Origin of the sequence: Saccharopolyspora elongata, assembly GCF_004348985.1 — a bacterium.
Lineage (GTDB): Bacteria > Actinomycetota > Actinomycetes > Mycobacteriales > Pseudonocardiaceae > Saccharopolyspora > Saccharopolyspora elongata.
The window spans coordinates 1-56939 of the sequence record NZ_SMKW01000025.1 but is presented as its reverse complement, the minus strand read 5'-3'; the positions used below and the strand labels follow the sequence as shown (position 1 = coordinate 56939).

Below are 56939 nucleotides of genomic sequence, written 5' to 3'. Positions count from 1 at the left end.
ACCGCGGCCATCGTCACCCCTCGCGGCCCGGTTTCGGCGGCGAGCGCGACGGCGGCGTCGAGGAGTCGGTCGGCATCGTGCCGGGCAGGCCTACCCATGTATTGGAGGATATGCTCCAATACGGTTGTAGAGAGAACCCTCTAAAAAGGGAGCACCGCGATGGCCATCCGGAATCTGCACATCAGGCGGCTGCCGGTCGACGAGGACACCACCGGAGCGCTGATCGACTCGCTGGCGAGCCCGCACGACAAGCTGTGGGCGCACGACGCCTGGCCGGCGATGCGTTTCGACCGCCCGCTGGAGGTGGGCGCCGAGGGCGGACACGGTCCGATCCGCTACCGGATCGTCGGCTACACGCCCGGCCGCTGGATCCGGTTCCGCTTCACCGCACCGCGCGGCTTCGACGGTTTCCACGAGTTCACCGTGCACCGCGAAGGCGACCGCACCGTGTTGCACAACCTGCTGTCCATGCACGCCCGCGGCCCGGCCCGGATCACCTGGCCACTGCTGTGGCGCCCGCTGCACGACGCAGCGCTGGAGGACGTCCTCGACCGCGCCGAGCAAGCGACCACCGGCACGGTGCGGAAACCAGCCCGCTGGTCGTGGTGGGTGCGCCTGCTGCACGCGCTGATCTCGGCACGGACCCGCCGAGCGCCGCGCGGCACGATCTAGGATCGCGTGGGTTTCCGAAGGGGTGGTGCATGAGCCGGTTCAGCGGGTTCCCCGCACACGTTGAGACGCACATCGGCCGGGTCCGCGGCGCCGACAGCCGGCTGGCGGATGGGCGCGATCGGGGCTACCACCTCGTCTACTGCGACCACCCGGACGGCGCGCACGTCTCGGTGCTGACCAGCGGCCTGCGCGACCGCACGGCGGGCGCGCCGCTGCCCCAGGAGCTCATCTGCACGTTGCAGTCGGAGCAGGAGATCCACGCGCGGCACCTGACGGGCGTGATCGCCGAGCTGCTGACCGAGAGCAACAGCCGGGTCGGCTACGGCGCGCTCATCATGAACGACCGGATCCTGTTGCCGGACACCGAGATCTGCGGCGCGCTCGCCGCCCCGCACCCCTACCTCGGCGACTCGTTCGACGTCCTGCTCGACGACGCGGGCGAACCGGTCCTCCAGCTGATCACGCTGGTCCCGATCACCCGCGAGGAGGCCCAGCTGGTGGCCCGCTACGGCCGGGACGCGCTGTACGACTGCTGGGAGCGGGAGAACTCCAACCTGCTCGACATCCACCGCCCCTCGGCCGCCTGACGCCCCAGGGGTCGGCGGCCGGGGAATCCGGGTCGGGTCGGGGTCGTACCCCGAGGCCTCCGGCCCCTCCGGGGCCCAAGCTGGAGGCATGACCGAGAACTTCGCCACCACCGGCAGCACCCAGACCACCACCGAGTCCCCGGTTCGGAAGTTCCGCCGCAGCCGCGAGGACGCCATGATCGCCGGGGTCTGCGCCGGCGCCGCCAAGGGGCTCAACGTGGACGCCACGATCCTCCGCGTCCTGCTGGTCGCCGCCACGCTGCTCGGCTTCGGCGCCGGCATCGTCATCTACCTCGTCTGCTGGGTCCTCGTCCCGCAGGAGTGACGACCAGTTTCAATTGAAACTTCGGTCGGAGAAACACAGTTTCAATGAGCGTTTTTCATCCTGGTCGGCCCGCAGCCGCGGGTCGCAAAGCTGCACGTCGATGGGGTGCCGCATGCGCCGCAGGCGCATAACCCACCTACGACACCTGCACCGCCGCGGGTTCTCAGAGGCTTCCTGGCGAGGACGGCCCTGACGCCGTGTATTGGACATACATAAGTCAGGGCACCCACAGACCAGGGAGCCTCTGAGGTTCCGCTACCCGCACCGCCACGCAAAACGAGGTTGGAAAAACCTCAATGGAAACTGCACCGTCAGCGGATGCCGGGGGCCTGTTCGACGAACGTGTCGAGTACCCCGTCGGCGACCAGCGCCTGACCCTGGGGCCGGACCTCGCCGGGCAGGGTGCGGATCCGCTTGGCCTGGTCGGCGAACTGCCGCGCCGCGGTGAAGTGCTCGAAGGTGCTCGCCTCGTCGCCGTTCGCCCGCGCCTGCAGGCCGTCCACAGTGGACACCAGTGCATCACCCCACAGCTCGGTGGCCGTCAGCCACGGCTTCGCGTCGGCGACGAAGTCCGCGGGCACACCCCGCCCGATCTGCTCCGGCGCACCCGCGATCGCCTGCGCGTAGCCGCGAAGCGCTGCCACCGCTCCCGCGCGGTCGCCGCGTTCCCAGCCGTCGCGGAACTCCTGGATCCGCCGCGCCAGCTCCGGCGCCGGCGGCAACCACGGCCGCCCGCTGGGCAGCGGCGCCATGTGCTCCAGGTCGAAGAACACCATCAGCGCGTCGACGGTCGCCTGGTCGGCGACCAGCCCCGGCTCACCGGCCGCGCGCTTGCCCGCCAGGTACTCGGCCGCCGCCCGCCAGGCCCGCTGCGGGTCGAAAGCCGCGTCGTTCCAGGCGAAATCGGCCGCACCGAGCTCCACTACCTTGCTCGCTGCCGCCAGGTTCATCGGGTTGGACACGTCGCCGACGAGCTGCCCGCTCAGCCCGCGCTCGCGCTTCTCGTACGGTCCGAGCAGCAGCCGCCCGACGGAGCCGTCGAAGTCGTTGACCGGGTAGTTGTCCCACAGGAAGAGCTTGCGGCCCCAGACCTTCTCGGCCTGCTGCGCGTCGGAAACGGTGATCTGGCGCGGAATCACGCCGTCGCCGGTCCACATCACCAGCACGCGCGGGTCCAGCGCCGTGCGGATCGCCGTCTTGTAGGCCGAATCCTCCACGTCGGAGTACTCGGTAGGCACGAACTGCAGCGGCGCCACGCCGGGATGGGTGTCGACGAACTCGCGCTGCACGCGGTTCAGCAGCTCCGCCTGCGCCTGCCCGGCCGCGCCCTCGGACGGCGTGCCGTACTTCGCGTGGTCGCCCGCGCAGTTCCAGCGGGTGTAGGAGATGTCGTCCAGCGGCACGGAGAAATCGCGCACGCCCTCGTCGTACACCGTCTGCAGCTTCGCCAGCAGCGCGCGGACGTCCGCGTCGTCGCTGTAGCAGATCGAGGTGCCCGGGGAGAGCGCGAAGGTGAACTTCACGTGGTGCGCCGCGGCCTGCTGGATCAGCTGCTTCACCCGGGCCAGGTCGTCGGCCGGGTACGCCTCGCGCCACTTCTCCCGGTGGTACGGGTCGTCCTTGGGCGCGTAGATGTAGGTGTTCATCTTGACGTCGCCGTAGAAGGCCAGCTGGTCCATGCGCTCGGCGTGCGTCCAAGGTGGCCCGTAGAAGCCTTCGACGGTGCCGCGCAGCGGCATCGACGGGTGGTCCACGATGCCGACCCCGGCGAGGCGGCCCGGCGAGGCGATCTGCCGCAACGTCTGCACGCCGTAGTAGGCGCCGGCCGCGTCGGAAGCGCCGATGAAGACGACCGGGGCGCCGCCGCCGCGACCGGCCAGCACGTAGCCCTCGGGCGGCAGCGGCGCGGGCGCGGCGAAGCCCAGCTCCTGCAGGCCCTTCACCACCGTCGGCGACGTGCGTTCGCCGATGCGGATGCTCAGCGTGGCCCCCTCGGACGGCGGACCGGGTTCGCGCACCACGACGTCGCTCGCCCCGGCGAGCCGCAGCACCTGGGCCGCGAGGTCGCGGGTGGGCTGGTCGACGAGCGGATCGACGATCACGTCGACCTTGCCCTGCACCGGGATGTCGTCGCCGAGCCGCTGCATCTCCTGCGGCTGCGGGGTGACCTGCGGCAGCCCGGTCGCGGGCAGCGACTGCGGCGGCGGCGCGGTCGGCGTCGGCTCCTGCGGCGTGGTGTTCGTGCAGGCCGCCAGCACCGCGCACATGAGCGTCGCGACCACGGCGGACCACCGGACGTTTCGACCGAGCATGACTCCTACCTCACCTGGACTGCCACCGGTCCACAGGACATCACACGCCGCTTCCGGCCGCCGCCGCACCCGGGAGCGCCGTGATCATCCGCACTGCAAGCAACGAACAATATCAACGGCGCTCGTCGTGCCCGGCCGATCGCGGTGGCGGCGATGCTCAGGATAGGAGCTCGCGCCAGCTCCGGACCCGCTCCACCTGCACCGATCCGCCCTCGCGGGCGCCGGTGCCGATGTGGAAGGCGCGGGCCCCGGCGGCCCGCAGGTCGGCGACGTGCTCCTGCCGCAGGCCGCCGCCGACGAGCAGCGCCACGCCGTCGACGTCCTGCCGCTCGGCGCGTTCTCGCAGGTGGGAAAGGCCCTCGTCGACGCCGCCGGGGGCGCCTGCGGTGAGCACGGTGTCCGGGCCGAGCGACACCGCTTGGTCCCAGGCGAGCCGGTAGTCGGCGGCGTGGTCGACCGCGCGGTGGAAGGTCCACGGGCACCCGTCGAGCTCGGCGACCACCTCGCGGGTGGCGCCCACGTCCACCTGCCCGTACGCGTCGAGGAACCCGAGCACGAACTCCCGCGCCCCGGCCTCCCGCAGCTGGCCCACCCGCCGCCGCAGCACCTCGGCGTCGGCGGCGAAGTCGGGTTGGTCGCGCACCATGACCCGCACCGGCAGATCGGTGGCCGCGAGCACGCTGCGCACGGTCGACGGCTCCGGCGTGATGCCGTCGGCGGCCAGGTCCCGCACCAGCTCCAGCCGGTCGGCGCCACCGGCCTGGGCGGCCTCGGCCTCGGCGGCGTCCAGCACGATCACTTCCAGCAGCGCTCCCACACCCGCACCGTAACCGGGCGGCGGAAGCCCAGCGAGGCCCGCCTGTTCCACCGGCCCGGAGCCACTGGTCGAGTGCTCGTGCTGCGCCGGCGGCCCCACGGCAGTTGCGCCGTTTTCGCGCGAAAACGGCGTTCCCAGGCACGCCGAGCGCCGGTTTCGCGCGAAAACGGCGGGTTCACCCGAGCGGGAACGACCGAAGGGCCGCCCCCGAGCGGGGACGGCCCTTCGAAAAGCGGCAGCAGCGTGGATCAGAAGTCCATGCCGCCCATGCCACCGGTCGGGTCCGGAGCGCCGGCCTTCTCCTTCTCCGGCTTGTCCGCGACCACGGCTTCGGTGGTCAGGAACAGCGCGGCGATGGAGGCGGCGTTCTGCAGCGCCGAACGGGTGACCTTGGCCGGGTCGAGGACGCCGGCCTGGACCAGGTCCTCGTACTCGCCGGTCGCGGCGTTGAGGCCGTGGCCGGAGGTGAGGCCCTTCACCTTCTCCGCGACGACGCCGCCCTCGAGGCCGGCGTTGATGGCGATCTGCTTCAGCGGCGCCTCGACAGCGATCTTCACGCTGTTGGCACCGGTCGCCTCGTCACCGGTCAGGTTGAGACCGTCGAAGGCAGCCTGCGCGGCCTGCAGCAGCGCGACGCCGCCACCGGCGACGATGCCCTCTTCGACCGCGGCCTTGGCGTTGCGGACCGCGTCCTCGATGCGGTGCTTGCGCTCCTTGAGCTCGACCTCGGTCGCCGCACCGGCCTTGATGACGGCCACGCCGCCGGCCAGCTTGGCCAGCCGCTCCTGCAGCTTCTCGCGGTCGTAGTCGGAGTCCGAGCGCTCGATCTCGGCGCGGATCTCGTTGACCCGCCCGGCGATCTGCTCGTCGTCACCGGCACCCTCGACGATGGTGGTCTCGTCCTTGGTGACCACGATCTTGCGGGCGCGGCCCAGCAGGTTCAGGTCCGCGTTCTCCAGCTTGAGGCCGACCTCTTCGCTGATGACCTGGCCGCCGGTCAGGATCGCCATGTCCTGCAGCATCGCCTTGCGGCGGTCGCCGAAGCCGGGGGCCTTGACGGCGACCGACTTGAAGGTGCCGCGGATCTTGTTGACGACCAGCGTGGCCAGGGCCTCGCCCTCGACGTCCTCGGAGATGATCAGCAGCGGCTTGTTGGCCTGCATGACCTTCTCGAGCAGCGGGAGCATGTCCTTGACGTTCGAAACCTTGGAGCTCAGCAGCAGGATGTACGGGTCCTCCAGGACCGCCTCCATCCGCTCCGAGTCGGTGACGAAGTAGGGCGAGATGTAGCCCTTGTCGAAGCGCATGCCCTCGGTGAGCTCCAGCTCCAAGCCGAAGGTGTTGCTCTCCTCGACGGTGATGACGCCTTCCTTGCCGACCTTGTCCATCGCCTCGGCGATGAGCTCGCCGATCTGACGGTCGCCGGCCGAGATCGCGGCCGTGGCGGCGATCTGGTCCTTGGTCTCGATCTCCTTGGCGTTCTTGAGCAGCTGCTCGGCGATCGCCTCGGTGGCCTTCTCGATGCCGCGCTTCAGGGCGATCGGGTTGGCGCCGGCCGCGACGTTGCGCAGGCCCTCGCGCACCAGCGCCTGGGCCAGGACGGTGGCGGTGGTGGTGCCGTCACCCGCGACGTCGTCGGTCTTCTTGGCGACCTCCTTGACCAGCTCGGCCCCGATCTTCTCCCACGGGTCCTCGAGCTCGATCTCCTTGGCGATGGAGACACCATCATTGGTGATCGTCGGCGCGCCCCACTTCTTCTCGAGCACGACGTTGCGGCCCTTCGGCCCGAGCGTCACCTTGACGGCGTCAGCGAGGGTGTTCATGCCGCGCTCAAGACCGCGGCGGGCGTCCTCGTCGAACGCGATCATCTTGGCCATTGCGGTGTGGTCCTCCACCTGTCTGGACGCCGCGGTGGTGGGTGCACCCCACGGCAGGACTCGTGCTCGGCCAGGCTCGGTGCCCGCGACGGACGACCGTGCGGCGGCGCCGTCGGGTGGCACCGCCGGAGACGGCCTCACCGTCCCGACCTGGCACTCAACCTTGCTGAGTGCCAATACCGTGTTTAGCACTCTCACCAGTCGAGTGCAAGCGAGGCGCGTCAGCGGGTGGGCACCGACGTGGGCAGGTCGCTGTTGTTGTACGAGGAAGTTTCCGTCGCCGTCGGGTCGGTGCCGCCGCCGGAACCACCGAGCGAGGTGGCCATCACAACGAAGATGACCACGATCACCACCAGCGCGACGCCGGCGAGCACCGGCACGATCCACTTCGCCGAGCTGCCGGACTTGGTCGCGAACGCCGCCGAGCCGGCCGGGATCGGCGGCCGCAGCCGCACGGGGTCGTTGCCGGGCGGCGGCAGCGGGCGCGGCGGCTGCTGCTGGTAGGGCGGGTAGCCGGGCGGCGCGTACTGGACCGGCATCGGCCCGGACATCGGAGCCACGGGCGGGGCCACCTGGCGGGGCGGCGGTGGGGTCTCGCCGCCGGCTGCCGGGCCGAGCGCGGCGCGAGCCGCCGCGATCAGCTCCTTGCAGTTCTTGAAGCGCTGGTCGGCCTTCTTCGCCATGCCGCGGCGCAGCACCTCGTCGATGCCGCCGGGCAGCACCACCAGCGACGTCGCCGGCGGCGGCTCCGCGCCCAGGTGGCCCTGGATGACCTCCTGGACCTGCCCCTGGAACGGCGGCCGCCCGGTCAGGCAGGCGAACAGCATGCAGGTCAGCGCGTACTGGTCGGTGCGGCCGTCCACCGGTTCGCCGCGCAGGTGCTCGGGCGCCGCGTAGGTCGGCGAGCCGAGGAAGTCGCCGCTGGCGGTGCGGTGCCCGGTCGCGCCGCGCCGGGTGAGGCCGAAGTCGGCGAGGTAGACGTGCTCGTTGACGGACTCGCGCGAGGTCACCAGCACGTTGGCCGGTTTCAGGTCGAGGTGCACCAGGCCGCGCTCGTGCAGCATGTCCAGCGCCTCGGAGACCTGGGAGAGCAGCTCCAGGGCTCGCTTGGGCGAGATCGGCCCGTCCTTGATCAGGCTGGCCAGGTCGGACCCGTCGACCAGCCGCATCGCGATGTAGAGCATGCCGTCGACCTCGCCGAAGTCGTACAGCGGCACGATGTTGGCGTGGTCGATGGCCGAGGTGTTGCGGGCCTCGTCGACGAACCGCTCGCGGAACTCGGCGTCACCGGTGATGTGCTCGCCCATGATCTTGAGCGCGACCTTGCGCCCGAGCCGGGTATCGGTGGCGCGGTACATCACGCTCATCCCGCCGCGGCCGAGCACTCCGTCGATCTTGTAGTGGCCGAGGCGCTGCCCGGTGAGGTCTGCCGACACGCGGAGCAGCCTAACGTTTCGGGATCACGCACGTCCCCGGGTTCGGCAACACCGTGATGACATCGATTCCGCACGCGCCGCGGCCCGGCTCCCGCGGACGGGAACCGGGCCGCGCTGACGTTCTCGACGCCGTGACATGCGATGTTTTCGCGAAGCGGCGGCAGCCGCTTGCGGGGTGGGACTCGGCTCGCACCGCCGCGTTCTCAGGTGTCTTCTCGCGAGGACAGCCCCAGCGCCGCCGAGCAAGCCGGGTTCAGCTGCTTTTCAGACCTTGCGGACACCGTCTGCTTGGGTGCGGCCGTCGCGTCCCGCTTTCACTTCGAATTCGACCCGATCCCCTTCGGAAAGGGTTCGGAAACCAGACATGTTGATCGCGGAGTAATGGACGAAAACATCAGATCCACCGTCTGTCGCGATGAATCCGTAGCCCTTCTCCGAGTTGAACCATTTGACCGTGCCGACCGCCACGGCGTCCTCCTCTAAAAAGTGATGCACGGCACCCAAAGCGCCGCTGGAGCAACGGCAACGCTACCCCAGAAAGCAGGTCTCGTCGCGGGTTCGGCAATGCAACTTTTCCGTTAAACACTAGGCCGAACGGGTGTCGTCAATGGCCACGTTCAGTTATCGGAGTGGAGTTGACTCGGGAATTCGTCCGAATGCATGAGCCCATTTGCGCTCTCGGCGAAATCCGCGCCACCAGTTTGAAGCGACGGCTATGCGTACCCGCGCAACTCGCGCTCAGGAACGAGCGCCGAGCCCATTTGCCTGCAACCAGGTGACGAGTCCTCGCGGATTGCGGGTTTGGGTCAGCACCTGGCCGGGACCGGCGAAATCGAACACCAGGCCCTCACCGCTCTTGAGCGACTGGGCTACGCCCTGGTTCATCTGCCGCAGCCGGCTCTGCACCGTGTCGGCGTAGGCCACCACGTGCCCGGTGTCGATCGTGACGTACTCGCCGGGCTGCAGCGTCACCACGTCCAGCGCGCCGTAGCAGGAGACCACCACCGGGCCTTGGCCGCCGACGTGGGTCATGAAGCCGCCCTCGCCGCCGAAGAGGTTCTGGAAGCCGCCCCACTGCGTCTCGACCTGCACGGCGCTCGCGGACGCGAGCCAGCAGCCCTTCGTCACGCACCAGCCGACCCGGCCGTCGAGCTCCAGCACGTTCAGGTCACCCGGCAGGTTCGGCGCCACGTCCACCCAGCCGCCCTGCTGCGGGGCCGTGTAGGTGGACACGAAGAAGGACTCGCCGCCGAGCGCGGCGCGGGCCAGCGACTTCAGGAAGCCGCCCTGGGCGCGCGCCTCGACGGTCACGCCGAAGCTGGTGGCGAGCATCGCACCGGACTCGACCTGCACCGGCTCGCCCGGGGCGAGCATCAGCCGGGCCACCCCGAACGACGGCGTGTGACGGGTGCGAACCTGCACGGCTACCTCCTAGACGAGCCCGGGGGACGAGTCTGCCACGTCGATCGGTGCGACTATTCGCACGCCGGTGGGGACAGCGGGGGTGTCGATGACCGATGATCTGGGCGTGTCGCACGGAACCGGAACACCCGCTCTGACCGCGGTCGCAGATCACCAGTCGAAGATCTCCGCCCTGCTCGCCCCGACGCCGGTGCTGGTCAAGCCGCTGGCGGACTGCCTCGGGCTGGCCCTCGCCGCGGACCTGACCGCGCCGATCTCGCTGCCGCCGTTCGACAACTCCGCGATGGACGGCTACGCCGTCCGCTCCGTCGACCTGGCCGGCGCGACGCCGGAGCAGCCGGTGCTGCTGCCGGTGCACGAGGACATCCCGGCCGGCCGGGTGGACGTGCCGCCGCTTCAGCCGGGCACCGCGCACCGCATCATGACCGGCGCCCAGATGCCGCCGGGCGCGGACGCGGTGATCCCGGTGGAACGCACCGACGGCGGCACCGAGCAGGTGCGGATGTTCTCCGCCGTGCAGCCGGGGGCGCACGTGCGGCGCGCGGGCGAGGACGTCACGGCGGGCGCCACCGTGCTGACGACGGGCACCGCGCTGGCGCCGTCGCAGCTGGGCGTCGCGGCCGCCGTCGGGGCCGCGGAACTGCCCGTGCACCGGCCGGTCCGGGTGCTGGTGCTTTCCACCGGGTCGGAGCTGGTCGCGCCCGGGACCGCACTGCAGCCGGGACAGATCTACGAGTCCAACGGCCTGATGCTGGCCGCCGCGGTGCGCGAAGCCGGCGGCGAGGCGACGCTGCTGCGGTTCGTGCCGGACGACGTCGAGGCCTTCCACGCCGCGCTCGCCCCGCACCTGGCCGACACGGACCTGCTGATCACCTCCGGCGGCGTCAGCGCCGGGGCGTACGAGGTCGTCAAGGACGCACTCACCGGCACCGGCGTCGAGTTCACCAAGGTCGCGATGCAGCCCGGGATGCCGCAGGGCTGCGGCCGGTACCGGGACGGCGTCGCCGTGGTGACGCTGCCGGGCAACCCGGTCAGCGCGATGGTGTCGTTCGAGGTGTTCGTGCGGCCCGCGCTGCGCGCCGCGGCCGGGCACCTGGCCACCCGCCGCCCGGTGCGGCAGGCGACGCTGACCGAGCCGCTGACCGCGCCCGCGGGCAAGCGCCAGTACCGCCGGGGCCGGTTCGACCCGGCCACCGGCGGCGTGACGCTGCAGGGCGCGCCCGGCTCGCACCTGCTGGCGGGCCTGGCCAAGGCGAACTGCCTGCTGGAGATCCCCGAGGACGTGACCGAACTCGCTGCCGGGTCCACAGTGGACGTCATGCTGCTCGACTAGCACCGCCCCGGGGCGCTCGGAAGATCATCTGGTTGACGGATGGCACCGGCGTCCCCAAGACTGCACCACCATCACCGACCACCCCTCCGGAGTTCTGCACCGTGCGTGGCCCCTGGCGCGCCGCCCTGGCGCTGGCGTTGCACATCGGCTTCTTCCTCGCGCCGATCGCGCTGGTCCTCGGGCTGCTCGCGATCTCGGCGTTCACCTTCCGATACGACCAGTCCAGCGGGGTGAAGGCCGCGCTCGCGGCGGTCGCCGTCGGCGCGCTCTTCGCGATCGGGCTGCGCGCCGTGCTGCGCAGCCGGGTGCGGCCGCGCGGCGTGCGACTGGACCGATCGGAGCAGCCGCAGATCTGGCGGATGGCGGAGTCGATCTCCGCCGAAGCGGCCGCCCCGCTGCCCGACGAAATCCGCATCACCTCCGACCCGACCGCGAACATCCGCGAGGACACCGCGCTGCTGGGCCTGCGCACCCGAACCCGCTACCTGGAGCTCGGGCTGCCGCTGCTGGCCGCGCTCAACGTCAGCGAGTTGCGGGCCGTGGTGGCGCACGAACTCGGCAGGCTGACCGGGCGCAACAAGCTGACGGTCACCGCCTACCGGGCGTCGGCGAGCGTCGAGCGCACCGTCGACTGGCTCACCGGCGGCCCGGTCAAGTGGCTGTTCACCGGCTACGCCCGGCTGTTCACCGCGATCGCGGCCACCACCGGCCACGACCTGGAGCTCGCCGCCGACGCCATCGCGGTCCGGGAGGCGGGGACCCGAGCGGCGGCCACCGCGCTGCGGAAGCGGATCGCCATCGAGCTCGGCTGGCAGGAGTACGCCGACGAGTACCTCAGCATGGCCAAGGCCGTCGGCCACACGCCGGACGTGCTGCTGGGCTTCCGCAACTTCATGGAGCACCCGACCCGCAAACCGGAGCTCGCCGAGCGGGTCAAGAAGGCCATCGCCGAGGGCGAGGACGGCAGCCGCACCCACCTGCCCGCGCGCCGGCGCATCGAGGCGATGAAGCGGACCAAGGTCACCGGCCGCGACGTCGACGACCGGCCCGCGTTCGCGTTGCTGCGCAACCCGCGCAAGAGCGTGCCGGACCTCGAAGACCGCCTGATGGTCGACGGCCTCAAGCGCCGGCTGGGCTGGCCGGAGCTGGCCCGGCTGGCCGGCGCCGCGCACGTCGCCGAGCGGGCCGCGCTGCTGAGTTCCGCCACGGCGCAGAGCGGACTGCCGGTGGAGCCGACGATCGCGGGCATCCTGCCCGCCATCCACCGCGGCCAGGGCCACGACCTGGTCAACCCGGTGCTCAACCCCGGCCTGTGCCCGGAACGCATCGACGAGGCCGCCGTCGACACGCTGACCGAGCTGCTCGGCTGCGCCGTGGTGGACGCGCTGATCTGCGCCCGGCGGGCGCACCACGAGCTGGACTGGGGTGGCCCGTCGACGGTGCGGCTGGCCAACGGGCAGCCGCTGGACCCGGACCGGCTGGTCCGGCCGGCGGTGGCCGATCCCCGGCTGATCCCGGGCCTGCACCGGGCGCTGGTCGACCTCGGGGTGCCGATGACCCACGCGCGCCGCCCCGCCGCCGAGCCCGAGCCCGCGCTGGCCGGGATCGTCAGCCCGGTGCAGTGCCCCGGCGGCAACTACGACCTGCTGGTCACCGATCGCGGCCTGGTGCTGCTGCCCAGCTCCGCCAGCACCACGAAGCGCCTGCTGGCCGGCACGCTCGCCCGGTTCCGCAAGGCGGAGCAGGAGCAGCTCGCCGAGCTGGCCGCCACGCCGATCGGCGAGCTCCGGGAGCGGCCCGGCGCGCAATGGGTGGACAGCCGGGACGTGGCCCGCGCGCGGCTGGACCAGGACCGCGCGGGCTGGTCGCTGTCGCTGGAGCTGTACCTGGACGAGTACGCGGTGTCCGAGCTGGACGACATCGGCGTGCGCGACGGCGAGGACGGCGTGTCCGAGCTGGTGCTGCGCAGCACGGCCGACGGCGTGGAGCACGGCGACCCGTACCGGGGCCTCGGCGAGCTGATGGGGGCGCGGATGAACCTCGACGAACCCGTCTACACGAATGAGTGAGAGCGAGCGGGGTTCTGATGACTCTTCGTCATGTAACGGCGCCGTGGGGTCCTCCAAAAGCGGCTACGGACATTTTGTGAACTCAATTACACTGGAAACCGCGTAACGAACCGTCGCCCATATACATCTCCTAGACGTCCGCACAAACCCACTACCGCTTGCCAGTGGGGAGCGGACACACCGAGGACCGTGCGCCGTCGGGGGGTGCACGGACCACACCGGGGAGGCCGTCCGACGTCTACGGGGAGACGTCGAACGGCCTCCTCGCTTTCTCACCCGACCGGGTTACCTGGGCGGCGCGTTGGCGGTAGCATCCCGGGATCGGATAGACGCAGGTCAGCAGGGTAGTTCTTGATCAACTACGCCCCCTGGCGTCGGTTGACGTGAGGCGTCCGCGATGCTGTACCGACGACGGCACCGGTCGGCGCTCGGCGTTCGCGCCGGGAACCCGGCCGAACCGCCGCACCATAGACCGCCGACGCAGGGGCATAGCACCTCGATGAGCACCGCCGAAGAACCGAAGAAGAACCTGCTGGCGCACCTCGCCGCGCTGGCCCGCGACACCATCCCGCCGATGCACCCGGCAGGCCGCCCGTTCGTACTCGGCGCCGCCATCGCGACCCTTCTGCTGCGCCGCCGCTGGCCCCCGGCGGGCGTGCTCGGTGGCATCGTCACCGCCTGGTGCGCGTGGTTCTTCCGCGAGCCCGCCCGCACGACGCCCAGCCGCGAGGGGCTCGCCGTCGCGCCCGCCGACGGCACGATCTCGCACATCGAGCCCGCGGTGCCGCCGGCCGAGCTCGGCCTCGGCGACGAGCCGATGACCCGCATCAGCGCCTTCCTGACGATCTTCGACGTGCACGTCCAGCGGATCCCGCTGAGCGGCAAGGTCGAGACCATCGCCTACCGGCCGGGCAAGTTCCTCTCCGCCGACCTGGACAAGGCCAGCGAGGACAACGAGCGCAACTCGATGGTCATCCGCGCCGATGACGGCACCCAGATCGCCGTGGTGCAGATCGCCGGCCTCGTGGCCCGCCGCATCGTCTGCTCCGTCTCCGAGGGCGACGTGCTGCAGGCCGGCAGCACCTACGGGCTGATCCGGTTCGGCTCCCGGGTGGACCTCTACGTGCCCACCGGCAGCCGGATCCTGGTCGAGCCCGGCCAGCGCACCATCGGCGGGGAGACCGCCCTCGCCGAGCTGCCTCGGGGGACGCATTCCTCATGAGCATGCACAGCGCCCCCGGCATCCGGCTGCTGCCCAACGCGATCACCGTGCTGGCGATGTGCGCCGGGCTGTCGGCGGTCCAGTTCGCGCTCAACGGCCAGCTCACCGGCGCGATCGCAGCCGTCGCGGTCGCGGCGGTGCTCGACGGCCTGGACGGGCGGATCGCGCGGATGCTCGACGCCACCTCCAAGATGGGCGCCGAACTGGACTCGCTGTCCGACGCGATGTCCTTCGGCGTCGCCCCGGCGCTGACGCTGTACGCCTGGCAGCTGCAGGACAACCGCGTCGGCTGGGTGGTATCGCTGATCTTCGCGGTGTGCATGGTGCTCCGGCTGGCGCGGTTCAACACGCTGCTCGACGACGCCGAGCAGCCGCCGTACGCCAAGGAGTTCTTCGTCGGGGTTCCCGCCCCGGCGGCCGGGCTACTCGGGCTGCTCCCGATCGTCCTGACGGCGCACTTCGGCTACCCGGGCTGGTGGGCGAACCAGAACGTGGTGATGGTCTGGATGGTGCTGGTCGCGGCGCTGATGGTCAGCCGGGTGCCGACGCTGTCGCTGAAGACCGTGAAGGTGCCGCCGAGGGCGGCGGCACCGCTGCTGGTGCTGGTGGCGCTGCTGGCGGCGGGAATAATCATGTTCCCGCTGATCTCGCTGGCGATCGCCATGGTGATCTACCTCCTGCACATCCCGTACGCGGTCTACCGGCACAACTGGCTGGCCAAGCACCCGGAGGCGTGGAGCGCACCGCCGCGAGAGCGGCGCGCGATCCGTCGGCGCACCCAACGCCGACTCGGCCTGCGCCCACCGCTGCGCCGCAGCGTGGCGGGCGCCGCCAGGCGCGTCCGCCTACCGCGACGCCACAGCCACCCGGACGGACCCCGCCGCAGCTGGCGACGCCTGGAGCTGCGGCGCAGCCGCAACGACGGCCCCCGCCGCTAACGGCCCCCTCCCGAAGGCGCGGCTCGGCGGGGCCCGGCTCGGCCCGGCCCGGCTCCTCCCGGCGGGGTTCCGCAATTTCAATGGAAATCGAAGGTCCGATTTCCATTGAAATTGCGGAAGTTGTCCACAGGCACCCCCGGGTTGTCCACATCCTTCGGCGTGTCCGGGGCACGACACACCGGTGGACCCGCAGTTTCAATTTGAAACTGCGGGTTCACGTTCCTCCGGGCCCGGCGCCGGGCGTTGGAGGCGTCGGTGCCGGTTCCGCGCGGTTAAGCTCGCGGCGTGCCGTCGATAACGCTGACCGCTCGACTCTCCCCATCCGCCAAGGACACTCGGCGCGGCGTCGTTCGCCTGCATCCCGAGGTGCTCGACGCCCTGGGGTTGCGGCCGTGGAACGCCGTGCAGCTGACCGGCGCCCGGGTCACCGTGGCGCTGGCCGCCGCGGCCGCGCCCGGCAGCCCGACCGGAGTGCTGCTGCTCGACGACGTGGCCTTGATGAACCTCGGCCTCACCGAAGGCGCCGAGGTGGGCGTCGCGCCCGTGCAGGTCGCCGCCGCGAAGCGGGTGACCATCGCGGGTTCGCAGCTCGCCCGCGCCACCGTCGCGCCCGAGACCGTGCGGATGGCGTTGACCGGCAAGGTCTTCGGGACCGGCGACACGGTGTCACTGCTGCCCCAGGACGTCGCGCCGGCGACCACCGCGAACGCCGGCGAGGTGCGCCGGAAGCTCTCCACCGCCATCGGCATGACCTGGACCAACGAGCTGATCACCATCGCAGCCACCGAACCGCCCGGCGCGGTGGCCGTGCAACCGTCCACAGTGGTCGAATGGCGGGACGGCGCCGCACCGGCGGACTCCCCCGCCGCACCGGCCGCGCCGCAACCGGCACCGGTCGAACCGGCCGAGCACGCGGTCCCGGTCGCCGACCTGGTCGGCTCCCGCGACACCGCGAAGCGGCTCACCGAATGGCTGCGGCTGGCGTTCGAGCAGCCCGAGCTGCTGCGCCGCCTCGGCGCCGAACCGCACCTCGGCGTGCTGCTCAGCGGCCCGGCCGGCGTCGGCAAGGCCACCCTCGCCCGCGCCGTGACGAGCGCGATCGGCGCGGAGCTCGTCGAAGTCGCGGCACCCAGCGTCGCGGCGCTCGAACCGCGCACCGCAGCCCAACGCCTCCAGGACGCGATCAACCGCGCCACCAGCGCAACCGGCAACTGCGTACTGCTGCTGACCGACGTCGAAAGCCTCCTTCCGGGCACCGAGCCGCCGCCGCTGGCGACCGTGGCGCTCGACGCGATCCGCGGCGCGATCGGCACCGACCGGCTCGCCGTGGTCGTCACCAGCTCGCAGCCGCAGGCGATCGACCCCAGGCTGCGGGAGCCGGGCCTGGTGGACCGGGAGCTCACCCTCGGCCTACCCGACGACGCCACCCGCGCGGATCTGCTGCGCGTGCTGCTGCGCAACGCGCCGCTGGCCGAGGACGTGCAGCTCGCCGAGGTCGCCGAGCGCGCCCCGGGGTTCGTCGTCGCCGACCTGGTGGCGCTGTGCCGGGAAGCGGCGGTCGGCGCGGCGTTGCGGCACCAGGACGACACCGCCGATCCCCGCATCCGGCAGCAGGACCTCCTCGACGCGCTGTCCTCGGTCCGCCCCATCTCGATGTCCACATCGGACAACCTGCAGACCGGCGGGCTGACGCTGGACGACGTCGGCGACATGACCGAGGTGAAGCAGGCCCTCACCGAGACGGTGCTCTGGCCGCTGCAGTACCCGGATTCGTTCACCCGACTCGGCGTCGAGCCGCCGCGCGGCGTGCTGCTGTACGGGCCGCCGGGCTGCGGCAAGACGTTCCTGGTGCGCGCCCTGGCCGGCAGCGGGCGGCTGAACGTGCTCGTGGTCAAGGGCGCGGAGCTGATGGACAAGTGGGTCGGCGAGTCCGAGCGGGCGGTCCGCGAGCTGTTCCTGCGGGCCGCCAACGCGGCCCCGACGCTGGTGTTCCTCGACGAGGTGGACGCGCTGGCGCCGCGCCGCGGCCAGTCCTCGGACTCCGGCGTGGCGGACCGGGTGGTCGCGGCGCTGCTGACCGAGCTCGACGGCGTGGAGCCGATGCACGACGTGGTCGTCCTCGGCGCGACGAACCGTCCCGAGCTGGTCGATCCGGCCCTGCTCCGCCCCGGACGCCTGGAGCGCCTCGTCTACGTCCCGCCGCCGGACGCGGAGGCCCGCGAGGCGATCCTGCACGCGGCGGCGAAGAACACCCCGTTGGCGTCCGATGTGGACCTTGCCGTCCTGGCCGCCGAGCTGGGCGGCTACTCCGCCGCCGACTGCGCGGCCCTGATCCGCGAGGCGGCCCTGACGGCGATGCGCGAATCCCTTTCCGCGGCGGAGGTTTCGGCCACGCACCTCGCGACGGCCCGGAAGGCGGTCCGGCCCTCCCTCGACCCGGCCCAGCTCGCGTCCCTGGAGGCCTACGCCACCAACCGCTCCTGACCGCGCGACTTCGCGTCACCCAGGGCAGCGCGATTCCTCGCGGGATTGCGCCGTCCCCGGGTGACGCGGCGGGTCACTTGGCGGCTACCGCGCCCTTGTAGTCGTTGGTGATGATGGCGATCAGGCCCGGCGTGGCGTCCTGGATACCGTCGAAGCGGGCCTCGGCGCGCGCCCCGAAGTGGGCCGCCATGTCCTTCGCCTGCTGCTCCTCGACCGTGCCCGGCCGGAAGTAGATCGTCGTGGTGGGGATGCGCCCCGCCGAGTAGTTGCCGACCTCCGGAACCTCGTAACCGGTGCCCCGGAAGTCCTCCGCGGCGCGGTGCGCCAGCCCGCCGATCGTGCTGTTGTTGTAGACCCGCACCACGATCTTGCCCGTCGCGTTGCCGGAACCGACCGGCACGTCCTGGTTCTGGTTGCCCTGCGGCGGCGCCGGAGGCGGAGTGTCCTGTGTGGCCGGTGGCTGCGCGACCGGCGGTGCGACCGGCGTCGTGCCGGCGGGCGGCACCGCGGAGGACTCGGCGGGCGGGTTCTGCGCCAGCGAGGTGATCGGCGGGTTGTTGCCCGGTTCCGGGGGCAGCGGTCGGGCCGTGTTCGACGTGCTACCGCCGGAAACCAGCGTGGTGATGCCGATGACGCCCGCGATCGCACCGACGCCGATCAGGCCGAAGCCGATGATCTTGGCCTTGGCCGGTCCGGTGGGTTCCCCTGAAGCCATCAGTGCAACTCGATTCCCAGTCGTTGGGCGGCCCGTGCGCGCTGCCGTCCCGCCCGTGCCTTGCGCAGCCGCTTGATCAGCATAGGGTCTGCCTGCTCGGCGACCGGACTGTCCAGCAACGCGTTCAGCAGTTGGTAGTACCGCGAGGGCGACATGTCGAACAGCTCGCGGATCGCGAGCTCCTTCTTCACGCCTTCCCGCTTCCACCACTGCGACTCGAAGGCCAGGATGCCCCGCTCCCGGACGGTGAGCTCGCCGTCCGGCGGTGCGGGCTGGGGCGGCACCGGCGGCGGCTCGACGATCCGCTCGATCGGCTGGGTGATCGGCTCGGCGAGGCGCAACCGCCGACCGGGTGCCGGATCGGATTTCGGCTTCCGCTGTTGCAGGCGCGCCAGCTGCTCGCATTGACGAGCGATCTCCTGCGCGGTCAGCATTTGGGCGGCGTCCATCTGGCTCCTCGCCTCGCGATTCGGGACTTCCCGCGTTCGCCGGAATCACACAGCTGTCATTCCCCCTCAATTACACCATGCCCGGAATCCCGGCGGGAGTGGATCACACCGGCGAGTACCGGGTCCGGAACACCCCGACGCCCCGACTGCCCAAACCGCTAAAGTCCCGCTCATGGCTGTTCACCCGATCTGCGTCGTCGGCGACCCGGTGCTGCACAACCCCACCCGCCCGGTGGAGCACTTCGACGACGAGCTGCGCACCCTCGTCGAGGACATGTTCGAGACGATGGCCGCCGCGAACGGGGTCGGGCTCGCGGCCAACCAGATCGGCGTCGACCTGCGGGTGTTCGTCTACGACTGCCCCGACGACGAGGGGGTCCAGCACCGCGGCGTGGTGGTCAACCCCGAGCTGACCACGTCCGAGATCCCGCAGACCATGCCGGACCCGGACGACGACTGGGAGGGCTGCCTGTCGGTGCCCGGCGAGTCCTACCCGACCGGCCGGGCGAACCGGGCGAGGGTCACCGGGTCCGATGTGGACGGAAAGCCGATCGAGGTCGAGGGGACCGGTTTCTTCGCCCGCTGCCTGCAGCACGAGACCGACCACCTGGACGGCCACCTCTACCTGGACCGCCTGATGGGCCGCCACGCCCGGGCGGCGAAGAAGATGGTCCGCCGCAACGGCTGGGGAATCCCTGGACTGACCTGGGACCCGGCGGAATCCGGCGACCCCTTCGCCGAAGACGAAGACTGATCAGAATTCCTTGGTTTCCAAGGTGAAGTTGAACGGATCGGGCAACTCGATAGGTTTCCCGAAAGGCACGCAGGACAACTCTCGATAACTGCCGGACTCAGGATTGGAATAAAGCAACACCGATGGCCCGCCAGCCCGGAATCGGTCGATCAGGAGATAGAGCGGCACACCGCCAAGCGCGTACCCTCTGAGCTTCGTTTCCCGATCTGTCTTGGCATTACTCCATGATGTGATCTCGACGGCTAGCAGCAGCTGATCCGCCACAACAGGATCACCTGGCGGATCTGCATCCAACACTTCACGTGGGACTACCGCGAGATCAGGCTCGTAGGTTTCACCAGTTGCCGGGATCACGACCCCCAGCGCCGTAGCCAACTCCCACTCATCCAGGATCACCCTGGCCAATGCCTTGATCACACGGGAATTGACCTTGTTGTGCGGCTTTCCGGGCGGCGGCGTCATCACGATCACTCCTTCGATGATCTCCGCGCGCCAGCCCTTGCCCGGCAGCTGCACGTTCCGCCAGGCTTCCACCAACTCGTTCCACGTCGAGGATTCGAGCGCTGGGGCAGCAGTCATAGCGCGATCACCTCCTGTATCGATGTCATCACGCACCGTACTCACCACCCCTGACAGCGTTGTGATCGCCCTGGTCATGAGCCTAATGGCAAACCGGCCTGCCGTCATCGGGGTGAACCGGGGTTGGCAGCCCGCGGTCTCCCGGCTAGCCTCGGGCAGCGACAAATCAACACCGCGGGAGCTCGCACCAAGAGCGGGCTGAGAGGGCGGCTGGAGAACTCCGGGGCCGCCGACCGCATGAACCTGACCGGGTAATGCCGGCGTAGGGAGTGGATGGCAGTGGCCGACGTGCGTCCGAACGCGTCCGAAAGCGGAACCCAGATCACCACCGGGCCGATCAGCGGCTCGCGAAAGGTGTTCCGGAACACCGAATCCGGCCTGCAAGTGCCATTCCGCCGCATCGAGTTGACCAACGGCGAGCACCTCGACGTGTACGACACCTCCGGGCCGTACACCGACGAGAACGCCACCGTCGACGTCCACAGTGGACTTCATCGGATGCGGGCGGGGTGGACCGACGGGCGGGAGCACCGGACCCAGCTCGGCTGGGCCAGGGCCGGCGTGATCACGCGGGAGATGGAGTACATCGCCGTCCGCGAGGGCGTGTCGCCCGAGCTGGTCCGCGACGAGGTGGCCGCGGGCCGGGCCGTGATCCCGGCCAACCGCTGCCACCCGGAGAGCGAGCCGATGATCATCGGCAAGAAGTTCCTGGTGAAGGTCAACGCCAACATCGGCAACTCCGCGGTGACCTCCTCCGTCGAGGAGGAGGTGGAGAAGATGGTGTGGGCGACCCGCTGGGGCGGCGACACCGTCATGGACCTGTCCACCGGCAAGCGGATCCACGAGACCCGCGAGCGGATCCTGCGCAACTCGCCGGTGCCGATCGGCACCGTGCCGATCTACCAGGCACTGGAGAAGGTCAACGGCGATCCGGCCGCGCTGACCTGGGAGATCTACCGCGACACCGTCATCGAGCAGTGCGAGCAGGGCGTGGACTACATGACCGTGCACGCCGGCGTGCTGCTGCGCTACGTGCCGCTGACCGCGAACCGGGTCACCGGCATCGTGTCCCGCGGCGGCTCGATCATGGCCGCGTGGTGCCTGGCGCACCACCGCGAGAGCTTCCTCTACACGCACTTCAGCGAGCTCTGCGAGATCCTGCGCGACTACGACGTCACGTTCTCCCTCGGCGACGGCCTGCGGCCGGGCTCCATCGCGGACGCCAACGACCGCGCGCAGTTCGCCGAGCTGGAGACCCTCGGCGAGCTCACGCACATCGCCCGCGAGCACGACGTGCAGGTGATGATCGAGGGCCCGGGCCACGTCCCGATGCACAAGATCGTCGAGAACGTGCGCCTGGAGGAGGAGCTCTGCGGCGAGGCGCCGTTCTACACGCTCGGGCCGCTGACCACCGACATCGCCCCCGCCTACGACCACATCACGTCCGGGATCGGCGCGGCGATGATCGCCCAGGCGGGCACCGCGATGCTCTGCTACGTCACGCCCAAGGAGCACCTGGGGCTGCCGAACCGGGACGACGTCAAGACCGGCGTGATCACCTACAAGATCGCCGCGCACGCCGCCGACCTGGCCAAGGGGCACCCGCGGGCGCAGGAGCGGGACGACGCGCTGTCCAAGGCGCGGTTCGAGTTCCGCTGGACCGACCAGTTCAACCTGTCGCTGGACCCGGACACCGCGCGGGCCTTCCACGACGAGACGCTGCCCGCCGAACCGGCCAAAACGGCGCACTTCTGCTCCATGTGCGGGCCGAAGTTCTGCTCGATGAAGATCACCCAGGACGTCCGGAAGTTCGCCGCGGAACGCGGCCTGACCAGCGTCGAGGCGATCGAGGCCGGGATGCAGGAGAAGTCCGACGAGTTCGCCGGGGCCGGCGGCAAGGTCTACCTCCCGCTGGCCGACTAGCCCGGAGCACCGTTTCCGCAGGTCACCGCCCGTGAGTGGTTTGGGGTGCCATAACACCCCAACCCGCTCACGGCATCTGACCTGCGGAAACGTCGCTTCGTACCCTGGAAGATCGGTAGGAGCGGGGCCGTAACATGAAGTGGATGCACGAGATCTCGGCCGGGCACGAACGTCGGCCCGCGAACAACACCGCTCCCCCGACCGCGCTGACCATCGCCGGGTCGGACTCCGGCGGCAGCGCCGGGATGCACGCGGACCTGCGCACCTTCTTCGCCTGCGGCGTGCACGGCATGACCGCGGTCACCGCCGTGACGGTGCAGAACACCGTCGGCGTCACCGGGCTGGTCGAGATCCCGCCGGAGACAGTCGCCGCGCAGGTCGACGCGGTCGCCTCGGACATCGGCGTGGACGCGGCCAAGACCGGGGTGCTCGCCTCGGCCGCCACCATCGAGGCCGTGCTGGACGTCTGCGACGTGCACGGCATCGGCCGCGGCGGTCGCACGCCGTTCGTCGTGGACCCGGTCGCCGCCTCCCGCAGCGGCGAGCCGCTGCTGCGCCCGGACGCGCTAGACGCCCTGCGCCACAAGGCCTTCCCGCGCGCGACGCTGGTCACGCCGAACCTCGACGAGGTGCGGCTGCTGACCGGCATCGACGCGCGCACCCGCGCGGACCTGCTGGACGCCGCGAAGGCCGTCTTCGACTTCGGCCCGCAGTGGGTGCTGATCAAGAGCGGCCACCTGGCCGACGACCCGGAGTGCATCGACCTGCTCTTCGACGGCAACGAGGCGATCCCGCTGCCCGGCCCCCGCTACGCGACGGTGCACACCCACGGCGCCGGCGACGTGTTCGCCTCGGCGATCACGGCCGCCCTGGCGAAGGGCGCTTCGATGCCGGACGCGGTGCGCAGCGGCAAGCGGTTCGTCACGCGCAGCGTCTCGGACGCCTACCCGCTCGGCGCCGGGGTCGGGCCGGTGTCGACGTTCTGGCGAGTCAGCCCCCGGTCCATCTGACCCCCCAACCAGGCCCCTAATAGAGTGATTTTCGTCCCGGATCTGTAACCCGAATGGCGTGCCCGATCGACACAGGGGTTGAGAAGCGCGTAATTCCCGAGATCGTGGGCCAGCGGCGGTCCGCGGTCTGCTGCGCGCTGCGCGCATGACGACGACAGGGGTTTGCAACAGCGTGGCTAAATCGGTGTGGACGCGAGTGCGGGGACTGCTGGCCACCGAGGCCGGGGCGCCGGATCCCCGGCAGCGCCAGTACGCGGTGCTGGTGCTCGTCGCCGTGGTGGCCGGCACCGCCATCGGCTGGATCTTCGGCCTGCAGACCCCGGCGCTGATCGCCGGCCTGACCGCGGTGCTCGCGCTGATCGCCACCGGCGGCCAGTCGCTGCGCTCGGACCTGCAGCGGTTCGTCTGGTTCACCCCGGCGCTGGTGCTCGTGATGACCGTCGGCCCGCTGCTGAGCAACATCCCGGTGCTGGCCGGGCTCGCGGTGGCGGTGGTGGTCTTCGGCGCCGGCATGCTGCCCGCGCTGGGCGAGCACTACCGCATCGGCGGGCAGACCTTCGCCGCGGCGACGCTGGTGTCCACCACGACCGGCATCGGTTCCGACCAGCCGGTGCTGATGCTGCTGGCGGCGAGCGCGGCGGGCGCGGCGTTCGCGCTGGTGCTGCGGGTGATCATCGGCCTCGGCGATCCGACCAGGGCCACCCGCGTGGCGGTCGCGAGGACGCTGCTCGAACCCGGGCCGGGCGTGGTCGAATCCGCCGCCGCCGCATGGCGAGCCGACGGGTCCAGCACCTGGCTCGGTCAGGTGCTCGCCGGGGCGGCCCGCTTCCGCGCGGCTCGGGAGACCCTGCTCGCACAGGCCCAGCAGAGCGACCGGGCCGAAGCCGCGCGCCTGGAGCAGATCGTCGCGGAGGCCGATCAGGTCGCCGCCGAGCTCGCCCGGGCGGTGCGCTCCCGCGCCTGCACCGGACTGCCCGCGGCGGCCCGCCGCGACCCGGCGCTGGCGGTCGTGGCGCGCGGCGGGCGGCAGGACCTGCCGGACGCGGTGCAGGGCCTCAACCAGGGGCTGGACCGGATCCGCGGTGCCGTGGTGCGGCGTGTCGAGACTCCGCTGCCGCCGCCGGCTCCCGGCGCGCGCCGGGAGCGCGTGCTGGGCGCGATCCGCGCGCACCTCTCGTTCCGCTCGTCGCTGTTCCGGCACGCGCTGCGCTGCACCCTCGCGGTCGCCTTCGGCATGGTGATCGTCCTGCTGCTGCGCGACCCTTCGGCGTCGAGCCTGCTGCTCGCGCTCTACGTGGTGCTGCAGCCTGCGGCCCGCGACAGCATGACCGGCGCGCTGGAGCGCACCGGCGGCGCGGTGCTGGGCGTCACCGCGCTGGCCGTGCTGATCACCCTGCTGCCGGGCGCGTTCTTGCTGGTGCCGCTGGTGATCGGCGGCATGCTGCTGAGCATGCCGCGGCTGCGCACCGACTACCAGGCGCTGCTCGGTTGCCTGATCGTCGTGACCGTCGTCGACCAGGCGATGCGGCTGGACCGGCCGCTGGTGAACGTGGGGATCAGCTTCGCGGCGAACACGGCGGTCGGCGCGGCGATCGCGCTGAGCGTCGGCTACGTCAGCTACCTGGTGCTGCCCAGCAGCATCCTGCCCGATGTGCGCGGCGCGGTGCGGTCGACGGTGTGGGCGGTGTCCGAGCTGCTGCGCAGCGTGCGGGCTGCGGGGCAGGGCGTCGATCTACCCGCGGCGTTGCAGGCCGCGAACGTGCTCGCGCTGCGGCGCACCCAGGATCTGCTGGGCATGCCCGCGCTGCTCGACGGGACCGGCGAGGAGACCGACGACGACCGGGCGACGCGCGCGGCGGCGATCGCGCTCGACGCGTTGCGCCAGGACGTCGCGACGCTCGCGTTCCGGCCGGAGTCCGAGCAGGCGATCGCGGTGCCGGCGCTGCGCGCGGTGGACGACCTGCTGGGCGGCAAGCCGACGGCGAAGATCCCGGACGTGCCCGAGGGCAGCGCCCCGGCGACGGAGCTGCTCGCGAGCTCGCTGGTGGAGAACGCCCTGCACGCCCGCCAGGCGATCGACCGGACCTTCGGTTACGACAATCCGTGGAAGAGCTACACGATCAGCTTCGTCCGCCCCGAACGCCTCCACATCCGCTGACCTCCGGCGAGCACCGAAGCTCGACGGTTCGGCGCTTGCGCTGGTCGCGAAGCCGAGATCGTGGGACTGCGGTAGGGCGGCTTTGTGCCTGCAAGGGGATGAAGCGAACGGCCTGTTCACCTCGTCTACCGGGACGAACGGGCCGTTCACCTCATGCCAGCTGATGCTCACCGACGTTGGTGAATGAGGTGAACGGACCGTTCACCTCATCTACCGAAGCGAACAGGCCGTTCACTCCGCACCAGGCAAGGCGGACGCACCACTGCGCGAACCAGTTCCCAACAGCATTACAGCGCCCCGAAAGACCCACGGTGGGAGTGCCTGCTGGAACGTTCCTCCTGGGCCGGGCCGTCGGACTGTGCCGGAAGCCCGATGCCCCGCCGCCGCGACTCCCTCCTGCGGGGGAGACGTTTCCGCTTCGGGCGGGAGTAATCCTCGGCCCGCGATTCCTACCGTCGCAGGCATGGGTGGTATCGATCGGCCACGCCGCTGGCCCGCATTCGCACTAGCAGTGCTTTTCCTCGGCTACGCCGCGGGAAAAGCGGTCTTCGCCTGGCAGGGCAGGCTCGGTTTCCCGGGCGGCCCGGCCGTGCCTGATGCCGTTCGCGACGGCTACTTCATGGACGCCACGACGGCCCAGTGGCTCGCCGCCGCGACCGGGGTGTTGGCCGCGTTCGTGGCCATCGCCACGGTCATCGCGCCGGGGCGCCGCGCGCCGAGATCACTGATGCTGCTGGTGCTGGCCGGGATGCTGCTGGCCGTCGGCGCCGGCGCGGCGATCATGATCGTGGACGGCTTCATCGGCATCGGGGTGGGCTGGCAGTGGCACCACGGGGTCCTCGGGATCGTCGTGGTCGGGCTGCTCGTGGCGATGATCCAGTCCTACGCGAAGGCGACGAAGCATGTCGTGGGCTGACCGGACGCGGGCCGGCGCGTACGGGGCGGCGGCCTGCGCCGCGGCCTACGGGTCGATGAAGCTCGCACAGGCGCTGGGGGCCAATGCGCTGGCCGACAAGGACCCGCTGCGGCCGGACCTGCGCGAACGGCTGCTCGCCCGGGATCCATTGTTCGTGGCGAGCCACTGGGTGCTGGCCGCTGCCGCGGTGGTCGGCATCATCGTCGCGCTGGCCACCACCCGGCCCTGGCGCGCGCCCCTCCCGCGCCGCCTGCTGCTGACGATCGCCTGGACGCTCGGGATCCTCATGATCGTCCGGTCGATCGGACCGTTGGGCATCGGCTTCGTCTCGGACACGTTGGTGCTCACCGGGATCGACGTGCCGCCGCCCGAGCACGCCGCTCTGGCCCACGACCTGGCGCTCTGGGACCTGCTGCTGTGGTCGCCGTTCTTCCTGCTCTGGGGCGTGTGCTGGACGTTGGCCGGCTGGCGGCTGGGCAGGGACCACCCGGCCCCGATCGTCCACTGAGGACTCGTCGGGGCGGTCGGCTCACTCCAGGGGACGGCCGGGGCTGGATGCCTGCGCCCAGAAGCGCTTGGGGATCCGGCCCGCCAGGGCCGCGAGGCGGCCTCCCTCGACAGCCGCCCGCATCGCGGCCGCCATGCGCTCCGGGTCCTGGGCCCGGGTGACCGCCGTGGCCAGCAGCACCGCCGAGCAGCCGAGCTCCATCGCCAGCGCCGCGTCCGAGGCCGTGCCGATGCCCGCGTCCAGCACGATCGGCACCGACGCGCGGGAGACGATCATCTCGATGTTGTGCGGGTTCCGGATGCCCAGGCCGGTGCCGATCGGCGAGCCGAGCGGCATCACCGCGGCGCAGCCGGTCTCCTCCAGCTTCAGCGCCAGCACCGGGTCGTCGTTGGTGTAGGCCAGCACCACGAAGCCCTGGTCGACCAGCTGTTCCGCGGCGTCGAGCAGTTCCACCGGGTCGGGCAGCAGGGTGTCCTCGTCGGCGACGACCTCCAGCTTGACCCAGTTCGTCTCCAGCGCCTCCCGCGCCAGCTGCGCGGTCAGCACGGCCTCCGCCGCGGTCCGACAGCCCGCCGTGTTCGGCAGCGCTTCGATGCCGAGCTTGCGCAGCAGGTCGAGCACCCCGGTGCCGCCGCCGGCATCGGCGCGGCGCATCGCCACGGTCGTCAGCTCGGTTCCGGACGCGATCAGCGCGCGCTCCAGGACCGCGAGGTTCGTCGCCCCTCCGGTCCCGGTGATCAGCCGCGAACCGAACTCGCGGCCGGCGATCACCAACGGGTCGTCCATGACTCTCCTAACAACGGGTCCACCGAATCCGGGTAGCGCGGGATCCGGTGTGCTTCTGTTGCCCCGCAAGGGGGTTCGGGCCGGAGGGGGCGTCAGCCGCCCTGCACTGCGGTGAGGACCTCGATCGCGGCATCGGGGCGCAGCGCGGTGTCCGGCCACAGGGCGCGCGGCACCACGGCGCCGTCCAGCGCCACGGCCACGCCCCGCTCGGGCACCCCGAACTCCCGCAGCACCGCCGCGAGCGTTGCGTCGGCGGCGACCTGCCGGGTCTCCCCGTTGATCACGACGTGCACTGCTGTCCTCCCCATCGGCTCGGATCGGCGGCCTTGATCTCGATGGCGGGCTCCTCGTCGCGCAGCAGCGCGAGCACCGCCTCGACCGTCACCGGGGCGAGCAGGAAGCCGCCGCGGTGGTGCCCGGTGGCCGCCAGGACACCGGGCACCAGCCAGCCGAGCACCGGCAGGTTGTCGTCGGTGCTCGGGCGCAGCCCGGCCGCTGCCTCGACCAGCCGGTATTCGGCGATGCCCGGCATCAGCCGCTCGGCGTCGGCGATCAGGTCCCGCACCCCGCCCACGGTGACCTCGGTGTCGAACCCCACCTCGTACTGGGTGGCGCCGAGCACCAGGCCGCCGTCGTCGCGCGGCACCAGGTAGGTCTGCCGCCCGCGCACCGGGCCGCGGATCGTGCGGCTCGGCGGCGGCAGCGCCGTGCTCCGCGCGCGCAGGCGGAGGATTTCGCCCTTCACCGGCCGAATCCGGTCCCGCAGCGCGGGATGCAGCGCGCCCGAATGCACGCCCGCCGAGATCACCGCGACATCGCAGTCCATAGTGGAATCTTCGAGCTCCACCGCGCCCGGCCGGACGTGCTTCGCGTTCGCCGCGACGAACTCGACGCCCGCCGCGGTCGCGGCCGCGCGCAGCGCAGCCAGCGCGAGGCGGTTGTCGACCGCGAGATCGCCCGGCACTTCGAGCCCGCCGCGCACCGCCGGGCCCAGCGACGGTTCGAGCCGCCGCACCTCCCGGCCGGTCAGGCGGGTGACGGCGCGGCCGAGCCGCGCGAGGTAGTCGGCCAGGTTGTCGAGCTCCGCGCGGTCCGCGCTGTCGACGCCCACGACCAGGGTTCCTTCGCGGCGCAGCCCGGAAGGCAGGCCCGAGGCCCGGGCGAGTTCGTCGGCGAACTCCGGCCAGAGCCGCAGCGACGCCGCGCCCAGCTCCAGCAGTTCCTCTTCGCCGGGCCACGCCTCGGCGAGCGGCGCCAGCATCCCGCCGGCCACGTTCGATGCCCCGGACGCCGGTTCGGCGTCGACGAGTTGCACACGATGTCCGGCGGCGGCTGCGCGCCACGCCACGGACATGCCGATCACGCCGCCGCCCACGACGACGACGCGTTTGTTCCGTTCTTCAGACACTCCACGCTCCCTGCGCCGGCATGACCCGGATCAGGTTCGACGGTCGGGGCCAACGCCCCCTCTCAGCCCGGCACCCGGGCTCCCGTGCTCACCGCCAACCACCGTACCCGCCGAGGATCGCCACGTCAGGGGCGAGGTCGAGCAACTTTCACAAATTTCAGAGCACCGAGTGGGAACGTGCGCCGGTGCTCGCGTTCACGCGGTCCGGCGGCGTCGCGGGAGGCTACCCTGTGGGGCATGCCTGGATTGGACGGCTTCGGCATCCGCGCTCGCCTCGACGAGGCGCGGCTGTACCTGTGCACCGACGCGCGCGCCGAGCGCGGTGATCTCGCGGAGTTCGCGGACGCCGCCTTGGCCGGCGGGGTCGACATCATCCAGCTGCGGGACAAGAACCAGAACGGCGCCCCGCTGGAGGCCCGCCACGAGCTGGCGGCGCTGGAGGTGCTGGCCGAGGCGTGCCTTCGGCACGGCGCGCTGCTCGCGGTCAACGACCGTGCCGATGTCGCGATGGCCGCCGAGGCCGACATCCTGCACCTCGGGCAGGACGACCTGCCGGTGGAGATCGCCCGGCGCATCGTCGGCGAGCACGTCGCGATCGGCCGGTCGACGCACGACGTGGTGCAGGCGGACGCCGCCGCGATCGAGCCCGGCGTGGACTACTTCTGCACCGGCCCGGTGTGGACGACGCCGACCAAGCCGGGCCGCTCGGCGGCCGGGCTGGAGCTGGTGGAGCACGCCGCGGAGCACCGCGGCCACGGCAGGCCGTGGTTCGCGATCGGCGGCATCGGCCCGGACAACCTGGACCAGGCCCTCAAGGCCGGTGCGGAGCGGGTCGTCGTGGTCCGCGCGATCACGGAGGCCGAGGACCCGCGCGCCGCGGCCCGCGAGCTCCGCGACCGCCTGCCGTAACGCTGGCCGGACGCGACGCAGCCCCCGGCCGGGTGCCGGGGGCCGGTCTGGTGGCGCTTACTGGGTGAGCAGCGTCAGGCCGTAGGCCTGCAGGATCTCGTTCACCGGCTGGAAGTAGGTCGTGCCGCCGGAGCTGCAGTTGCCCGAACCGCCGGAGGTCACGCCCTGGGCCTGGCTACCGGACAGCCAGGAGCCGCCCGAGTCACCGGGCTCGGCGCAGACGTTGGTGCGGGTCAGGCCGGTCACCGTGCCCTGCGGGTACCGCACGGTCTGGTTCTTGGCCTGCACCGAACCGCAGTGCCAGCCCGTGGTGGAGCCGGAGCGGCAGATGGACGCGCCCACGGCGGACTCGGTGGAGCCCGCGACGCCGACGTTGCTGCCGTTGTACTGGTTCACCAGCGGCCGCGGGGTGTCGCCAGAGCCGACCCGGACCCAGCCGTAGTCGTTGCCCGGGAACGACGAGCCCTCGAACTGGCCGGTGGGCTGCGAAGTGGAGTCGCCGACGCTGCCGCAGTGCCCGGCGGTCACGAATCCGCCCTGCACCGAGAATCCGACGGAGCAGCGGGAGCCGCTGCCGATGTAGTAGGCGTTGCCGCCGATGACATCGGCGTAGGTGCGGGGGTTCTCCAGCGATTCGGTGACGCGCACCGCATCCGTGAGGACCCCGGAGGTGTGCACGAACCGCGCCGCGTCGGGGGCGGTGCCCGGCCTGGTGGTGACGACGACGGAGTTCACCTTGCCGTCGACGTACCAGCCGGAGACGCCCTTCGGGGCGAGCGCGCTGCGCAGGTTGAGGCCTTCGACGACCCCGTTGAGCTGCTCGATGCTGTAGATGACGAGCTTCGGCTCGGCGCCGGCCGCGCGCACCTCGTCGAAGCGGGCCTGGTCGGTGACGCCGACGACGAGCTTGCCGAGCGCCGGGTCGAAGTAGGACCCGCCGTAGGTGCTGCCCAGCGCGCCGCTCAGCCGCTGGTCGGCCTGGGCCGCAGCGGTTTCCTGGTCGAGCCGCTGGAGGGCCTGGTCCCGGTCCAGGCCGAAGTCGCGCTGCACCGCGTCGAGCAGGGTCGCCGCTTCTGCCGCGGGCGGCGCGGTTTCGGTCGCGGTGGCGGGCATGGTCAACGCGGCCACCGTTCCCGCCGCCAACATCACGGTCCCGGCCACCCGGGCCGCGAGTCTGCGCTTCATCTGATGTCTCCCTCTTCGTGAGCTGGATCTCATCGCCCCGTCGCCGATCCAGTATCAGAGGAGAACATCAGTCCCACATCCGCCTTTCGCCCCATTCGCCCAAAACGCCTCCTGCGCAACTCGATTGAGCTAGCGCAGGAGGCGTTCGGCCTGGATTTCCTATCCCCCAGAAGAAGACTGACGCGGCTCGCCGGTTTCGAGGGGCACCTCGAGGCGGCCCGATTCCGGCGCCTGGCTGGGCCGTTCGGCCGTGGTCGGCGCCTGCGTCGGCTGCTCCCGGGTGGGCGTCGGGGTTTCCGCGGTCGGCTGCACCGTCGGCTGCTGCGTCGGCGTCACCTCGGTCGTAGGCTGCGGCTGCTGGGTCGGGGTCTCCCTCGGCTTCGTCGGCTCGGCGGGGACGCTGGGCGCGCGCTGGTCGTCGCGGTGCAGCACCTGACCGAGCGTCGTGCCGCCGTCACCGCCGGAGAGCGGTTTTCCCGTCACGCCTTCGAATCCGGTGACGATCAGCATGCTGAGCGCGAACACCGCGGCGCAGCTCGCGGCCACCATCGCCCACCGGACGTGGCGCTTGCGCCGGCCTGCGGCCGGCTTCGCGGGCGCGACGACCTCGGTCGCCTGCCCCGCTTCGGCCACGTTCAGCATGCGCGTCGCCGCGTCGGTGTCGATCTTCGCCGTGCGGTCCTCGTCCACGACGGTTTCCCCGCCCGGCCAATGCATTCCGGGCGCCAGGCGGATCCGCCGCGTCGCCTCGACGGTTTCGTCCTTTTTGGACACGTAGCGCGCGACGGTGGTCCTCCGGAGCTTCAGCACCGAGGCCTTCGCGGCGGCGTGGACCGCCTTCTCCTTCGCACTGTCGAACGACCGCTGGTAGAGCGCCCCGCCCACGGTGATCACCACGCTCGTCAGCGCGGCACCGATCAAGGTGCCCGCCACGCCGAGCCGGGACCCCAGGAAGGCCGCCGTCACCGAGGCCAGCGCCGCCCCCGCGACCTGGGTCGGCGCCACGTCGATCTTCTTGGACTTCTTGGCCTCCTCCGACTCCTGCTCGTCCGACTCCTCTTTCCGCCTGACCTCTTCCTGCCTGCCCATCGCTCCCACGCTCTTGAACGCACTCTCCCTGAACGGTCCAACGGGCGAGCACGAGCGTTTTCTCCAGATCGTTGCCGAACCGTGAGGACTCCCACTTCGCGTAACGCGGCCGGCAACGACGAAGGGCACCCCGATCCGGGGTGCCCTTCCTCATGTCTTTGCTCTTTGAAGCGGCGCAGCCGCTTAGCCCACCTACGCAGCTGGCACCGCCGCGGGTTCGCAGGCGTCGTCTGGCGAGGACAGCCCCGATGCCGCGTATGGTCCATACGTAAGTCGGGGATCCCGGAGTCCAGGCGGCGGCCGTAATTCCCGCAGGGGGCCGCCACCCGCACCGCCACGCAAGGCGATTCTGGAAACAGGTTTCTCAGGCTCAGTTGGGTGGGTTGAGGCGGGCGACGAACTTGTAGCGGTCGCCCCGGTAGATGGAGCGGACCCACTCCACCGGGCGCCCCTCGGTGTCGAAGGAGTGCCGGGACAGCAGCAGCATCGGGAGGCCGACGTCGGAGCCGAGGAGTTCCGCCTCCTCCGGGCTGGCCAGTGCGGTCTCGATGGTCTCCTCCGCGTGCCCCAGCTCGACCTCGAAGCTCTCGCGGAGCACCTGGTAGAGCGAGCCACCGGACTCCAGCCGAGTGGTCAGCCCGCGGAACCGGGTCAGCGGCAGGTGGGTGGTCTCGATGGCCATCGGCTCGCCGTCGGCCAGCCGCAGCCGGCGCAGGCGCAGCACGGTCGAACTCGGCTTGGTCCCGAGCAGCTCGGCCAGCTCCTCCGCAGCCGGTTCCTCGACGACCTCCAGCAGCCGGGAGGTGGGCTGGCGGCCCTGGGCGCGCATGTCCTCGGTGTAGCTGCTCAGCTGCAGCCGCTGGGCGACCTTCGGCTTCGCCGCGAAGGTGCCCTTGCCCTGCACCCGCAGCAGTCGGCCCTCCACGGTCAGCTCGGCCAGCGCTTGGCGCACCGTGGTGCGCGAGACGTCGAACTCGGCGGCCAGCGAGCGTTCGGTAGGAATCGGCGCACCGGGCGGCAGGGATCGGAGCATGTCCAACAGGTGCTGCTTGAGCCCCCAGTACTTCGGTTCGCGTTGTGCGCGTCCGGGCGAGTCCGCCCCACCGGACACGGACGTTTCGAGCATCGTTCCTCCTACCACCGCAACCTTGCCGCCGTTGTTCCGCTCCCCGAGGCGTCGAGTCGCCGGCCTGCCGAGTCCTGATACCTCAGCATGCCCGAAAGTCGGCCGCCCGAACGCCGGCGGCGGCGACGTGCTGCCCGCGGCGAGCCGGCGCCCGAAGATCAAGCCAGCCTTATGCGTGCCTGAACAGTAGCGCCGAAAAGTCTTGACATCGCGTGCCCCGCACCACAATCTTCATCGCATTGGTCTACACCAAAGATATGCGGGTGCCCGGCCCTGATGGCGAGCACCCGCGGCTCCGCGCCGGCGCGGAGGAAGGGGCGAATGTTGAAGACCTGGAAGGCGCTCGCGGCGGCCGCCGCGCTGTCGTTGACCCTCGCTGGTTGCGGCGGCGGAACCGGCGCGAGCGACAACAAGCTGACCGTCTGGCTGATGGACGGCTCGGCGCCCGACGTACTGATCGAAGAGCTCAACAAGGAGTTCGAGCAGAGCCACCCGGGCATGAAGGTGGACTACCAGATCCAGCAGTGGAACGGCATCCAGGACCGCCTTACCACCGCTCTGACCAGCAACGACCCGCCGGACGTGATCGAGCTCGGGAACAGCCAGACCGCGCAGTTCTCCTCCGAGGGCACGCTGCTGGACCTCACCGCCGACGCCGACGGCATGGGCAAGTCGCAGTGGGTACCCGCGCTGGCCGAGTCGGGCGCGTGGGAGGGCAAGCAGTACGCCGTGCCGTTCTACGCCGCCAACCGCGTCGTCGTCTACAACAAGGAGCTGTTCCAGCAGGCGGGCATCACCCAGCTGCCGACGAACCGCGACGAGCTGCTCGCCACGATCACCAAGCTGGAGCAGACCCACGGCGCGGACCCCGACTTCCAGTCGCTCTACCTGCCGGGCCAGTCCTGGTACGCGCTGCTGTCGTTCATCTGGGACTCCGGCGGTGACATCGCCACCGGCCAGGGCGCGGAGTACAAGGGCGCGCTGGACACCGCGCAGACCCGCGAGGGCGTCGAGTACTACCAGCAGCTGGTCAAGACGTCGGCCACGTCCGCCCCGGCCGACACCGACGAGGCCGAGCCGCAGCAGGCCGAGGTGTACGCCAAGGGCAAGGTCGCGATGATGATCGCGCTGCCGTGGGAGGTGCAGACCGCCGCGAAGACCAACCCGGCGATCGCCGAGCTGTCCAGCGCCTTCCCGATCCCGTCGAAGTTCCCGGGCAAGACCGCGCCGGTGTTCCTCGGCGGCTCCAACCTGGCGATCCCGGGCGGCAGCGCCGACGCCGACGCCGCCAAGGACTGGCTGAAGCTGCTGACCAGCCAGAAGTACCAGACCAAGCTCGCCGACAGCGGCGTCGTGCCGGGCGCCTCGCAGGACACCAGCGCGCTGGGGAAGAACCCGGTCAGCGCCGCGATGGCCGTCGCATCGAAGGACGGCAAGGTGCCGCCGCCAGTGCCGCAGTGGGCGGCCATCGAGTCCGGGCAGAACCCACTCAAGGACATGATGACGGCCGTGCTGACCGGCCAGAAGACGGTCGTCGACGCCACCTTGGAGGCGAACGACAAGATCACCCGCTTGCTGGCGGCGAACAACTGATCATGACCGCTACGCACACCCGCCCGGCGCCGGGCACCGCGGGTTCGCCCGTGGTGCCCGGCGCTCGGCGCCGCCCGCGAGTCCGGGAAGCGATGCCGTACCTGCTGCTCGCTCCCGCGGTGCTCGCGCTGATCGCACTGCTCGGCTGGCCCGCGGTGAACGTGGTCGTGACCAGCTTCCGCAAGCTCGACCTCGGCGAGCTCACCCGTGGCGAGTTCACCTGGATCGGCTTCGACAACTACGCGCAGATCCTCGGCAACCCCGAGTTCTGGACCGTCACGCTCCGGACCGTGGTGTTCACCTCGTCCATCGTGGCGGCCACCGTGCTGACGGCACTGCTGCTGGCGCTGCTGATGAAGCACGTGCCGGTGGTTCCGCGAGTGGTGCTGCAGGTCAGCCTGCTGCTCGCGTGGGCCATGCCGCAGCTGGCCGCGACCACGGTGTTCCAGTGGATCTTCGACCAGCAGTACGGGATCCTGAACAAGACGCTGGTGCTGCTCGGCTTCGACTCCTTCGCCGGGCACTCCTGGTTCGCCACCGGCGCGAGCACGCTGACCGTGGTCGGCATCCTGATCACCTGGCAGGCCGTGCCGTTCGTGGCGATGACGCTGTACGCCGCGCTGCTCGGGGTGCCCAAGGACCTCTACGAATCGGCCGGGATCGACGGCGCCAGCGGCTGGCAGACGTTCACCGCGATCACCTGGCCGCAGCTCAAGCCGGTGCTGATGATCGTGACGTTCCTGTCGGTGCTGTGGGACTTCAAGGTGTTCTCGCAGGTGTGGGCGATGCGCGAGGGCGGCCCGAGCGGCGGGAGCACGACGCTGCCGGTCATGCAGTACCTCGAGGGCATCGCGGGCAAGCACTTCGGCGCCGCCGCCGCGGTCAGCGTGCTGATGGTGCTCGTGCTCGTCGTGGTCTGCGCCCAGTACCTGCGGCTGCTGCTGCGCTCTCAGGAGGTGGAGCTGTGAGGATCCGCCGGATCGGGTTGTCCGCGCTGGCGCTGGCCATCGCGGTGATCTTCGTGTTCCCGACGTACTGGATGTTCGCCAGCTCGTTCAAGCCGCGCGGCGAAGTGCTGTCCACGTCCTACGACCTGGTGCCGAGCGCGGTCACGCTGCAGAACTACGCGACCGCGCTGTTCGGCTCGGACTTCCTGCGCTACCTGGGCAACAGCCTGCTGGTCACGCTCACCGCGGTGGCGTGCTCGCTGGTCGCGGGCACCCTGGCGGCGCTGGCGATGAGCCGCTTCCGGTTCCGCGGCCGCAAGGGCTTCCTGATGCTGGTGCTGGTCGCGCAGATGGTGCCGTTCGAGGCGCTGATGGTGCCGATGTTCCTGTTCATGCGGGATCTCGGGCTGCTGAACAAGCTGCCGTCGCTGATCCTGGTCTACTGGGTCACGACGCTGCCGTTCACCATCTGGTCGCTGCGCGGCTTCATCGACGGGATCCCGATGGACCTGGAGGAGGCCGCCATGGTGGACGGCTGCGGGCGGGCCGAGGCGTTCCGCCGCGTCACGCTGCCGCTGCTGGGGCCGGGCCTGGTGGCCACGTCGGTGTTCGCGTTCATCACCGCGTGGAACGAGTTCCTGTACGCGCTGATCTTCATGCGTTCCCAGGACCTCCAGACGCTGCCGGTGTTCCTGCAGAGCTTCCAGAACGCGTTCGGCACCGACTGGGGCGCCACGATGGCTTCCGCGACCCTGTTCACGCTGCCCGTCCTGGTGTTCTTCCTGGCGGTTCAGCGGAAGATGGTGTCGGGCGTCACTGCGGGCGCCGTCAAGGGCTGAGTAAGATTGGTCTAGACCTAGCCTGAAGGGATGGACCCGATGACCGCCACCCCCGGTCGCCACATGACCGACGAGATCAGCCAGCAGCCCGCGATCTTCGCCGACCTGCTGGCCGGCCGGGACGCGATCGCGGAAGTGGCCGCGAAGATCGCGGAACGTCGACCGCGCTTCGCGCTGCTGGCCGCCCGAGGCTCCAGCGACCACGCCGCGCTCTACGCGAAGTACCTGCTGGAAGTCCTGCTCGAAATGCCCGTCGGGCTGACGTCGCCGTCGACGACCACGCTCTACGGCGCGCAGCCGGACCTGACCGACGTGCTGCTGGTGTCGGTCAGCCAGAGCGGCGGGTCCCCGGACCTGCTGGAGGTCACCGAGTCCGGCCGCAAGCGCGGCGCGCTGACGGTCGCGGTCACCAACACCGCCGACTCGCCGCTGAACTCCGCCGCCGAGCTGTCGGTGGACATCCGGGCGGGCCGCGAGCAGGCGGTGGCCGCGACCAAGACCTACAGCGCGACGCTGCTCGCCCTGTACCTGCTCGTCGACGCGGTGCGCGGCGGGACCGGCGCGGACGCCGAGCCGATCCCCGAGCTGGCCGCGACCGCCCTGGACGCCGGCCAGAAGGTGGTGGACGACGCGGTGCGCCGGTACCGCTTCGCGGAGCGGATGGTCACCACGGGGCGCGGCTACTCGCTGGCCACCGCCTCCGAGGCGGCGCTGAAGCTCGCCGAGACCAGCTACCTCTCGGCCCGCACCTACAGCGGCGCCGACCTGCTGCACGGCCCGGTCGCGGCGGTCGACGCCGACACCGCGGTGCTCGCGCTGTGCAGCAACGGGCGCGGCGGTGACTCGATGCGCGAGGTGCTCGACGTGGTCCATGAGCGCGGCGCGGACATCTGTGCGATCGGCTCGGCGGCCTCGGACGTGCACGCGTCGCACCGCATCCCGGTGCCCGCCTGCGCCGAGGAGCTGGCGCCGGTGCTGGAGGTCCTGCCGGTCCAGCAGCTGGCCCTCGGGCTGGCGCTGGCCCGGGGCTTCGACCCGGACAGCCCGCGCGGCCTGAAGAAGGTCACCCGCACCCGGTGACCGACGGCGTTTTCGAGGCGAACGGCCCGTTCACTCCACTTACCGGAGCGAACGGGCCGTTCGCTCGTCCGGCGCGGTTGCGCTGAGCGACGACATTCCACTGCCGCGCAAGTAAAAGCCCGCCTCACCGAGGGGGCGGGGTGAGACGGGCACCGTCAGGTTACGCCGAACGGAGCACGCCGCAAGCCTCGGGGCGAGCCGAACGGCAGAGTCAAAAGACCCTAAAAGCCGTACACCTCGCGCGCCGTCGCACCGAACACCGCCGCGCGCTGCCGATCGTCGAGCCCGGCGGTCAGCTGCCGGGCCACGCCCATGACCTGCCCGTAGTCGGCGGCGAGCAGGCACACCGGCCAATCCGAACCGAACATCAGCCGACCCGGCCCGAACGCCTCCAGCACCACGTCCACGTAAGGCTCAAGCCTCACCGGATCAGGTTGCCGGGCCCAGTCGTCCTCGGTGACCAGACCGGACAGCTTGCACACCACGTTCGGGTGGGCGGCCAGCGCCCGGATGCGGCTCGCCCACGGCTCCAGCTCGCCGGTTGCCACGGGCGGTTTCGCGCAGTGGTCGAGCACGAAGGTCAGCTGCGGAAACTGCCCGACGGCCTTGATCGCGGCCGACAGCTGGTGCGGCCGGACCAGCAGCTCGTACACCAGCCCCGCGTCCTCGACCGCGGCCAGCCCGTTGAGCACCTCCGGGCGGATCAGCCAGTCCGGGTCCGGCTCGTCCTCGACCTGGTGCCGGATGCCCTTCAGCCAGCCGCCGGACGGGTGCGCCTGCAGGCGGCCGATCCGCTCGCGGGCGTCCCGCGCGGTCAGGTCGACCCAGCCGACCACCGCCGCGATGCGGTCCACGGTGTCGGCCAGCACCAGCATCTCCGGCGTCTCGTCCGGGTCGGCGGCGGTCTGCACCAGCACCGTGGCGGTCACGCCGGAACCCTTCAGCGCGGCCTGCAGGTCGGCGGGCCGGAAGTCGCGGCGCAGCGGCTCCATCGCCTCGCCAACGATCCACGGTTGGTCCCGGACGTCGAGGTCCCACAGGTGGTGGTGGGTGTCGACGGTCATCGAGCTGCCCCGCTCGCGCCGCGGCGGCCAGCACCGTCCAAATCGGACATTCGACGTGACCCGGCAAGGTCGTCCATGCTCCAGCTCCCCGACTGATCAAGCAACGCCTCGATGTATAGCCGCTCGCCACGCCGGATGCCAGGGGTTGGCGAGAAGGTCCTGGCCGGTTTTGGTCGTGCCGGCCACGGTGCGCGGCCGCGACGGGTAGAAAGGGCGGATGCACGGCGACGAAGCGGCGCTCGTACTGGGTCTGGACATCGGCGGAACCAGCAGTCGGGCGCTCGTCAGCGACCTGTCCGGCCAGGTGCTCGGCCGTGGCGAAGCGGCCGGCGGCAACCCGAATTCGCACCCGCCCGAGCAGGCGGCGCGGCAGATCGCCGATGCCGCGCGGGCGGCGCTCGCCGGGATCGACCCGGCGGCGGTGCGCAACTGCGTGATCGGCATGGCCGGGGTCAGCAAGATGGCCGATCCCGAGTTCGGCGCGCTGTTCGACAGCACGTGGTCCGGGCTGGGGCTGCAGAGCCCGTGGCAAGCGATCAGCGACTGCGAGGTGGCCTTCGCCGCGGGCACGCCGGATCCCGACGGCACGGTGCTGATCGCGGGCACGGGCGCCATCGCGGCCCGCATCGAGCAGCACCGGATGGTCGCGACCATCGGCGGTCACGGCTGGCTGCTCGGCGACGAGGGCTCGGCGTTCTGGCTGGGCCGCGAAGCGGTACGAGCCGCGCTGCGCGCGCTGGACCGCGGCGAGCCGCTGCACGGTCTCACGGCGGCAGTGCGCGACCGGCTCCTGCCGGACGCGCCGGACGCGCAGCGCAGAGAGCTGATCAGCGCGGTGAACGCGGCCCCACCGATCCGCCTCGCGGAGCTGGCGCCGCTGGTGACCGCGGCCACCGACGAAACGGCGGCCGACATCGTCCGGCGCGCCGCCCAAGTCCTGGCCGACACCGCGGCGGCGACCCGCTGCCACGGCGAATCCAGGACGATCGTGCTGGCAGGCGGCCTGGTGATGCCGGGCAACCCGGTCCGGGAGGCGCTGCGCGGCACGCTGTCGGCCCGGGGCTTCCAAACCCAGCGCACGGCGGGACCAGGCGAAGCCGGAGCGGCCTGGCTCGCGGCCCTGGACCTCACGGACGACCCGCAGACCCTCCACGAACGCCTACTCGGCCGGGCTGCCAGCGGCTCCCGCGAGCCGTGAGTGCCGCAATTTCAATGGAAATCGAAGGTCTGATTTCCATTGAAATTGCGGAAGTTGTCCACAGCCTTCGGCGTGTCGTGGTGTGACACGCCGAAGGTCCGCAATTTCCATTGAAGTCGAAGTCCAGTCCGCCTCAGGCGAGGCCGACCTCTTGGAGGCCCTTGCGGATCGCCGCCAGCTCCGCCTCGTCCGCGTCCACCAGCGGCAGCCGGACCCCGCCGACCCGGTGGCCGACCAGGTTCAGGGCCGCCTTGACCGGGATCGGGTTCGTGGTCGTCGACAACGCGGCGTACAACGGCTTCAGCGAGGCGTCGATCTCCGCCCGGCGCTCCGGCTCGTCGACCATCCGCCGCATCTGCGGGCCCACCAGGTGGCTGGCCACCAGGATGCCGCCGAGACCACCGAGGTCCAGGGCCGCGGCGAAGCCGTCGTCGTTGCCCGCGTACAGGCCGAGGCCGTCGATCTGGGCGAGCGCGGCGTTGTCCGCCTGCTTGACGTAGTCGATGTTCTCGACCTGGGCGAGCTCGGCGAGCAGGTCGTGCGTCAGCGACAAGCCGATCCGCGACGGCACGTTGTAGAGCACCACCGGCTTGTCCGTCGCCCGCGCGATCTCGGTGAAGTGACGGACGAGGCCGCGGCGGTTGGGCCGGTTGTAGTACGGCGTCACCGAAAGCACCGCGTCGGCGCCGAGCTCGGTCGCCCGTTCCGTCATCTCGCAGGCGTGCGCGGTGTTGTTCGACCCGGTCGAAGCGATCACCGTGGCGCCCGCCGGGCGCTCGGCGCAGGCGAGTTCGATGAGCCGCAGGTGCTCCTCGTCGGTGAGCGTGGGCGCCTCGCCGGTCGTCCCGCAGACCACGATGCCGTCCGAGCCGTGGTCGATCAGATGGCGGAACAGGTCCAGGAAGGCGGCTTCGTCGACGCGCAGCTCGTCGTCGAACGGGGTGACTATCGCGGTGATCACGCTGCCGAGAGACATGAGCGCATTCTGCTCCTCCGGCCGAGCGGTCACGACTGCGGATGCCGCAGTCCCGGGTGTTCCGGCGGCAGGGACCGCCGCATCACCCACCAGCTCGCCGCCACGCACACCGCGACCAGCGGCCAGGTCAGCACGACCTGCGCGATGGTCAGCGCGCCGGTGAGGCCCAGCAGCCACAGCGGGATGAACACCACCAGCCGCACCACGTACTGGCCGACCCAGACCCAGCTCGCCCGGCTGTACGCCCGCAGCAGCACCGGGTCGCGGCGCCACCGCCGGGCCTGGCCGAGGGCCGTGCCGACCACCACGCCGAGCAGCGGCCAGCGGATCGCGATGCTGGTCATCCAGGCGAGCGCGCTGAGCGCGTTGGTCACCAGCCTGGGCAGGAAGAAGTCTGCGGCATCCCCGGTGTACAGCGCGATCAGCGCGCCGAGCAAGACCGCGAGCAGGCTGATCAGCACCGCCAGCGGCCGGGCTCCCCCGCGCAGCCGCCACCCGGCGATCAACGCGCCCACCACCACCGCCGCGCCGCCGCCGATGGCGATCGACTCGCCGCCGAAGAACCACCCGGCGCCGAACGCGATGGGCGGCAGGCTCGCGTCGATCGCGCTGGTGCGGCCGCCGAGCAGCCGCATGAACGAATCGCGGTCGTCGCGGTCCGCCGCGATCTCCGCCTGCCGGTCCTGCGTCACAGAACCCAGCCTGCCCTAACCAACACCCGGTCCGCACCTACCAGTGGCACGCGACTCCCCGACGAGGCGTTTCAGCCGAGCCCCCGGCGGGCCCGGTCGAGGAGGGCGGCGAGCTGGCCGGCGATGCGGGGCTTGTCCGCCGGGCGGCAGGTGACGACGTCCTGGCCGTCGGCGCGCTCGCCCTGCAGCGAATAGCGGCCGCGGTCGTTGTCGAACCAGATCAGGTTCGGGATCCGGCCGCGCGGCCCGCCGCGCCGGGCGCCGCCGACGACGAAGTGCCCGAGCCGGTACTTCTGCCCCGAGGTGATCGAGCGCAGTTCGGCCAGCCCGTCGATGTCGGCGTCGGTCGGGCGGCCGTGGCTGCGATCGGCCACCGCGCGCACCTCGCCGCCGCTGCCGGGCGGGGCGTCTGGCAGCAGCTCGGCGCACACCCGGGGCAGGGTGTCCGGCGCCAGGAAGCTCATCCGCAGCCCCCGGCCGTCGAGCACGCCGACCACGCCGACCTCGCCTGTCGCCACGACCCGCGCGGCCAGCCGCTGCCCGGCGCGCACGTCCAGCAGCCCGGCGGCCGCGATCGACACCTCGGAGCTGCACAGCAGGTACAGCGCGTCCTCGACCTCGGGCTCCGGGCGGCCGTTGCGGGCCAGGCCGGTCGACTCCAGCTCCTGCCACACCTGGGCGGCCAGCCGGTTGCGGTCCTCCGCGGCCTCGCCGACGCGCGGGAGCTCGAACGGGTACTGCCGCACGGTGAGGTTCAGCTGCTCACCGAGCAGGTCGACCGCGGGGATCGACAGGGTGATCGTCTCGACCATCACAGCTCATTTCGAGTCGGGGTGCACCGGCCGGCGCTGAGGTCAGCGCCGCGGGCGGCGCGGGACTCGGCCCGCACCGCAGGCGTTGGGTCCACCCGCGGCGCGAGCCACATCGAACAATCCCTAGAAGTCCCGGTAGCTGGAGGGGGCTTCGCCCAGCACCGGCGGGGCGACGAGGCGGCTCCCGCCGTCGTCCTCCTCGAAGAGTTCGTCGGCTTCGACCAGGAACTGCGGCACCGCGCCGCTACCGCTCTCGCCCGGCTTGTAGCCGGCGCCGGCGCGCAGGTCGTCGTCCTCCCGGCGTTCCTCCTTGAAGTCGTCGGCCGACCAGGTCATGTTCCGGCCGTAACCGGCCCGGGACGGCGAGGCTCCGCTCCAGGTGCCGGACGATCCCATCGGCCCGAACCCGCCGTCGGCGCGCTGCGTGAGCTTCGGCGCCCGCGCGGGCACGGGACGCCGCTGCTCGGGCGGGCGAGCCGGCTCCGGCTGCGGCTCCGGCGGGCGCGGTGGCGCCTGCGGAGCCGGCGGCGGGCCAGCGTTGACCGGCATCGGAGCGCTCGGCGGGCCATCCGGCCGCGCGGGCGGCGGCCCGACCGGGCGCCCGGCCTGCGGCATCGGACCGCTCGGCGGCCCCTCGGGCGGCGGCCCGGGAGCGACCGGAGGCCGCGGCGGCGGACCACCCAGCGACAGGTTGCCGGCCGGAGGCGACGGCGGACCCTGCGGAGCAGGAGGACGCGGTTCGGCCATCGGCGGACCGTCGACGGGCGGCGGCCCGGAGGGCGGCGGCCCGGCGAGCCGGGGCCCGGGAGCCTCGTGCCGCGGTGCGCCGTCAGGCGCGAGCGGTGGCGCGTCGTGACGCGGCGGAGCCTGCGGCGGCGGACCGCTGAGCGGAGCGGCCTGCGGCAGCGGGCCGCTCTGCGGTCCGGGCTGCGGAGGCGGGCCGTCCAGCGGCAGCGGGCCGGGCGGAGGGCCGTCCTGCCGAGGCGGACCGGCCTGCGGCAGCGGGCCGCTGCTCGGACCGGAGTCGTGGCGCGGCGGCGGACCGGCCTGCGGAGGCGGGCTGCTCGGCGGTCCCGACTGCGGAGGCGCACCCATCGGGGCGGCGTCGGGTCGCGGCGGCAATCCGTCGATCGGCCCATCGTGGGGCGGCGGCCCGTCCGGACCTGCCGGCGGAAGGTCGTGGCGCGGCGGGCCGACCTGTGGCTGCGGACCGCTCGGCGGGCCGGAGTCGTACCTCGGCGGCAACCCGTCCGGCCCGGGCATCGGCCCGTCGTGGGGCGGCAGGCCCTCCCGGCCTGGCGGCGGAACGTCGTGACGTCGCCCGCCAGCCTGCGGCAACGGACCGCTCGGCGGAGCGCCAGGCCGCAGGGCATCCGGCTCGGGCAGCAGCCCGTCTTGCGGCAACGGACCGCTCGGCGGTCCCTGCTGCGGCAGCGGGCCGGAGTCGCGGTGGCGCGGCGGGCCGTCCGGCCCGGTCGGCGGGAGGTCGTGGCGCGGCGGTCCCGCTTGTGGCGGCGGGCCGCTCGGCGGTCCTGCCTGCGGCGGCGGGCCGCCCACCAGGCCGTCATGGATCGATGGCAGCGGGCCGCTCGGCGGTCCTGCCTGCGGCGGCGGGCCGCCCACCAGGCCGTCATGGATCGATGGCAGCGGGCCGCTCAGCGGATCGTCCTGCAGGAGCGAGCCGCTGAGGCCGCCGCTGAACCCGGTCGGGCGCTGCGGTTCTTCGAGCGACTCGGGGCCGAGCGAGCCGGACAGCTCGGCCGGCGGTTCCGGGCGTCCCGGCGGCACGTCGAGCCCGCCGAGGTCGCCGGAGAGCGCCAATCCGCCGCCCGGCGTCTTCGGCGCCTCGGGCCGGTCCAGCGCCGGCCTGGCGTCTTGGGGCTGCCGGCGCTGGTCGTGCTCGAAGCGATCGGGCAGCTGCTCGGCGCGCTGCCACAGCGCGAACGGGTGCGGTTCGGCGGCCAGTGCGGCGAGCTCGCCGCGCAGATCGAGGCGCATCGGACGCGGGGCGGGCGGCCGGGGCCCGCTCGGTGCCGGCGGCACCTCACCGCCGAGCGAGCCGCGCATCGGCGCGTCCGCACGGCGTCGTCCTCCCGGGCCTGCTGCCCGCTGTTGCGCGTCGAAGCCCGCTGGCCCCGGCGCGGACGCCGGATTCTGCGGTGACGTCACGATTCCCCCAGGTATTCGGGACGGTTGCAGCGCCGCGCGACGTCCGGGTGGACCCGAATCGCGGGCGCACTGGAATCGACGCAACGGAGCACGCTGTCGTTCCCCAACTCAACCGACCGCGATGACGCGAAACGGCGGACGGCGCGGCGTCTCCCCGAACGCACGTCGAGCTGCCACCTGCATCGATCGCAACATCGCGGGCCCCCTCATTGCATCTGCTACCGCCGAAGGACAGTAGCAGCTGAGGTTCACCCGTACCGGTGTTTCGAGGAATAGCCACCCAGTCGCTGCCGCGACGCTGGAAAAGTGCAGTGCGGCAACGAAATTCGCAAAGTCCGAGCGGTTTCCGGGCGAATCGGGCAGAAATACTAGACTGTTCAGTGCCGTTAATCACTAGTGCGGAACCGACGGTGGCGTAGGTAGCCGTTCGAGCGCCAATCTGGTTCCCGGTCACCGCGCGTGCGGGAGGAAAGACCAGGAGGGAAAGAGTCAATGGAATCGCAGCGCAACGCCGACTCGGCGCGCTGGGGCAGCTTCGTCGCGCTGGGGGACAGCTTCACCGAGGGGCTCGCCGACGCGGATCCGAGCGGGAGCTTCCGCGGCTGGGCGGACCGGCTGGCCGAGCACCTGACCGCCCACGACCCCGAGCTGCGGTACGCCAACCTCGCGGTGCGCGGCAAGCTGATCCGCCAGATCGTCGACGAGCAGGTGCCCCAGGCGGTGGCGCTGCGGCCCGGGCTGGTCGCCCTGACCGCCGGCGGCAACGACATCATCCGCCCCGGCAGCAACCCGGACGCGGTCGCGGAGCTCTTCGACTCCGCGGTCGGCGAGCTGCGAGCCACCGGCGCCGACGTGCTGATCGGCACCGGCTTCGACACCCGCGGCACCCCGGTGCTGCGGCACGTGCGAGGCAAGGTCGGGACCTACAACTCGCACCTGCGGGCGATCGCCGACAAGCACGGCTGCTACGTGATGGACCTGTGGTCTATGCGGGTGCTGCGGGACAACCGGGCCTGGAGCGAGGACCGGCTGCACCTGTCCGCGGCGGGCCACCGGCGGGTCGCCCTGCGCGCGTGCGAGGCGCTGGGCGTCCCGGTCGCCGCCGACTGGCGCGAGCCCTGGCCCGTGGTCCCCGAAATGCCCTGGCGGGAGCAGCGCGCCCAGGACATCCGCTGGGCCCGCGAGTACCTGGCGCCGTGGATCAGCCGCCGCCTGCGGGGCGTGTCCAGCGGCGACGGCCGCACCGCGAAGCGCCCCCAGCTGGAGAAGCTCACCGCCGGACACCCCTCGGCCTGAGCTCCGGAACAACGTTTTCCCTGGTCACGCCTACCGTGAGTACTTCGTGCTGCTATGGCGACACGAAGTACTCACGGCCCCGACCAGGCGGAACACCCCCAGGTACCCCGGAACGACGAAGTGCGGACCTCCGGCAGGATCACCCACTCCTGGCGCCGAAAGCCCGCACTCACCCCCACGTCCATTCGGGATGAACCCGTCCCGAATGCCAAACCCCCTGCGGCCGCCCCGGCCGGCCACGTGTGCCGACCGGGACGACCGGGCGACAATCCCCCCTGGACTCCCCCCAGAGCCGCCCGTCGTGCGAACCATGCACGGCTTGATCCGCACATGATGAAAGTTCCCAGCGGGCGCTACACGGCCGCTAAACGTCGGCTAAACGCCCCTCAGCAGGCGGCCGCGGAGAGCTCTTCCAGCCGCGCGCGGACATCGGCCGAGCGCGGCGAGCCCTCCGATTCGAAGATCGCCAGCGCGGTGTCCCAGCGGGTCCGGGCCACCGCCAGGTCGCCGCGGGACCGGGCGGCGTCGCCGAGGCCCAGGTACGCGGACGCCTGCCGCATCGCGGAGCCGCACTTCAGCGCCATGTCCAGCGCCTCGTGGTGGAACCGCTCGCCGTCGGCGATCCGGCCCAGCTCGATGCTCACCTCGCCGCAGTTGTTCAGCACCATCGCCAGCGTCTCCAGGTCGTCGGCGTCCCGGTACAGCGCCTCGGCCTCGCGCAGGTGCGCCAGCGCCTCCTCCAGCTCGCCGTTGACCTGCTCGACCATGGCGAGGTTGTTCAACGCCCCCGCCACGAAGTACCGGTCGCCCAGCGAACGGTAGACCCTCAACGCGTCCTGGCAGTGCACTTTCGCCTCTTCGTAGCGCTTCAGGCGGAACAGCACGCTGCCCATGTTGACCTGGGTCATCGCCAACCGCGCGGAATCGCCGGTCCGCACCGCGGCCTGGTACGACTCGTCGTAGTGCGCCAGCGCGGCGTCCAGCCGGCCCGACCGCGAGTACGCGACCCCGAGCCCGGCCGGCATCAGCACCTTGCCCGCCGGGTCGTCCACCGCCCGGGCCGAGTCGAGCCCGTCGCGGTAGATCCGGATCCAGTCCTCCCACGGGCAGCGCACCATCAGGTAGTTGAACTGCAGGCGGGCCAGCGGCCAGGCCAGCTCGTGCATGCCCTCGGCGTTCGCCGCCCGGACGGCGGCGACCAGGTTCGTCCACTCCGCGTCGAACCACTCCAGCGCCTGCGACCGGTCGACGATCTCCGGCCGGGGCACCTCGGGCCCGCTGGAGAAGTCCAGGTCGTCCCGGGCCGGGCGGAGGAAGCGGCGCGCGTGGTCGGCCGTGACGAGGTAGTGGTTCAGCAGCCTGCGCAGCGCCTCGGTGTCGCCCGGGGTCGGCTCGGCCAGCAGGTCGCGGGCGTAGACGCGCAGCAGGTCGTGCATGCCGAACCGGTCCGGCTCGGTCTCGGTGACCAGGTGCGCGAGCGCCAGGGCCCGCAGCCTGCGCTGCGCGTTGGGCGGGTCGGTGCCGCACAGCGCGGCGACGGCGTGCGAGGTGAAGGTGTGGCCGGGCACCAGCCCCAACAGCCGGAACGTGTCGGCGTGCACCGGGTGCAGGCTGCGGTAGGAGATGTCGAACGCGCGGCGGACGCTGGTGTCGACGTCGTCGATGTCCAGCGCGTGCAGCCGGTTGCGCTCGTCGGTCAGCTCGTGCACCAGGTCGGACACGCCGCGCGCCGGGTTCGCCGCGAGCCGCGCGGCGGCGATCCGCAGCGCCAGCGGCAGCCCGCCGCACAGCTCCGCCAGCGCGGCCGCGGCCGCCGGCTCGGAGGCCGACTTGCCGGGCACGCCCGCCCGGTCGAGCAGCTCGATCGCGGTCTCGGTCGGCAGCGTCTCCAGCGGCAGCACCCGCGCGCCGCTGCGCACCACCAGCCCGTCCAGCCGCCGCCTGCTGGTGACCAGCACCAGCGACTCGGCGCTGCCCGGCAGCAGCGGCCGCACCTGCTCGGAGTCGCGCGCGTTGTCCAGCAGCACCAGCACCCGGCGCTTGGCCAGCAGCGACCGGTACAGCGCGGTGCGGTCGTCCAGCTCGACGGGGATCGCATTCGCCGCGACGCCGAGCGCTTTGAGCATGCTGGTCAGCACCTCGCCGGGCGTCAGCGGCTCGCGCTCCGAGTCGTAACCGCGCAGCGATGCGTACAGCTGCCCGTCGGGGAACTCGTGCTCGACGCGGTGCGCCCAGGTCAGCGCGAGGGCGCTCTTGCCGACGCCCGCGGTGCCGGCGAGCACGGCGAGCAGGGTGGAGCCGCGTTCGCGCTTCGCCAGCATGTCGTCGAGCGCGGCGAGTTCGCTCTGGCGGCCGACGAATCCGGCCGGGGCCGGCGGCAGTTCCGCCGGGATCGGGCGCTTGAGCTCGGGCCCCGGTTCCGGTCGGCGCTGCGGGCTGCGCAGCGCCGGGTCGTCGCGGAGCAGCTTCTCGTAGAGTTCGCGCAGCTCGGGGCCGGGATCGAGGCCGAGCTCGTGGGACAGCCGGTGACGTAGGGCGTGGTAGCGGGCCTGCGCCTCGGCGCGGTGCCCCGCTCGGTAGTGGGCCAGCATCAGCTGGCTGGTGAGCCGTTCCCGCAGCGGATTCCGGTCGACCAGGGTGGACAGTTCCAGCACCAGCTGGTGGTGCCTGCCGAGGTCCAGGTCGGCGGCGACCCGCTCCTCCAGCGCCAGCAACCGCAGCTCGTCCAGGTTCGGCGCGACCATCCGGTACAGCCGGCTGCTGGCGAGGTCCGAGAGCACCGGGCCGCGCCACAGCGTCAGCGCCTCGGCCAGCATCCGCGACCGCGCCGCCGGTTCCATGCCGTGCGCGCGGTTGATCAGCGCCCGCGCGCGGTGCGCGTCGATCCGGTCGCTGTCGACCCGCAGCAGGTAGCCCGGCGGGCGGGTGACGATCTCGGCCGAATCCGAGCCGGCGCCGAAGAGCTTGCGCAACCGGGAGACGTAGCCGTGGATGATGGTCCGCGCGCTGGCCGGCGGCTCGTGCTCCCACAACGTGTCGATCAGCCGGTCCATCGAGACGACCTGGTTCGGTTCCAGCAGCAGACAGGCCAGCAGCGCGCGGACCGGGGCGCTGCCCAGCGGTTGCGGGCTGCCGTCGACGCGCACCTCAAGAGGGCCGAGCAGGCGGAACTCGAACCCCGCGCCCGGTGCCTCGGTCGAGCTGCCGCGCCCCGCCATCATCTCCCATTCCGACTCTCACTCATGTTTGTTGAGCCTTCAGACAGTCTCGGGTACCGCGCACGGCGAGTCCACACCCCCGGAAAGCCCACGCGGCGACCGGTTCGCCGCCCAAAACCCGACACACCGTAACGAGGCGCGCCCGAACGCATGTCGATCATCGGCCGACGATTCACCCCAATGGAGCCATGTCCGTTTCCTCCCTCGGCGTCCGGCCCACGCCCGCTGTTGCGGTGAACATCTCCCGGTGACCGGATACGCCAAGTAAAGTCTGGACACGGCGATCACTCGTACGAGGACACTGTGGAAGGAGAGCCGCACCCGTGCCGACCCCGTCCACAGTGGTCGATCGCGCGGTGGCCTGCCTGCTCGGCGGGGCGCTCGGCGATGCGCTCGGCAGCCCGGTCGAGTACGCGCAGCTGGACGACATCCGCGCCGAGTTCGGTCAGGCAGGCGTGGCCGAACCGCCGCCGCAGGCGCTGCTCGGCGACGCCACGCAGCTGGCGCTGTTCACCGGCGAGGGTTACCTGCACGCCTGGACCACCGGTAACAACGGTGGCAACTGGCGGCCGGTCGAGTCCACCGCCGCCGCTTACCGCCGGTGGTTGACCACCCAGCAGGAAGACAAGCCGCAGCCCGGCGCGACCGGCCTGCTCGCCGAGCCCGAGCTGTACGCAAGCCGGGCGCCCGGCCTGACCAGCCTGCGTGCGCTGCAGGAACCCGAGCTCGGCACGCCGGACCGGCCGCGGAACACCTCCAAGGGCTGCGGCGGAGTGGATCGCAGCGCGCCGCTCGGCTTCGCGCCCACCGCCGAGATGGCCTACCAGCTGGCCTGCCAGTGCGCGGCGCTCACCCACGGCGGCGTCGGCGGCTGGGCCTCGGCCGGGGCGCTGTCGCTCATCGTGCACCTGTTGGCCGTGCAGGAGCGGAAGCTGCCCGCCGCGGTGGACCAGGCGGCGGGCCGCGTGCTGCGCGAGGACGGCGAGGCCGCCACCGCCCTCGCGGAGGCTTCGACGCTGGCGCGGCTGGGCGCGAGCGTCGGGCACATCGAGCGGCTCGGTCAGGGCTGGATCGGCCCGGAGGCGCTGGCCATCGGCGTCTACTGCGCGCTCGCGATGCCCAAGCCCGACCAGTTCGCCGACGCCCTGCGGCTGGCGGTGAACCACTCCGGGAACAGCGACACCACCGCCGCCGTGACCGGCAGCATCCTCGGCGCCCGGCACGGCACGGCGGTGCTGCCCCGCTCGTGGCTGGCGCGGCTGGAACTGGCGGACGTGATCGAGCGCATCGGCCAGGACCTCGGGGCCTCCTGCGTCGGCGAGCAGTTCAACGAACGCCGCTACCTCGGCCTCGCCTGAAGCACGGTTTCCGCTGGTGAAGACCCGTGCGTGCTTTGTGCTGCCATAGCGAGACGAAATACGCACGGCACCTGACCAGCGGAAACCGATCGCTCAGGCGTCGTCCCGCCGGGTGGCCTTGGCCCGGACGATGGTGACGGCTGCGGCGAGGAACCCGATGTTGAAGGCCATGTGCACGGCGGCGGCCGCGCGGGCGAGCTGGGATTCCGCGTGCACGTCGCCGAAGCCGACGGTGCTGGTGATCGTCAGCGAGAAGTAGAGGGCGTCGGTCTTGGTGCGCAGCGACGCGATCGAGCCCGGATCTTGGTGGGCCAGTCCGAAGTAGACGGCCGCGAAGAACAGCACTGCCAGGTACAACGCCACCACCACCCCGGCCATGGAGCTACCGCGGTGCGCGCCGCCGATCCGGAACCGGCGCACCTGGACCACGATCAGCGCGGAGACGACGGCCAGCCCGACGGCGAAGCCCACGACCGAGTTCACGGTGCCGACGAGGCCGAACCGGCCGATCGGCAGCAGGTAGTACGCGACGGTGCACGCCACGACCGCGCCCAGCGCCGTCGCCAGGTTGATCAGGACTTTCCACCGGTCGTTCCCGGGCACGAGCGTCAGCGTGGGCCACCACCCGCCCCGCCGCCATTCAGCCGGCAGGGCAGCGGAAACGTCGATCCTGCGGCAGGTCCGTCAGGCGGCGGCCGGGGTCCGGGACAAGCGGCGGAGTCGGCGGTTGCCGACCACTCGGCACACCAGGTAGATCACGAACGAGATGATCGTGACGAAGGCGCTCACCGGCGCCCCCGGCGCCAGCGACAGCAGGATGCCGCCCAGCACCGCCACCTCGGCGAACACCACGGCCAGCACCGTCGCCTTCACCGGGCTCGCAGTCACCCGCGCCGCCGCGGCTCCCGGCGTCACCATCAGCGCCAGCACCAGCAACGCGCCGACGGTGTATACGCCGAGCGCGGTCGCCACGCCGACCAGCACCGCGAACAGCGGCGTCAGCAGCCGCGCCGGAACACCGCGGGCCGCCGCGACGTCCGGGTCGACGCTGGCGAACAGCAGCGGCCGGTACACGAAGGCCAGCACGACCAGGACGGCCGCCGCACATCCGGACAGCAGCAGCACGTCCGCGGAATCGACGCCGACGATCTGCCCCACCAGCAGGCTGAACTTGTTCGAGGTCCGCTCCGGGTTGAGCCACAGCAGCAGCACGCCGACGCCGAGCCCGAAGGACAGGATCGCGCCGATCACCGAATCGCGTTCGGTCCCGCGCTGTCCCAGCAGCCCGAGCAGCAGCGCGGCGACCACGGCCCCGGCCAGCGCCCCGACGCCGACGCCCACACCGATCAGCAGCGCCGCGGCGGCACCGGTGAACGCGAGCTCGGCCGTGCCGTGCACGGCGAAGGACATCTTCCGCGCGACGACCAGCGGCGCCAGGCAGCCGGAGACCAGCCCGAGCGCCGCCGCGGCCAGCAGCGCCTGCTGGACGAACGGGTAGCCGAGCAGGTCGATCGTGGTCGAGAAGTCCAGGATCTTGCCCAGCCCGTCGATGATCGCGTTCACGCTTCTTCCGCCTCTTGCACGTGGTGGTCGTGCTCGTGCTCGTCGGTGCCGGCGACCACAAGCCGCCCGCCGACTCGGGCGACCTCGACGTCGGTGCGGTACAGCTCGGACAGCGTGGCGGAGGTCATCACCTCGTCCGGCGGGCCGATCCGGAACCGGCCGTCGACCAGGTAGAGGACCCGGTCGACCAGCGGCAGCACCGGGTTGATCTCGTGGGTGACGAACAGGACCGCGGCCCCGGCCTCCCGCGCCTGGTTCGCGATCAGCCGGCTGACCTTGCGCTGGTGCGCGATGTCCAGCGACAGCAGCGGCTCGTCGCACAGCAGCACCGCCGGGTCGCTGACCAGCGCCTGAGCCACCCGGAGCCGCTGCTGCTCGCCACCGGAGAGCAGGCCCAGCGGCATCCGGGCGTACTCGGTCGCCTCGACCGAGCGCAGCGCCGCGGCGACCCGCTGCTTGCGCTCGCGGCGGCCGCGCAGGCCCGTGCCCCAGTGGTGACCGTCCAACCCGAGACCGACGAGATCGCTACCGCGCACCATCACGGTCGCGTCCAGTGCCCGCTGCTGCGGGATGTAGCCGATCCGGTTGCTGCCCCGGCGGGCCGGCCCGCCGGCGATCTCGACGCTGCCCGCGGAAAGCTGCTGCAAGCCCAGCAGCACGCGCAGGAGGCTCGTCTTGCCGGAGCCGTTCGGCCCGAGCACGGCCAGGAACTCCCCCGGCGCGACGTCCAGGTCCAGGCCGGACCACAGGACTCGGGGGCCGTAGGAGAGCTCCGCGCCGCGCAGCCGCACGGCGGGGGCCGTGGCGGTGGGCGCGAGGACGGTCTCGGTCTCGGGTTTGGCGGTCATATCTCAGCGATTCTGGGTCAGGGCGGCCTGCAGGGCCGTGATCTGGGCGTCCATCCACTGCACGTAGGTCTTGCCCTGCGGCAGGGTCTCGGTCATCTCCACGACCGGGATCTGATTCTGCTCGGCGGCACTGCGCACGTTGCGGGTGACCGGCGATTCGGTCTGCGGGTTGTAGATGACCGCCGCGGCCTGCTTGGAGTTCACGGCGTTCTGGATCGCGGCGACCGCGGCCGCCGACGGGTCGCTCTCTGCCTCGACGGCCTTGACGAACTCCGGCGGCGTGATGTCCTGCAGGCTCGCCGCTTCCACCAGGTAGTGCGCGACCGGCTCGGTGACGATCACCGGCTTGCCCCGGTTCTGGTCGCCCAGCTCGCCGACCCGCCCCTGCAGCTTGCCGATGTCCTCCGCGAAGCGGCCCGCGGCCTGGCCGAACTGCTCGGCCTTGGCCGGCTGCAGCTTGCTCAGCTCGGCGTTGACCTGGGCGGCCACCTCCTGCACGACGTGCAGGTCGTACCAGACGTGCTCGTTCGCCGAGTGGTCGTGGCCCTCGTGCCCGTGCTCCTCGTGCGCGCCGTGCTCACCTGCGGGTTCACCTGCGGGCTCGCCCTCGTGCTCGTCCTTGACCGCCTCGATCGCGGGCTTGCCTTGGCCGCTGCTGCCGAGGATCTTCTCCATGAACTCGTCGTATCCGCCGCCGTTGAACACGACCAGGTCCGCGTCGGTGACCTTCGCGGCGTCCTGCGGGGTGCTCTCGTAGGAGTGCGGGTCGGCGCTCGGGTCGCTGATGATCGCCTCGACGTCGACGGCGTCGCCGCCGACCGCCTGCACGACGCTGGCCCATGCGCTGGTGGAGGCGACGACCTTGATCTTGTCGCCGCCGCCGGGCGCCTGCTCGCCGGTGCCGCAGGCGGTCAGGGCGATGGCGGTGGCGGCGAGGCCGGCTAAGGCGGTGGCAGCGGAGCGGCTGCGGACGGTCATCGGTTGTACTCCTCGGTGATAAGCCCCTTGCGCAGCAGACTGACGGCTAACTGCGAACGGTAACGGAAACCGTTGTCAACTACAGTCTAAGCACGTCTCCGCACAACACTCCACCGACCGGGTTATTCCTGTTGCGCACGCAACGACGCCCCCGCCAGGACCAGCGGGGGCGTCGACATAGGGGCCGCGACCGGCGGCGGCCGCCTGAGCAGCCACGATCGGCTCGCGATCAGGCGACCAGGCGATCTCCGGTCTCGGGGTGGAAGAGGTGGATCTCACTGTGGTCGCGCAGGGCGACCTTGACCTGCTGGCCGAGCGCGGGCGGGGTGCGGCCGTCGGCGCGGACGACGAAGCGCTCCTGCGAGCCGTTGACGTCGATGGCGCCGTGGATGAGCGCGTCGGCGCCGAGTTCCTCGACCAGCTCGACGGTCATGGCCATGCCGTCGTCCTCGCTGGAGGTCAGCGACAGCGCTTCAGGGCGCACGCCGAAGGTGATCTCCTTGAGGTCGCCTGCGGCGGCCACGGCCTCGCGCGGCAGCGGGATCGTGGCGCCGTCGAGCACCGCACCGTCGCTGGTCAGCGGCACCGTCTTGAGGTTCATCGCGGGCGATCCGATGAAGCCGGCGACGAAGGCGTTGGCCGGGTTCTCGTACAGCTCGCGCGGGCTGGCGCACTGCTGCAGCAGCCCGTCCTTGAGCACCGCGACGCGGTGCCCCATCGTCATGGCCTCGACCTGGTCGTGGGTGACGTAGATCGTGGTGGTGCCCAGCCGCTTCTGCAGCGCCGCGATGTTCGCGCGGGTCTCCACGCGCAGCTTGGCGTCGAGGTTGGACAGCGGCTCGTCCATCAGGAACACGCTGGGCTCGCGGACGATCGCGCGACCCATCGCGACCCGCTGCCGCTGACCGCCGGAGAGCGCCTTGGGCTTGCGGTCCAGGTACTTCTCGAGGTCCAGCATCCGCGCGGCCTCGGTGACCTTCTCCTTGATGACGCCCTTGGGCGTCTTGCGCAGCTTCAGCGCGAAGCCCATGTTCTCCGCGACCGTCATGTGCGGGTACAGGGCGTAGGACTGGAACACCATCGCGATGTCCCGCGACTTCGGCGGGGTGTTGGTGACATCGTTGCCACCGATGGTGATGCCACCCTCGTCGACGTCCTCCAGCCCGGCCAGCATCCGCAACGCCGTCGACTTGCCGGACCCCGACGGCCCCACCAGCACCAGGAACTCACCGTCGGCGATGTCCAAGGCGAGCTTGTCCACCGCCCGGACCGGTGGACTTCCCTGGTAAACGCGCGAGGCGTTGACGTAAGCAACCTCAGCCATCTGTGACACCTTTCACGGAATCGGTCATGAAAACGTAACCGCAAAATGGCTCGGGGTCAGCCCCTCGAATGAACCAACTCGGAGAGTGATCACTCTGCGTCGCTCCGTGTTCATGATTCGAACGTGAGTGGGATCTGCATCATGCTCACTTCACCGAGGGGTACTGAACCGTTACGGTTCCTCCATGGCGCGGTCAACGAATGCCCGGCGGCCTGCGACGCTCGCATCGCTCGCTGCAGAACTCGGGGTCTCCCGGACGACGGTTTCCAACGCGTACAACCGTCCGGACCAGCTCTCCCCGGAGCTGCGCAAGCGAGTCCTGGAGACCGCTCGCCGGCTCGGCTACCCGGGGCCGGATCCGGTCGCGAGGTCGTTGCGGACCAGGAAGGCGGGCGCCGTCGGCCTGCTGCTCACCGAGAACCTCTCCTACGCGTTCCGCGACCCGGGCGCCGTCGGCTTCCTCGAAGGACTCGCGCTGGCCTGCGAAGACGCCGGTCAGGGCCTGCTGCTGATCCCGGCGAGCCCGGAGCGCGAGGACGTCGCCTCGGTGCACCGCGCCGGCGTCGACGGCTTCGTCGTGTACTCCGTGCCCGAAGACGACCCGCACCTGGCCGCGGTGCTCGAACGACCCGTCCCGGTGGTTGTCTGCGACCAGCCGCGCCTGGACAACCTGGACTGGGTCGGCCCGGACGACGGGAAGGCCATCAAGAGCGTCGCCGACCACCTGATCGGGCTAGGGCACCGCCGCATCGGCGTGCTGTGCATGCGCCTGGCCCGGGGCCGCAACGACGGGCCCGCGTCGGTGCAGCGGCAGGCCAACGCCAGCTTCCACGTGCAGAAGGCCAGGCTGACCGCGCTGGCCGAGGTGTTCAGCGAGGCGGGCGTGGACTGGACGAAGGTGCCGGTGGTGGAGCGCTTCGACCACACCACGGCCTCCGGGGCGTCGGCGGCGGCGCAGCTGCTGGAGATCGACCCCGAGATCACCGCCATCGTGTGCACCTCGGACATCCTCGCGCTCGGCGCGCTGAGCGAGGCCCGCAACCGCGGCCTGCGGGTGCCGGAGGACCTGACCATCACGGGCTTCGACGGCATCCCGGACGCGGAGCGGGCGGGCCTGACGACGGTGCGCCAGCCGTGGCTGGAGAAGGGCCGGGCGGCCGGGCGCCTGTTGCTGGAGGCCAGCGAGCCGGGCCGCCCCCGCCACATCCAGCTGGAAACCCAGCTGATCACCGGCGCCACCTCGGCCCCGCCCCGCTCGGCGGAGGAGCGCTGGTTCGGCCCGTGATCGCGTCCCGGACAGGCCGCCGTCTACGGCGGTGTAGCCGCCGTGGACGTGTCTGGTGAGGTCGCTGGCGTAGGCGACGATCGCGGCGGCCACGTCCTCGGTCCCGGCGACCCGGCCCAGCGGCGTGCGCGCGCCCCGGTCTCGTCGATCATCGCCTGCTGCTGCGCACCGGCGTTGGCATCGGTGGGCACGAACCCGGGCGCCACGATGTCGGTTTCGCGCGAAACCGCCAGACCACCTGAGGCGAGGTGGCGGTTTCGCGAGAAACCGGCGTCGGCGTCAGGCACGGGGGTTCCCGGCTTCGCTTGAGTTCGGGGAACCTCTTCGGCCTGGTGGGTCAGTAGTTCGCCCACTCGCCTTGGGCGTACTGGAGGATCGTCGGGTGCATCAGGGTCGACGGTTCCAGGCCCGGGATCCTGGTGCGGTCCGGCGAAAACGTCGCCGCCGCTTGCAACGTCGCCGCATCCAGGGACCGCAGCGGCGGGGCGTCGGCCGGGAGCCGCAGCGGCGGAGCCCCGGGCGAGGCGAGCGGTGTCCGGCCGGACGAGGCTATCGAGGGTCCGCCCGTCGTGTGATCGTCCGCAATTTCCATTGAAATCGAAGGTCCAATTTCCATTGAAATTGCGGACCCCGGGGCGGAACCCGGGGTGGCCGAGGCGGAACCCGGGGCGGTTGGGGGTGGTTGAGTGG

General features: G+C 71.5%; 50 protein-coding genes, 1 pseudogene and 2 riboswitches (1 of these 53 running past the window's edge). Of the genes and pseudogenes, 23 read left to right on the top strand and 28 right to left on the bottom strand.

Annotation, left to right across the window (positions count from 1 at the left end; all coding sequences use genetic code 11):
* Window positions 1-98, bottom strand: the beginning of a protein-coding gene (locus E1288_RS19695) for a TetR/AcrR family transcriptional regulator (protein WP_132487166.1). The gene continues 481 nt to the left of window position 1, outside the view; only the first 98 of its 579 coding nucleotides appear in the window; its start codon is at window positions 96-98; its stop codon lies beyond the left edge, outside the window.
* A gap of 61 nt (window positions 99-159) precedes the next feature.
* On the opposite strand from E1288_RS19695, the gene E1288_RS19690 reads away from it, so the two are divergent.
* The 3 genes from E1288_RS19690 (at window position 160) to E1288_RS19680 (ending at window position 1584) form a co-directional block, all read left to right on the top strand.
* A complete protein-coding gene (locus E1288_RS19690) occupies window positions 160-672 on the top strand; it encodes an SRPBCC family protein (protein WP_132487164.1) in 513 nt (170 codons plus the stop codon).
* A gap of 29 nt (window positions 673-701) precedes the next feature.
* A complete protein-coding gene (locus tag E1288_RS19685) occupies window positions 702-1259 on the top strand; it encodes a suppressor of fused domain protein (RefSeq protein ID WP_132487162.1) in 558 nt (185 codons plus the stop codon).
* An 88-nt stretch (window positions 1260-1347) separates the two neighbouring features.
* Window positions 1348-1584: a PspC domain-containing protein gene (locus E1288_RS19680; protein ID WP_132487160.1), complete on the top strand. Its 237-nt coding sequence runs from the start codon at window positions 1348-1350 to the stop codon at window positions 1582-1584.
* A gap of 311 nt (window positions 1585-1895) precedes the next feature.
* On the opposite strand, the gene E1288_RS19675 is transcribed toward E1288_RS19680, so the two are convergent.
* From E1288_RS19675 to E1288_RS19650, 6 genes are all read right to left on the bottom strand, one after another.
* Window positions 1896-3896, bottom strand: a complete 2001-nt coding sequence (locus E1288_RS19675) for a beta-N-acetylhexosaminidase family protein (RefSeq protein WP_132487158.1) — start codon at window positions 3894-3896, stop codon at window positions 1896-1898.
* A gap of 157 nt (window positions 3897-4053) precedes the next feature.
* Window positions 4054-4713, bottom strand: coding sequence for a copper homeostasis protein CutC (locus tag E1288_RS19670; RefSeq protein ID WP_132487156.1), 660 nt, complete (start codon window positions 4711-4713; stop codon window positions 4054-4056).
* A gap of 248 nt (window positions 4714-4961) precedes the next feature.
* Window positions 4962-6590, bottom strand: coding sequence for a chaperonin GroEL (gene groL, locus E1288_RS19665; RefSeq protein WP_093268687.1), 1629 nt, complete (start codon window positions 6588-6590; stop codon window positions 4962-4964).
* 221 nt (window positions 6591-6811) lie between these two features.
* Window positions 6812-8026 (bottom strand): serine/threonine-protein kinase, encoded by a 1215-nt coding sequence (locus E1288_RS19660; RefSeq protein ID WP_132487154.1) that lies wholly within the window; start codon window positions 8024-8026, stop codon window positions 6812-6814.
* Window positions 8027-8290: 264 nt separating this feature from the next.
* Window positions 8291-8494 (bottom strand): cold-shock protein, encoded by a 204-nt coding sequence (locus tag E1288_RS19655; protein WP_093268692.1) that lies wholly within the window; start codon window positions 8492-8494, stop codon window positions 8291-8293.
* 270 nt (window positions 8495-8764) lie between these two features.
* Entirely contained in the window at window positions 8765-9448 is a 684-nt protein-coding gene (locus E1288_RS19650; RefSeq protein WP_132487152.1) for a TIGR00266 family protein, read from the bottom strand.
* A gap of 88 nt (window positions 9449-9536) precedes the next feature.
* Between E1288_RS19650 and moeA the strand changes: the two genes are divergently transcribed.
* The 5 genes from moeA to E1288_RS19625 all read left to right on the top strand — a co-directional run bounded on the left by moeA (window position 9537) and on the right by E1288_RS19625 (window position 17494).
* Window positions 9537-10781 carry a molybdopterin molybdotransferase MoeA gene (moeA, locus tag E1288_RS19645; RefSeq protein WP_132487150.1) on the top strand — a complete coding sequence of 415 codons (1245 nt, stop codon included), beginning with the start codon at window positions 9537-9539 and terminating at the stop codon, window positions 10779-10781.
* Between the two features lie 101 nt (window positions 10782-10882).
* The gene (locus tag E1288_RS19640; protein ID WP_132487148.1) at window positions 10883-12850 is read left to right on the top strand and encodes a M48 family metallopeptidase; all 1968 of its coding nucleotides are present in this window, start codon (window positions 10883-10885) and stop codon (window positions 12848-12850) included.
* A gap of 499 nt (window positions 12851-13349) precedes the next feature.
* Entirely contained in the window at window positions 13350-14072 is a 723-nt protein-coding gene (locus tag E1288_RS19635; protein WP_132487264.1) for a phosphatidylserine decarboxylase, read from the top strand.
* On the top strand, window positions 14069-15010 hold the full coding sequence (gene pssA / locus E1288_RS19630; RefSeq protein ID WP_132487146.1) for a CDP-diacylglycerol--serine O-phosphatidyltransferase: 942 nt from the start codon (window positions 14069-14071) through the stop codon (window positions 15008-15010). Before E1288_RS19635 ends, pssA begins: the two co-directional genes overlap by 4 nt.
* A 285-nt stretch (window positions 15011-15295) precedes the next feature.
* Entirely contained in the window at window positions 15296-17494 is a 2199-nt protein-coding gene (locus E1288_RS19625; protein ID WP_132487144.1) for an AAA family ATPase, read from the top strand.
* Between the two features lie 73 nt (window positions 17495-17567).
* Here the strand turns inward: E1288_RS19625 and E1288_RS19620 are convergent, their stop codons facing one another.
* Together E1288_RS19620 and E1288_RS19615 are read right to left on the bottom strand one after the other, a co-directional pair.
* Window positions 17568-18209, bottom strand: a complete 642-nt coding sequence (locus E1288_RS19620; protein ID WP_132487142.1) for a LytR C-terminal domain-containing protein — start codon at window positions 18207-18209, stop codon at window positions 17568-17570.
* Complete coding sequence (locus tag E1288_RS19615) at window positions 18209-18658, bottom strand: DUF3263 domain-containing protein (protein ID WP_132487140.1); 450 nt, start codon at window positions 18656-18658, stop codon at window positions 18209-18211. The genes E1288_RS19620 and E1288_RS19615 overlap by 1 nt, the downstream gene beginning before the upstream one ends.
* 172 nt (window positions 18659-18830) lie before the next feature.
* Between E1288_RS19615 and E1288_RS19610 the strand changes: the two genes are divergently transcribed.
* On the top strand, window positions 18831-19412 hold the full coding sequence (locus tag E1288_RS19610) for a peptide deformylase (RefSeq protein WP_132487138.1): 582 nt from the start codon (window positions 18831-18833) through the stop codon (window positions 19410-19412).
* Here E1288_RS19610 and E1288_RS19605 read toward each other — a convergent pair whose 3' ends face one another.
* Entirely contained in the window at window positions 19413-20069 is a 657-nt protein-coding gene (locus E1288_RS19605; protein ID WP_235883670.1) for a Uma2 family endonuclease, read from the bottom strand.
* 86 nt (window positions 20070-20155) lie between these two features.
* Window positions 20156-20277, top strand: a riboswitch (TPP riboswitch).
* Here E1288_RS19605 and thiC point away from each other — a divergent pair.
* The 5 genes from thiC to E1288_RS19580 all read left to right on the top strand — a co-directional run bounded on the left by thiC (window position 20271) and on the right by E1288_RS19580 (window position 26506).
* Window positions 20271-21914: a phosphomethylpyrimidine synthase ThiC gene (thiC, locus tag E1288_RS19600; RefSeq protein ID WP_132487136.1), complete on the top strand. Its 1644-nt coding sequence runs from the start codon at window positions 20271-20273 to the stop codon at window positions 21912-21914. Its footprint overlaps the riboswitch before it by 7 nt.
* A 143-nt stretch (window positions 21915-22057) precedes the next feature.
* On the top strand, window positions 22058-22924 hold the full coding sequence (thiD, locus tag E1288_RS19595) for a bifunctional hydroxymethylpyrimidine kinase/phosphomethylpyrimidine kinase (protein ID WP_132487134.1): 867 nt from the start codon (window positions 22058-22060) through the stop codon (window positions 22922-22924).
* A 172-nt stretch (window positions 22925-23096) separates the two neighbouring features.
* Window positions 23097-25082, top strand: coding sequence for an FUSC family protein (locus E1288_RS19590; protein WP_132487132.1), 1986 nt, complete (start codon window positions 23097-23099; stop codon window positions 25080-25082).
* A 463-nt stretch (window positions 25083-25545) separates the two neighbouring features.
* A complete protein-coding gene (locus E1288_RS48830; RefSeq protein ID WP_132487131.1) occupies window positions 25546-25998 on the top strand; it encodes a hypothetical protein in 453 nt (150 codons plus the stop codon).
* Window positions 25985-26506 (top strand): DUF3995 domain-containing protein, encoded by a 522-nt coding sequence (locus tag E1288_RS19580; RefSeq protein ID WP_132487129.1) that lies wholly within the window; start codon window positions 25985-25987, stop codon window positions 26504-26506. The genes E1288_RS48830 and E1288_RS19580 overlap by 14 nt, the downstream gene beginning before the upstream one ends.
* 21 nt (window positions 26507-26527) lie before the next feature.
* Here the strand turns inward: E1288_RS19580 and thiG are convergent, their stop codons facing one another.
* From thiG to thiO, 3 genes and pseudogenes are all read right to left on the bottom strand, one after another.
* Window positions 26528-27292, bottom strand: a complete 765-nt coding sequence (gene thiG, locus E1288_RS19575) for a thiazole synthase (protein WP_132487127.1) — start codon at window positions 27290-27292, stop codon at window positions 26528-26530.
* Window positions 27293-27384: 92 nt separating this feature from the next.
* Complete coding sequence (gene thiS, locus E1288_RS19570; protein WP_132487125.1) at window positions 27385-27585, bottom strand: sulfur carrier protein ThiS; 201 nt, start codon at window positions 27583-27585, stop codon at window positions 27385-27387.
* Window positions 27573-28703, bottom strand: a pseudogene (thiO, locus tag E1288_RS19565) (glycine oxidase ThiO); the annotation flags it as partial. The gene thiS and the pseudogene thiO, both read right to left, overlap by 13 nt.
* Window positions 28691-28796: riboswitch (TPP riboswitch) on the bottom strand. It overlaps the preceding pseudogene by 13 nt.
* Before the next feature lie 141 nt (window positions 28797-28937).
* On the opposite strand from thiO, the gene thiE reads away from it, so the two are divergent.
* Window positions 28938-29609 carry a thiamine phosphate synthase gene (gene thiE / locus E1288_RS19560; protein WP_132487121.1) on the top strand — a complete coding sequence of 224 codons (672 nt, stop codon included), beginning with the start codon at window positions 28938-28940 and terminating at the stop codon, window positions 29607-29609.
* A 57-nt stretch (window positions 29610-29666) separates the two neighbouring features.
* On the opposite strand, the gene E1288_RS19555 is transcribed toward thiE, so the two are convergent.
* From E1288_RS19555 to E1288_RS19545, 3 genes are all read right to left on the bottom strand, one after another.
* Window positions 29667-30794, bottom strand: coding sequence for a S1 family peptidase (locus tag E1288_RS19555; RefSeq protein WP_132487119.1), 1128 nt, complete (start codon window positions 30792-30794; stop codon window positions 29667-29669).
* 159 nt (window positions 30795-30953) lie between these two features.
* Window positions 30954-31883 (bottom strand): hypothetical protein, encoded by a 930-nt coding sequence (locus E1288_RS19550; RefSeq protein WP_132487117.1) that lies wholly within the window; start codon window positions 31881-31883, stop codon window positions 30954-30956.
* 370 nt (window positions 31884-32253) lie between these two features.
* Entirely contained in the window at window positions 32254-33009 is a 756-nt protein-coding gene (locus E1288_RS19545) for a GntR family transcriptional regulator (RefSeq protein WP_093268739.1), read from the bottom strand.
* 324 nt (window positions 33010-33333) lie between these two features.
* Here E1288_RS19545 and E1288_RS19540 point away from each other — a divergent pair, with 324 nt between their 5' ends.
* Genes E1288_RS19540 through E1288_RS19525 form a run of 4 tightly spaced genes read left to right on the top strand, consistent with a single transcriptional unit; the run spans window position 33334 to window position 37468 of the window.
* A complete protein-coding gene (locus E1288_RS19540; protein ID WP_132487260.1) occupies window positions 33334-34602 on the top strand; it encodes a sugar ABC transporter substrate-binding protein in 1269 nt (422 codons plus the stop codon).
* 2 nt (window positions 34603-34604) lie between these two features.
* Window positions 34605-35570, top strand: coding sequence for a carbohydrate ABC transporter permease (locus E1288_RS19535; RefSeq protein ID WP_408013607.1), 966 nt, complete (start codon window positions 34605-34607; stop codon window positions 35568-35570).
* Window positions 35567-36388, top strand: a complete 822-nt coding sequence (locus tag E1288_RS19530; protein ID WP_132487115.1) for a carbohydrate ABC transporter permease — start codon at window positions 35567-35569, stop codon at window positions 36386-36388. Before E1288_RS19535 ends, E1288_RS19530 begins: the two co-directional genes overlap by 4 nt.
* A 30-nt stretch (window positions 36389-36418) precedes the next feature.
* Window positions 36419-37468, top strand: coding sequence for an SIS domain-containing protein (locus E1288_RS19525; RefSeq protein WP_132487113.1), 1050 nt, complete (start codon window positions 36419-36421; stop codon window positions 37466-37468).
* A gap of 221 nt (window positions 37469-37689) precedes the next feature.
* Here the strand turns inward: E1288_RS19525 and E1288_RS19520 are convergent, their stop codons facing one another.
* Window positions 37690-38532 carry an amidohydrolase family protein gene (locus E1288_RS19520; RefSeq protein ID WP_132487111.1) on the bottom strand — a complete coding sequence of 281 codons (843 nt, stop codon included), beginning with the start codon at window positions 38530-38532 and terminating at the stop codon, window positions 37690-37692.
* A 217-nt stretch (window positions 38533-38749) separates the two neighbouring features.
* Between E1288_RS19520 and E1288_RS19515 the strand changes: the two genes are divergently transcribed.
* Complete coding sequence (locus tag E1288_RS19515; RefSeq protein ID WP_132487109.1) at window positions 38750-39730, top strand: N-acetylglucosamine kinase; 981 nt, start codon at window positions 38750-38752, stop codon at window positions 39728-39730.
* A gap of 133 nt (window positions 39731-39863) precedes the next feature.
* On the opposite strand, the gene dapA is transcribed toward E1288_RS19515, so the two are convergent.
* From dapA to E1288_RS49845, 4 genes are all read right to left on the bottom strand, one after another.
* The gene (gene dapA, locus E1288_RS19510) at window positions 39864-40706 is read right to left on the bottom strand and encodes a 4-hydroxy-tetrahydrodipicolinate synthase (RefSeq protein WP_235883669.1); all 843 of its coding nucleotides are present in this window, start codon (window positions 40704-40706) and stop codon (window positions 39864-39866) included.
* Window positions 40707-40735: 29 nt separating this feature from the next.
* Complete coding sequence (locus E1288_RS19505; protein WP_132487105.1) at window positions 40736-41398, bottom strand: DUF3159 domain-containing protein; 663 nt, start codon at window positions 41396-41398, stop codon at window positions 40736-40738.
* Window positions 41399-41469: 71 nt separating this feature from the next.
* Window positions 41470-42210 (bottom strand): ESX secretion-associated protein EspG, encoded by a 741-nt coding sequence (locus E1288_RS19500; protein ID WP_132487103.1) that lies wholly within the window; start codon window positions 42208-42210, stop codon window positions 41470-41472.
* 123 nt (window positions 42211-42333) lie between these two features.
* On the bottom strand, window positions 42334-44379 hold the full coding sequence (locus E1288_RS49845) for a hypothetical protein (protein WP_132487101.1): 2046 nt from the start codon (window positions 44377-44379) through the stop codon (window positions 42334-42336).
* Between the two features lie 492 nt (window positions 44380-44871).
* Between E1288_RS49845 and E1288_RS19490 the strand changes: the two genes are divergently transcribed.
* Window positions 44872-45675, top strand: a complete 804-nt coding sequence (locus tag E1288_RS19490) for an SGNH/GDSL hydrolase family protein (RefSeq protein ID WP_132487099.1) — start codon at window positions 44872-44874, stop codon at window positions 45673-45675.
* A 386-nt stretch (window positions 45676-46061) separates the two neighbouring features.
* Here the strand turns inward: E1288_RS19490 and E1288_RS19485 are convergent, their stop codons facing one another.
* Window positions 46062-48896, bottom strand: a complete 2835-nt coding sequence (locus E1288_RS19485; protein ID WP_235883668.1) for an AfsR/SARP family transcriptional regulator — start codon at window positions 48894-48896, stop codon at window positions 46062-46064.
* Between the two features lie 320 nt (window positions 48897-49216).
* On the opposite strand from E1288_RS19485, the gene E1288_RS19480 reads away from it, so the two are divergent.
* On the top strand, window positions 49217-50251 hold the full coding sequence (locus tag E1288_RS19480; RefSeq protein ID WP_132487097.1) for an ADP-ribosylglycohydrolase family protein: 1035 nt from the start codon (window positions 49217-49219) through the stop codon (window positions 50249-50251).
* Between the two features lie 93 nt (window positions 50252-50344).
* On the opposite strand, the gene E1288_RS19475 is transcribed toward E1288_RS19480, so the two are convergent.
* From E1288_RS19475 to E1288_RS19455, 5 genes are all read right to left on the bottom strand, one after another.
* The gene (locus E1288_RS19475) at window positions 50345-50854 is read right to left on the bottom strand and encodes an ion channel (RefSeq protein WP_132487095.1); all 510 of its coding nucleotides are present in this window, start codon (window positions 50852-50854) and stop codon (window positions 50345-50347) included.
* Window positions 50855-50935: 81 nt separating this feature from the next.
* Complete coding sequence (locus E1288_RS19470; protein ID WP_132487093.1) at window positions 50936-51814, bottom strand: metal ABC transporter permease; 879 nt, start codon at window positions 51812-51814, stop codon at window positions 50936-50938.
* A complete protein-coding gene (locus E1288_RS19465) occupies window positions 51811-52662 on the bottom strand; it encodes a metal ABC transporter ATP-binding protein (RefSeq protein ID WP_132487091.1) in 852 nt (283 codons plus the stop codon). Before E1288_RS19465 ends, E1288_RS19470 begins: the two co-directional genes overlap by 4 nt.
* A gap of 3 nt (window positions 52663-52665) precedes the next feature.
* Window positions 52666-53640: a metal ABC transporter solute-binding protein, Zn/Mn family gene (locus tag E1288_RS19460; protein WP_132487089.1), complete on the bottom strand. Its 975-nt coding sequence runs from the start codon at window positions 53638-53640 to the stop codon at window positions 52666-52668.
* A gap of 229 nt (window positions 53641-53869) precedes the next feature.
* Entirely contained in the window at window positions 53870-54964 is a 1095-nt protein-coding gene (locus tag E1288_RS19455) for an ABC transporter ATP-binding protein (RefSeq protein WP_132487087.1), read from the bottom strand.
* A gap of 184 nt (window positions 54965-55148) precedes the next feature.
* On the opposite strand from E1288_RS19455, the gene E1288_RS19450 reads away from it, so the two are divergent.
* The gene (locus E1288_RS19450) at window positions 55149-56249 is read left to right on the top strand and encodes a LacI family DNA-binding transcriptional regulator (protein ID WP_132487085.1); all 1101 of its coding nucleotides are present in this window, start codon (window positions 55149-55151) and stop codon (window positions 56247-56249) included.
* A gap of 337 nt (window positions 56250-56586) precedes the next feature.
* Here the strand turns inward: E1288_RS19450 and E1288_RS19445 are convergent, their stop codons facing one another.
* Window positions 56587-56841 (bottom strand): hypothetical protein, encoded by a 255-nt coding sequence (locus E1288_RS19445; RefSeq protein ID WP_235883667.1) that lies wholly within the window; start codon window positions 56839-56841, stop codon window positions 56587-56589.
* Window positions 56842-56939: the final 98 nt, after the last annotated feature.

Coding starts and splice junctions, on each gene's coding strand:
- pssA (WP_132487146.1), top strand. CDS start 14,069: ATGAGCATGCACAGCGCCCCCGGCATCCGGCTGCTGCCCAACGCGATC.
- thiE (WP_132487121.1), top strand. CDS start 28,938: ATGCCTGGATTGGACGGCTTCGGCATCCGCGCTCGCCTCGACGAGGCG.
- E1288_RS19465 (WP_132487091.1), bottom strand. CDS start 52,662: ATGACCGCCAAACCCGAGACCGAGACCGTCCTCGCGCCCACCGCCACG.
- E1288_RS19445 (WP_235883667.1), bottom strand. CDS start 56,841: ATGGAAATTGCGGACGATCACACGACGGGCGGACCCTCGATAGCCTCG.
- E1288_RS19520 (WP_132487111.1), bottom strand. CDS start 38,532: ATGACCGTCGACACCCACCACCACCTGTGGGACCTCGACGTCCGGGAC.
- E1288_RS19455 (WP_132487087.1), bottom strand. CDS start 54,964: ATGGCTGAGGTTGCTTACGTCAACGCCTCGCGCGTTTACCAGGGAAGT.
- dapA (WP_235883669.1), bottom strand. CDS start 40,706: ATGTCTCTCGGCAGCGTGATCACCGCGATAGTCACCCCGTTCGACGAC.
- thiG (WP_132487127.1), bottom strand. CDS start 27,292: ATGGACGACCCGTTGGTGATCGCCGGCCGCGAGTTCGGTTCGCGGCTG.
- E1288_RS19615 (WP_132487140.1), bottom strand. CDS start 18,658: ATGGACGCCGCCCAAATGCTGACCGCGCAGGAGATCGCTCGTCAATGC.
- thiD (WP_132487134.1), top strand. CDS start 22,058: ATGCACGAGATCTCGGCCGGGCACGAACGTCGGCCCGCGAACAACACC.
- E1288_RS19620 (WP_132487142.1), bottom strand. CDS start 18,209: ATGGCTTCAGGGGAACCCACCGGACCGGCCAAGGCCAAGATCATCGGC.
- E1288_RS19605 (WP_235883670.1), bottom strand. CDS start 20,069: ATGACCAGGGCGATCACAACGCTGTCAGGGGTGGTGAGTACGGTGCGT.
- E1288_RS19450 (WP_132487085.1), top strand. CDS start 55,149: ATGGCGCGGTCAACGAATGCCCGGCGGCCTGCGACGCTCGCATCGCTC.
- E1288_RS19635 (WP_132487264.1), top strand. CDS start 13,350: ATGAGCACCGCCGAAGAACCGAAGAAGAACCTGCTGGCGCACCTCGCC.
- E1288_RS19545 (WP_093268739.1), bottom strand. CDS start 33,009: ATGCTCGAAACGTCCGTGTCCGGTGGGGCGGACTCGCCCGGACGCGCA.
- E1288_RS19580 (WP_132487129.1), top strand. CDS start 25,985: ATGTCGTGGGCTGACCGGACGCGGGCCGGCGCGTACGGGGCGGCGGCC.
- groL (WP_093268687.1), bottom strand. CDS start 6,590: ATGGCCAAGATGATCGCGTTCGACGAGGACGCCCGCCGCGGTCTTGAG.
- E1288_RS19610 (WP_132487138.1), top strand. CDS start 18,831: ATGGCTGTTCACCCGATCTGCGTCGTCGGCGACCCGGTGCTGCACAAC.
- E1288_RS19690 (WP_132487164.1), top strand. CDS start 160: ATGGCCATCCGGAATCTGCACATCAGGCGGCTGCCGGTCGACGAGGAC.
- E1288_RS19515 (WP_132487109.1), top strand. CDS start 38,750: ATGCACGGCGACGAAGCGGCGCTCGTACTGGGTCTGGACATCGGCGGA.
- E1288_RS19485 (WP_235883668.1), bottom strand. CDS start 48,896: ATGATGGCGGGGCGCGGCAGCTCGACCGAGGCACCGGGCGCGGGGTTC.
- E1288_RS19500 (WP_132487103.1), bottom strand. CDS start 42,210: ATGGTCGAGACGATCACCCTGTCGATCCCCGCGGTCGACCTGCTCGGT.
- E1288_RS19680 (WP_132487160.1), top strand. CDS start 1,348: ATGACCGAGAACTTCGCCACCACCGGCAGCACCCAGACCACCACCGAG.
- E1288_RS48830 (WP_132487131.1), top strand. CDS start 25,546: ATGGGTGGTATCGATCGGCCACGCCGCTGGCCCGCATTCGCACTAGCA.
- E1288_RS19535 (WP_408013607.1), top strand. CDS start 34,605: ATGACCGCTACGCACACCCGCCCGGCGCCGGGCACCGCGGGTTCGCCC.
- E1288_RS19525 (WP_132487113.1), top strand. CDS start 36,419: ATGGACCCGATGACCGCCACCCCCGGTCGCCACATGACCGACGAGATC.
- E1288_RS19675 (WP_132487158.1), bottom strand. CDS start 3,896: ATGCTCGGTCGAAACGTCCGGTGGTCCGCCGTGGTCGCGACGCTCATG.
- E1288_RS19460 (WP_132487089.1), bottom strand. CDS start 53,640: ATGACCGTCCGCAGCCGCTCCGCTGCCACCGCCTTAGCCGGCCTCGCC.
- E1288_RS19685 (WP_132487162.1), top strand. CDS start 702: ATGAGCCGGTTCAGCGGGTTCCCCGCACACGTTGAGACGCACATCGGC.
- E1288_RS19555 (WP_132487119.1), bottom strand. CDS start 30,794: ATGAAGCGCAGACTCGCGGCCCGGGTGGCCGGGACCGTGATGTTGGCG.
- moeA (WP_132487150.1), top strand. CDS start 9,537: ATGACCGATGATCTGGGCGTGTCGCACGGAACCGGAACACCCGCTCTG.
- E1288_RS19550 (WP_132487117.1), bottom strand. CDS start 31,883: ATGGGCAGGCAGGAAGAGGTCAGGCGGAAAGAGGAGTCGGACGAGCAG.
- E1288_RS19490 (WP_132487099.1), top strand. CDS start 44,872: ATGGAATCGCAGCGCAACGCCGACTCGGCGCGCTGGGGCAGCTTCGTC.